At 41.9% G+C, this 55,574-nt stretch carries 42 protein-coding genes and 2 pseudogenes; 21 read left to right on the top strand and 23 right to left on the bottom strand.

Features of this window, described 5'->3' with window-relative positions:
- Positions 1 to 519: 519 nt before the first annotated feature.
- The 4 genes from ACM0OY_RS25225 to ACM0OY_RS25210 all read left to right on the top strand — a co-directional run bounded on the left by ACM0OY_RS25225 (position 520) and on the right by ACM0OY_RS25210 (position 3,560).
- A complete protein-coding gene (locus ACM0OY_RS25225; protein WP_414571565.1) occupies positions 520 to 801 on the top strand; it encodes a hypothetical protein in 282 nt (93 codons plus the stop codon).
- Between the two features lie 304 nt (positions 802 to 1,105).
- The gene (locus ACM0OY_RS25220; RefSeq protein ID WP_414571561.1) at positions 1,106 to 1,312 is read left to right on the top strand and encodes a hypothetical protein; all 207 of its coding nucleotides are present in this window, start codon (positions 1,106 to 1,108) and stop codon (positions 1,310 to 1,312) included.
- Positions 1,313 to 1,474: 162 nt separating this feature from the next.
- A complete protein-coding gene (locus ACM0OY_RS25215; RefSeq protein ID WP_414571560.1) occupies positions 1,475 to 2,542 on the top strand; it encodes an NADH:flavin oxidoreductase/NADH oxidase in 1,068 nt (355 codons plus the stop codon).
- Between the two features lie 412 nt (positions 2,543 to 2,954).
- Positions 2,955 to 3,560 carry a hypothetical protein gene (locus tag ACM0OY_RS25210; RefSeq protein ID WP_414571559.1) on the top strand — a complete coding sequence of 202 codons (606 nt, stop codon included), beginning with the start codon at positions 2,955 to 2,957 and terminating at the stop codon, positions 3,558 to 3,560.
- Between the two features lie 170 nt (positions 3,561 to 3,730).
- Here the strand turns inward: ACM0OY_RS25210 and ACM0OY_RS25205 are convergent, their stop codons facing one another.
- The 4 genes from ACM0OY_RS25205 to ACM0OY_RS25190 form a co-directional block, all read right to left on the bottom strand.
- The gene (locus ACM0OY_RS25205; RefSeq protein WP_414571558.1) at positions 3,731 to 4,180 is read right to left on the bottom strand and encodes a tellurite resistance TerB family protein; all 450 of its coding nucleotides are present in this window, start codon (positions 4,178 to 4,180) and stop codon (positions 3,731 to 3,733) included.
- Between the two features lie 312 nt (positions 4,181 to 4,492).
- Positions 4,493 to 6,406 (bottom strand): biosynthetic-type acetolactate synthase large subunit, encoded by a 1,914-nt coding sequence (gene ilvB / locus ACM0OY_RS25200; RefSeq protein ID WP_414571557.1) that lies wholly within the window; start codon positions 6,404 to 6,406, stop codon positions 4,493 to 4,495.
- Between the two features lie 137 nt (positions 6,407 to 6,543).
- A complete protein-coding gene (locus ACM0OY_RS25195) occupies positions 6,544 to 7,806 on the bottom strand; it encodes an MFS transporter (RefSeq protein ID WP_414571556.1) in 1,263 nt (420 codons plus the stop codon).
- A 146-nt stretch (positions 7,807 to 7,952) separates the two neighbouring features.
- On the bottom strand, positions 7,953 to 8,522 hold the full coding sequence (locus ACM0OY_RS25190; RefSeq protein WP_414571555.1) for a hypothetical protein: 570 nt from the start codon (positions 8,520 to 8,522) through the stop codon (positions 7,953 to 7,955).
- Between the two features lie 713 nt (positions 8,523 to 9,235).
- On the opposite strand from ACM0OY_RS25190, the gene ACM0OY_RS25185 reads away from it, so the two are divergent.
- The 3 genes from ACM0OY_RS25185 to ACM0OY_RS25175 all read left to right on the top strand — a co-directional run bounded on the left by ACM0OY_RS25185 (position 9,236) and on the right by ACM0OY_RS25175 (position 13,652).
- Positions 9,236 to 10,354 (top strand): ferrochelatase, encoded by a 1,119-nt coding sequence (locus ACM0OY_RS25185; protein WP_414571554.1) that lies wholly within the window; start codon positions 9,236 to 9,238, stop codon positions 10,352 to 10,354.
- Between the two features lie 808 nt (positions 10,355 to 11,162).
- A complete protein-coding gene (locus ACM0OY_RS25180; protein WP_414571553.1) occupies positions 11,163 to 11,306 on the top strand; it encodes a hypothetical protein in 144 nt (47 codons plus the stop codon).
- A 168-nt stretch (positions 11,307 to 11,474) separates the two neighbouring features.
- Positions 11,475 to 13,652, top strand: coding sequence for a lipoxygenase family protein (locus tag ACM0OY_RS25175; RefSeq protein ID WP_414571552.1), 2,178 nt, complete (start codon positions 11,475 to 11,477; stop codon positions 13,650 to 13,652).
- A gap of 106 nt (positions 13,653 to 13,758) precedes the next feature.
- Here the strand turns inward: ACM0OY_RS25175 and ACM0OY_RS25170 are convergent, their stop codons facing one another.
- Both ACM0OY_RS25170 and ACM0OY_RS25165 read right to left on the bottom strand, forming a co-directional pair.
- Positions 13,759 to 15,189: a hypothetical protein gene (locus tag ACM0OY_RS25170; protein WP_414571551.1), complete on the bottom strand. Its 1,431-nt coding sequence runs from the start codon at positions 15,187 to 15,189 to the stop codon at positions 13,759 to 13,761.
- A gap of 297 nt (positions 15,190 to 15,486) precedes the next feature.
- Positions 15,487 to 16,032 (bottom strand): NADPH-dependent FMN reductase, encoded by a 546-nt coding sequence (locus ACM0OY_RS25165; RefSeq protein ID WP_414571550.1) that lies wholly within the window; start codon positions 16,030 to 16,032, stop codon positions 15,487 to 15,489.
- Between the two features lie 392 nt (positions 16,033 to 16,424).
- Between ACM0OY_RS25165 and ftsH the strand changes: the two genes are divergently transcribed.
- The 3 genes from ftsH (at position 16,425) to ACM0OY_RS25150 (ending at position 21,893) form a co-directional block, all read left to right on the top strand.
- Positions 16,425 to 18,314, top strand: a complete 1,890-nt coding sequence (gene ftsH / locus ACM0OY_RS25160; protein ID WP_414571549.1) for an ATP-dependent zinc metalloprotease FtsH — start codon at positions 16,425 to 16,427, stop codon at positions 18,312 to 18,314.
- A gap of 303 nt (positions 18,315 to 18,617) precedes the next feature.
- The gene (locus tag ACM0OY_RS25155) at positions 18,618 to 19,625 is read left to right on the top strand and encodes a zinc-dependent alcohol dehydrogenase family protein (protein WP_414571548.1); all 1,008 of its coding nucleotides are present in this window, start codon (positions 18,618 to 18,620) and stop codon (positions 19,623 to 19,625) included.
- Between the two features lie 9 nt (positions 19,626 to 19,634).
- Positions 19,635 to 21,893: a pentapeptide repeat-containing protein gene (locus ACM0OY_RS25150; protein WP_414571547.1), complete on the top strand. Its 2,259-nt coding sequence runs from the start codon at positions 19,635 to 19,637 to the stop codon at positions 21,891 to 21,893.
- Between the two features lie 53 nt (positions 21,894 to 21,946).
- Here ACM0OY_RS25150 and ACM0OY_RS25145 read toward each other — a convergent pair whose 3' ends face one another.
- The gene (locus ACM0OY_RS25145) at positions 21,947 to 22,801 is read right to left on the bottom strand and encodes an Rpn family recombination-promoting nuclease/putative transposase (protein ID WP_414571564.1); all 855 of its coding nucleotides are present in this window, start codon (positions 22,799 to 22,801) and stop codon (positions 21,947 to 21,949) included.
- A gap of 117 nt (positions 22,802 to 22,918) precedes the next feature.
- Positions 22,919 to 24,055 carry an alpha/beta hydrolase gene (locus ACM0OY_RS25140; protein ID WP_414571563.1) on the bottom strand — a complete coding sequence of 379 codons (1,137 nt, stop codon included), beginning with the start codon at positions 24,053 to 24,055 and terminating at the stop codon, positions 22,919 to 22,921.
- Between the two features lie 120 nt (positions 24,056 to 24,175).
- Between ACM0OY_RS25140 and dprA the strand changes: the two genes are divergently transcribed.
- From dprA to ACM0OY_RS25120, 4 genes are all read left to right on the top strand, one after another.
- On the top strand, positions 24,176 to 25,294 hold the full coding sequence (dprA, locus tag ACM0OY_RS25135; protein ID WP_414571546.1) for a DNA-processing protein DprA: 1,119 nt from the start codon (positions 24,176 to 24,178) through the stop codon (positions 25,292 to 25,294).
- Positions 25,295 to 25,532: 238 nt separating this feature from the next.
- Positions 25,533 to 26,576 carry a type I glyceraldehyde-3-phosphate dehydrogenase gene (gene gap / locus ACM0OY_RS25130; RefSeq protein WP_414571545.1) on the top strand — a complete coding sequence of 348 codons (1,044 nt, stop codon included), beginning with the start codon at positions 25,533 to 25,535 and terminating at the stop codon, positions 26,574 to 26,576.
- A gap of 383 nt (positions 26,577 to 26,959) precedes the next feature.
- Complete coding sequence (gene pyk, locus ACM0OY_RS25125) at positions 26,960 to 28,390, top strand: pyruvate kinase (protein ID WP_414571544.1); 1,431 nt, start codon at positions 26,960 to 26,962, stop codon at positions 28,388 to 28,390.
- A 295-nt stretch (positions 28,391 to 28,685) separates the two neighbouring features.
- Positions 28,686 to 29,690 (top strand): transaldolase, encoded by a 1,005-nt coding sequence (locus tag ACM0OY_RS25120; RefSeq protein ID WP_414571543.1) that lies wholly within the window; start codon positions 28,686 to 28,688, stop codon positions 29,688 to 29,690.
- 213 nt (positions 29,691 to 29,903) lie between these two features.
- Here the strand turns inward: ACM0OY_RS25120 and ACM0OY_RS25115 are convergent, their stop codons facing one another.
- From ACM0OY_RS25115 to gyrA, 3 genes are all read right to left on the bottom strand, one after another.
- Positions 29,904 to 30,311 (bottom strand): hypothetical protein, encoded by a 408-nt coding sequence (locus ACM0OY_RS25115; protein ID WP_414571542.1) that lies wholly within the window; start codon positions 30,309 to 30,311, stop codon positions 29,904 to 29,906.
- A gap of 299 nt (positions 30,312 to 30,610) precedes the next feature.
- Positions 30,611 to 32,224, bottom strand: coding sequence for an apolipoprotein N-acyltransferase (gene lnt, locus ACM0OY_RS25110; RefSeq protein WP_414571541.1), 1,614 nt, complete (start codon positions 32,222 to 32,224; stop codon positions 30,611 to 30,613).
- The gene (gene gyrA, locus ACM0OY_RS25105; RefSeq protein WP_414571540.1) at positions 32,205 to 34,793 is read right to left on the bottom strand and encodes a DNA topoisomerase (ATP-hydrolyzing) subunit A; all 2,589 of its coding nucleotides are present in this window, start codon (positions 34,791 to 34,793) and stop codon (positions 32,205 to 32,207) included. Before gyrA ends, lnt begins: the two co-directional genes overlap by 20 nt.
- 455 nt (positions 34,794 to 35,248) lie before the next feature.
- Between gyrA and ACM0OY_RS25100 the strand changes: the two genes are divergently transcribed.
- Positions 35,249 to 35,449, top strand: coding sequence for a hypothetical protein (locus ACM0OY_RS25100; RefSeq protein ID WP_190953715.1), 201 nt, complete (start codon positions 35,249 to 35,251; stop codon positions 35,447 to 35,449).
- A 263-nt stretch (positions 35,450 to 35,712) separates the two neighbouring features.
- On the opposite strand, the gene ACM0OY_RS25095 is transcribed toward ACM0OY_RS25100, so the two are convergent.
- The 4 genes from ACM0OY_RS25095 to ACM0OY_RS25080 form a co-directional block, all read right to left on the bottom strand.
- Positions 35,713 to 36,585 (bottom strand): S-methyl-5'-thioadenosine phosphorylase, encoded by an 873-nt coding sequence (locus tag ACM0OY_RS25095; protein WP_414571539.1) that lies wholly within the window; start codon positions 36,583 to 36,585, stop codon positions 35,713 to 35,715.
- 196 nt (positions 36,586 to 36,781) lie between these two features.
- Positions 36,782 to 37,603 carry an ABC transporter permease gene (locus tag ACM0OY_RS25090; RefSeq protein WP_414571538.1) on the bottom strand — a complete coding sequence of 274 codons (822 nt, stop codon included), beginning with the start codon at positions 37,601 to 37,603 and terminating at the stop codon, positions 36,782 to 36,784.
- The gene (locus tag ACM0OY_RS25085; RefSeq protein ID WP_414571537.1) at positions 37,603 to 38,304 is read right to left on the bottom strand and encodes an ATP-binding cassette domain-containing protein; all 702 of its coding nucleotides are present in this window, start codon (positions 38,302 to 38,304) and stop codon (positions 37,603 to 37,605) included. The genes ACM0OY_RS25090 and ACM0OY_RS25085 overlap by 1 nt, the downstream gene beginning before the upstream one ends.
- A 128-nt stretch (positions 38,305 to 38,432) precedes the next feature.
- Complete coding sequence (locus ACM0OY_RS25080) at positions 38,433 to 40,538, bottom strand: acylase (protein ID WP_414571536.1); 2,106 nt, start codon at positions 40,536 to 40,538, stop codon at positions 38,433 to 38,435.
- 432 nt (positions 40,539 to 40,970) lie between these two features.
- On the opposite strand from ACM0OY_RS25080, the gene ACM0OY_RS25075 reads away from it, so the two are divergent.
- The 5 genes from ACM0OY_RS25075 to ACM0OY_RS25055 all read left to right on the top strand — a co-directional run bounded on the left by ACM0OY_RS25075 (position 40,971) and on the right by ACM0OY_RS25055 (position 46,807).
- The gene (locus ACM0OY_RS25075) at positions 40,971 to 42,005 is read left to right on the top strand and encodes a FecCD family ABC transporter permease (protein WP_414571535.1); all 1,035 of its coding nucleotides are present in this window, start codon (positions 40,971 to 40,973) and stop codon (positions 42,003 to 42,005) included.
- A complete protein-coding gene (locus ACM0OY_RS25070; protein WP_414571534.1) occupies positions 42,002 to 43,042 on the top strand; it encodes a FecCD family ABC transporter permease in 1,041 nt (346 codons plus the stop codon). The genes ACM0OY_RS25075 and ACM0OY_RS25070 overlap by 4 nt, the downstream gene beginning before the upstream one ends.
- A 138-nt stretch (positions 43,043 to 43,180) precedes the next feature.
- Positions 43,181 to 43,990, top strand: a complete 810-nt coding sequence (locus ACM0OY_RS25065; RefSeq protein ID WP_414571533.1) for an ABC transporter ATP-binding protein — start codon at positions 43,181 to 43,183, stop codon at positions 43,988 to 43,990.
- Between the two features lie 53 nt (positions 43,991 to 44,043).
- Positions 44,044 to 45,837, top strand: coding sequence for an ABC transporter ATP-binding protein (locus tag ACM0OY_RS25060; RefSeq protein WP_414571532.1), 1,794 nt, complete (start codon positions 44,044 to 44,046; stop codon positions 45,835 to 45,837).
- A gap of 97 nt (positions 45,838 to 45,934) precedes the next feature.
- A complete protein-coding gene (locus ACM0OY_RS25055; RefSeq protein WP_414571531.1) occupies positions 45,935 to 46,807 on the top strand; it encodes an Rpn family recombination-promoting nuclease/putative transposase in 873 nt (290 codons plus the stop codon).
- Positions 46,808 to 46,912: 105 nt separating this feature from the next.
- Here the strand turns inward: ACM0OY_RS25055 and ACM0OY_RS25050 are convergent, their stop codons facing one another.
- From ACM0OY_RS25050 to ACM0OY_RS25015, 8 genes and pseudogenes are all read right to left on the bottom strand, one after another.
- Positions 46,913 to 47,287, bottom strand: coding sequence for a DUF1636 family protein (locus ACM0OY_RS25050; protein WP_414571530.1), 375 nt, complete (start codon positions 47,285 to 47,287; stop codon positions 46,913 to 46,915).
- Between the two features lie 168 nt (positions 47,288 to 47,455).
- Positions 47,456 to 50,680, bottom strand: a complete 3,225-nt coding sequence (locus ACM0OY_RS25045) for a hypothetical protein (protein WP_414571529.1) — start codon at positions 50,678 to 50,680, stop codon at positions 47,456 to 47,458.
- Between the two features lie 5 nt (positions 50,681 to 50,685).
- Positions 50,686 to 51,012: pseudogene (locus tag ACM0OY_RS25040) on the bottom strand (GDP-mannose 4,6-dehydratase); the annotation flags it as partial.
- Positions 51,013 to 51,072: 60 nt separating this feature from the next.
- Positions 51,073 to 51,426, bottom strand: a complete 354-nt coding sequence (locus ACM0OY_RS25035; RefSeq protein ID WP_414571528.1) for a DMT family transporter — start codon at positions 51,424 to 51,426, stop codon at positions 51,073 to 51,075.
- Between the two features lie 295 nt (positions 51,427 to 51,721).
- Positions 51,722 to 52,309 (bottom strand): class I SAM-dependent methyltransferase, encoded by a 588-nt coding sequence (locus ACM0OY_RS25030; protein WP_414571562.1) that lies wholly within the window; start codon positions 52,307 to 52,309, stop codon positions 51,722 to 51,724.
- Between the two features lie 127 nt (positions 52,310 to 52,436).
- Entirely contained in the window at positions 52,437 to 53,417 is a 981-nt protein-coding gene (locus tag ACM0OY_RS25025) for a decaprenyl-phosphate phosphoribosyltransferase (RefSeq protein WP_414571527.1), read from the bottom strand.
- Positions 53,418 to 53,653: 236 nt separating this feature from the next.
- Entirely contained in the window at positions 53,654 to 54,262 is a 609-nt protein-coding gene (locus ACM0OY_RS25020) for a YqeG family HAD IIIA-type phosphatase (RefSeq protein ID WP_414571526.1), read from the bottom strand.
- 246 nt (positions 54,263 to 54,508) lie between these two features.
- Positions 54,509 to 54,722 (bottom strand): annotated as a pseudogene (locus ACM0OY_RS25015) (glycosyltransferase); the annotation flags it as partial.
- Positions 54,723 to 55,378: 656 nt separating this feature from the next.
- On the opposite strand from ACM0OY_RS25015, the gene ACM0OY_RS25010 reads away from it, so the two are divergent.
- Entirely contained in the window at positions 55,379 to 55,555 is a 177-nt protein-coding gene (locus ACM0OY_RS25010; protein WP_414571525.1) for a hypothetical protein, read from the top strand.
- The last annotated feature ends 19 nt before the right edge of the window (positions 55,556 to 55,574 follow it).

Below are 55,574 nucleotides of genomic sequence, written 5' to 3'. Positions count from 1 at the left end.
CTCTACGGTTAACTTTTCGTTACATAGTTATAAATTTCCCCGCCGACTTACTTAGACGTAAACTGGCTTCCCGCAGGGTAGGACACAAAGAAATAAGAGTTTGAGGAGTTTTTGCGTAAGTCTTATTAGTCAGGAAACCTGTCCAAGGTAGGGCTGTCGGAACCTACAATCAATACCATTTGTTTGTAAGGCTGCATCAAATTTTATTGATAAAAGTCAATAAAATTTTTAATCGCCTCTTGTTTTTTAGCACGATATATGTAAATCTCATAAATATAAAATACGGTAATTTGATTGACTTATCGTATTTTAGGCAAAAAATTGAGTAAGTTAGCTAATAAACTCAAATTTAGTGTCTTGAGAGTTATGTCTGGGGCTGAGGACTGGAGACTATTAGAGGGCAAAGGGATGATTCTTCCTAATCCCCTGTATCCAATCATGAAAACGGAAACAGAACACAGCATTGGAAGTTAACTCTGGTATCCAATCCTCAATTCCCAAAATTTAGGAGATCAAATCATGAGTACAAATTTATCTGAGTTAGGCAATAGTTCTACTGCTTTTTCCCAACTAGATTTAGAGGCTGATGTTCTAGTCATCGGGGGTGGGCCATTTTATGCTGCCGGTGATGCTGCAACACGAGAATTAATTTGTGGTGGCTTTATTGGTGGTGGTAGTCATACACCGCCTGGGCAAACTCTTCCGGATATTGGACAGGCGAAGCAGCAGCAAACTACGCCTGTCAATGCTCAAAAGCAGGGAATAGCCCTCTCAAAGTTCTCCTTTTTAAGCAGGATTTAGAAGGATCTAAAGTTTTAGATACCTTAACCAGTAATTTTCAAACATCATCTAAGTAGAAATTTTCATTTTATGAGAATCTTCGATTGATAATTCTATTATTTTTATTAATTTTCTTAGCATCATAACTATGTGTTGCAATAATCATGATTAATTATGCTGCTGAAGAAATAGATAGATAAAAATAGCCGAATTTGAGAATTATACATAGTTTATATCAATTATTTTTGATATTTTCTCAAATTTAGTTATTACGAATACAAGACCACTAGACTTATTAACCGCGATACTACTGGAGAATAAACCAATGTTTTTTGGACAACTTGAAAGAGAGTGTTTATATGGAGAAGTTTGGTCAGTTTGGCAAACAACCAAATTACCAGAACATCTACAGTTATTGGTGGATCAAGAAGAAGTACAATACGATATTTGGGAGTTGCAAAGCCAAAAGCCTGATTTTAAGACTACTCCTGTCAGTCTCGATCGCGCCTCTAGCGATTCACAAAGCATTTGATTCCATAGCCAGTGCATGATAATAAGGTGTAAAAACCACAGCAATCTAATCATTGATAGTTATTCACTGACGCACGGAAGTAGTGTTTTTTTAGCCGCTGCTTTTTGCGTTTATACTGCAAACCTATTCCGCATCACATACCAAGAGAAGGAATCAACACCGATGCCACACCTGTTTGAACCATTCAGGATTCGAGAAGTTACTTTTCGCAACCGTATCGCTGTTTCACCGATGTGTCAATATTCCAGTACAAACGGATATGCTAACGATTGGCATATGATACATCTAGCTTCTCGTGCAGTTGGCGGTGCAGGTATAGTGCTAACAGAAGCAGCAGCTGTGGAACCACGTGGACGTATTAGCCCGCAAGACTTGGGCATTTGGTCAGATGCACACATCCAAACTTTAGCCAAGATTGCGGGATTAATTCATAACTTTGGAGCTGTTGCAGGTATTCAACTTGCTCATGCAGGCAGGAAGGCCAGCACTGCCAAACCGAGTAAAGGTGGAAAAGTGCTCGATGAATCTCAGGAAGGTTGGCGTCCCTTAGTTTCCAGCAGTGCGATCGCTTTTAGCAAAGATAGCCCTGTGCCTGAAGCCCTAAGTATTGAAGGAATTCAAGAAGTTATTGACGCCTTTATCCAAGCTGCTAAACGTTCTCTACAAGCTGGTTTCAAGGTGATTGAAATCCATGCTGCCCACGGTTACTTACTACACCAGTTTCTCTCACCCCTTTCTAACCATCGTGAAGATGATTATGGTGGTAGCTTTGAAAACCGTACTCGTTTGTTAATAGAAGTGGTTCAAGGAATCCGAGAGGTTTGGCCTCAGACATATCCACTTTGGGTACGCATTTCTGCCACTGACTGGGTAGACAAGGGCTGGGACATTGAGCAAACTATCGCTTTAAGTGACAAACTTAAGTCTCTAGGAGTCGATCTCATTGATACTTCATCAGGGGGACTGATACCGGGGATCAACATCCCAGTTAAACCTGGTTATCAAACTCAATTTTCCGAACGTATCCGGCGTAAAACTAACATCTATACAGGAGCCGTAGGGTTAATAACATCTCCAGAACAAGCTGACGAACTAATTCGCACAGAAGTAGCTGATATAGTCCTGTTAGGACGTGAACTACTCCGCAATCCTTACTGGCCACATCTGGCAGCCAAACAACTCGGACACGATAAACTCTGGCCTGTTCAATATGACCGCGCTTGGCTGTGATGATCTCGGGACTGGGAATTGTGAGATGGTTTGACGAATTGCCAAACAAAAATGCGATCTAATCCGGTTCGGATAAGCACTCTTGATCTATGATGTGGGCTGGGAAAAGGGGAAAGGTTTGAAATTACCCTTTTCCCTTTAACCAAACCGTATTGAAATGCGATCGCCTTAAATATTACAAATCCATTTCTAGCTCTTGAGGCGAAATTATTTGATACTTTAAATTAGCAACCTCAAATTAACGATGGTAGATGACTGAGGCTGCAATTTCACTCAGTACTCCTGTTGTTCTCCAAACACTTCATCTATTAGTTCTTGCGCTCGTTCGTCTGAAATTTTTAAGGCTTCTTCAAGATAAAATCGAAAGGTAGATTAACCTAAATTTACATAAATACGAAATCGAGGCAACGGTGTGAGTACATTTTTATCTAGTGTGGCTGTATTACTCTCTACTTTGGCTTTAGGATGTAGCGGTTATGTAGCTTACGAACTTTTCACGCTGCGAGAGACGCTAAATGCCACCAACACTAATACACTAAGCAATAGCACTCGCACTCAAGTGCCAAGTCCTACAACTACAACTCCTTCAAAAGAACCAACAGCATCACCATCGCCAGCTACTACTAGCTCAGCAATTCAACCCGGTCAATTTGTGCAGCCTGCTTTTGGCAACAAGGCAGAAGTGGAATTACTTTCAGCCAAGCGAATTAAAGATCCACAAACTGGAAACCGTGATGTCATAAATGTGCAAATGCGTATCCGTCGGCTTGCCACAGACGGAGTTTCTGGTAGTGATATCATATCGGTTTCTAGTACAACAGCCCGTAATCCTGACACTAGCGAAACATACAAAGGAGTTGCTTTAGATCGCTCAACAGGAAGCGTTTCTTTGTTCCAAGTACGTCCACAAGCCTCCGCAGATGCTTATGTCTGGCTAAGAGTTCCCGATGGTATCAATAATTTGGACATTTTTGTGCCAGATACAGCCGCATTTAAAAATGTACCAATTTCATCTTAGCTGAATACAGGAACAGAGGCTTTATTCTTTGTTGATAACGTGCAAGATTCCCAACTTCTTCATGAAGTCGGGAATCTGAACAACTCAAGTTCAACAAAATTATTTCATACTCTAAATTGGCAACCTCAAATTAACGATGGTAGATGACTGAGGCTGCAATTTCAAAAGGATTACTCCTCTTCTTCGCCGAATATTTCATCTATTAGTTCTTGCGCTCGTTCGTCTGAAATTCTTAAGCTTTCCTGAAGTTCAGAGATATAATCTTGTTCATTTTCGGGTACTTCTTCGTCAATCCCCACCACTAAGATAGCGGTGATATATGCAGCTTCTCGATAAGCTCTATTTGGTAAGGATTCGATCGCTTGGGCTACTAAGTCTTCAGGTTCTTCTTCTTCAATCAAGCTGACGACTTTATCGGTCAATTCTTCAAAGTCATCATCAGAGTAATCTTCAAATAAACCAACCTGACTGAGAAATTCACTCAAAGCATATTCTTCTGTTGAAGAAATACCTTCACCATCAGCAGCTGCGGAAAAAAGTCCTATAATTGCGATCGCAACTTCTGGTTCTAAAGCAACTGAACTAGCACTACGGCCTTTGGGCAACTTGCGTTGAGGCATAATTATCCTTTAAAAGTTACGTGATATTTGAGGAAGTAATACCTTAGGGTTTATACAACCTCGTAGATTTAGAATTCCCAAAAAATGAGTAAAAATACAAATGCTATTAGTTATTGATATGAATATTTGTTTCACAAAAAATACGCAGAGAAATCTATCCTCTGCGTATAAAGACGGCTTATTAGGGATTGGGGACTGGGGATTAGTGACTGGGTACTGAGGATTGGGAATTGGGGGATTGAATAATAGGTATTCAGAACTAGAAATTGGGTGTTTGCCCTCTAATGTTTCTCCACTAATCCCCAGTCCCTCCTACAACTTCGTTCCACATTCAGCACAGAAGTTATGCGTAGGAGCATTTTTCGCATTGCAGTTGCTACAATAAACTGGCTCTGCTGGGACTTTGGGCTGTTGCTTGGGCAAGCCGACCATTTGAGCGTTGCTTTTGCCAGGAGCTACCATTGGATAGCAATTTTCATCTCTGGTAACGTGGACATTCACAATTACCGGGCCATTGTGTGCCAGCATTTCGGCAATCCCATCTTTTAATTCGCTGCGATCGCTAATTACCATACCCTTGATTCCATAGGCTTTTGCCAATAATTCAATGTCTGGCATCCCTACTTCCATGTTCGAGGATGAGTAACGTTCGCCATAGAAGGCTTGCTGCCATTGGCGTACCATCCCTTGCCAACCATTGTTAATAATTATCGTCTTGACATTAATGCCATATTGTGATAAAGTTCCAAGTTCCTGTAAGCACATCTGGAAACTAGCATCACCGCTAATACAGATGACTTCTTCATCAGGAAAGGCGACTTTCGCGCCCATGGCCGCAGGTAGGCCAAAACCCATGGTTCCTAAACCTGCGCTAGAAATCCAGCGTCTTGGGCCATTCTTCAAAAATTGCGCTGCCCACATTTGATGTTGTCCGACATCTGTGGTGTAGAAAGCGTTTGGTGCTTGGCTGCTGACTTCTACGATCGCTTCTTGGGGTGAAATGCTGTCAGTATGCTGGGGTACTACTAGAGGATACTCTTCCCGCCAACGGTTAACTTTAGTTAACCACTCTTGGTTTTGATTTGGTGTCGCCTTGACGCCTGTTTCTTTGCAGCGACGTAACAAGTCAATTAAGACGTTTCGCACATCGCCAACGATGGGTACTTCGGGAATGCGGTTTTTGCCGACTTCTGCGGGGTCGATGTCGATGTGAATTACTTTGGCGCGGGAGGCGAATTCATCTAATTTGCCTGTGACGCGATCGTCAAATCTTGCACCGACGCAAATTAGCAAGTCACAATCACTAACGGCAAAGTTAGCGTAAGCGGTGCCGTGCATTCCCAACATTCCCAAAGCTAGGGGATGATGTTCGTCAAAGGCGCCGATCCCCATTAAGGTTGTGGTGACGGGGATATTGAATAACTCAGCTAATTGTTTGATTTCTTCGTGGGCAGAAGCGGCGATCGCACCACCACCTACATACAGAAGTGGACGGCGACTTTCGCTAATCAACTGAATTGCTGCTTGAATTTGCCGGGGATTTCCCTTGACTGTGGGACGATAACCGCGTAACTTTACTGAGCCTGGTTTCACAGGCACATACTCAAATTCTTCTAAAGCTACGTCCTTGGGGACATCAATTAAAACTGGCCCTGGACGCCCTGTGCTAGCGATGTGAAAGGCTTCAGCCACAATTCGCGCCATATCTTTGGGGTCGCGCACTACATAGGAGTGCTTGACAATTGGTAGCGTAATCCCGTAGATATCGGTTTCTTGAAACGCATCTGTACCGATCGCTGGACGTGAAACCTGTCCCGTGACTACAATCATCGGGATCGAATCCATGTAGGCTGTGGCGATGCCTGTTACCAAGTTAGTTGCTCCTGGACCAGAAGTGCCAAAGCATACTCCCACTTTCCCCGTGGCACGCGCGTAACCGTCGGCAGCGTGGGCTGCGCCTTGTTCGTGTCTCACTAAAATGTGCTTAATCGCACCAGTAGCTTCCACTTTGTACAGGTCGTCGTAAATTGGCAGAATCGCCCCACCAGGATAACCAAAAATATACTCAACACCGTGGCGATGAAGGCTGTCAAGCAGAGCAAAACCGCCAGATGCACGTTTGGGCACGACTGGCGGGTTTGAATTACGGGAGTTTTTCTGATTCTCGGTTTGTGGAATACTGATTTGGGAAGGCAATTCTCCAACGGAGACACTTTGTGAACGCACGGTCAAACCTCAGACTATAGCTAAAGTTAATGCTGACTTCTGTAGTTAAGATTTCATTTTAATAGAAAACTTCAATTAAATTGCGATTAATTTAATTTATAGATTAAAAATAAAGCCAGAGTATTAGCCTACATTAGTTAAATTACGTCTTGCAAGACTCTGCGGGTATTTTTCCAAGCCCAAACGCCGACAAGTACGACAACAACACTCATAACCACAAGCACCGTTCTCAATCCCAAAGCATCGGTTAACGGCCCAGTGATTGCCAAGGGTGCAGATAAGGCGATGTTGACAGCATGATTTTGAAAGCCAAACACTTTACCATGCATTGTTGATGGTGTTTGCTGTTGAATTAAAGTTTGCATAGGCACACCAATAAAGGCAGCACCGATACCTAAAATTGCACACAGTCCAAGGGCCAGCATTAAATTGTGAGTAAAAGTGAACACTGCTAAAACTAGGGCTATCATCAAAAATCCAATTAAAGGTAAGGGCTTGTGGTGCAATTTATCACCCCAGTGACCTAAAAGTGCCGCACCAAGTACCATACCTACCCCGGCTGCTGCTAAGAAAAAGCCGAACTGTTTTTCTTTGAGACCAAACTCTTCGGCTAATCGAATCGTCAACACCGTTAAGGCTGCAAATACACAATATAAGGTTGTCAGTTGCAGCATCGCGTTCAAGACCAAACGATTTTTCTTGAGATAGCGTAGACTCGCGGTAAATTCAGCCCAAGGGTGATTTTCGTCTTGATGTTCCTTTGGTAGTTTGTGTTCTTTAAACTTAATCGGCTGCATGATGCCAGCAGATAATATGTATAGTCCTCCAACCACAAGTTCTTGACCGTATTCTTCCCCCATCAAGCTTTTCGCCAAACTCAAAATCGGTTCTCCTACGGCAAAGCCAACAATTAAAGCTCCCATCATGGTGCTGCTAAATAGTGCGTTGGCTGCCAACAAATTTTCTCGCTTCACCAACAAGGGAATGGAGGCTTGTTCCGCTGGGGCAAAGAACTGTGTGACTGTGGAAATGGCAAAAGTTAGGATTAAGAGAATCAAAAACTCCCTTGGTAACAAGGGAAGACACAGCGTTAATATTCCACGCACAACATCTGAGCCGACCATAATCAGCTTTTTTGGCAAACGGTCAACAAAGATACCGCCGGCAGAACCAAACAAAATTGCTGGTATTGTAAACGACAGCATCAAAGTTGAATACATCGAGTTTTGTGCCAACCCAGGAAGTGGTGAGTAGTTCTCCAGCAGAGCAATCATCAAAACAAAGAAGACCTTATCTGCTAACTGGGAAACTAGTTGCCCAATCCACAGGAGCATAAAACCACGGTTTTTTAGCAGTGCGCTAAACCCGTTATTAACAGCGGCAGGTTCTGTTGGAAACATCAGTTACTTTAGGTAGATGGGGCATGGGGTATGGGGACTGGGGAGTGTAGGAGGTGTGCCAAGAGTGGGAAGCTTTTTTATAATCTCCTCATACTTCCCACACTCCCCCATCTCCTATTTCTCACTTAGTTACTCCATTGTCCGGATTAATTGGCTTCATAGCGTTCTAACAGCATACGCAAAAATTCAGCTGCACTCAGATAGCCTTTGGGGGGAAAAATTCCAATGGATGAATCTACCCACCAACCTTGTACAGTTTCAGGCGATCGCCAAATTGACATATGATCGACTCCTGGTTCTGCATAAAAGTTATTTTGCCCAATCCCAAGCAAACTAGAACTCCAATGGGTGAAATAATCATGACTCATCCGATGAATCGGGAAATTACCTTGTAGTGGCACTCCCCATCCATCTATAGCAATAAACGCTTTCACACGACCACCCAAGAGTTGCCACAAATACGCCGCTCCTATTGCCCCGACTACGCCAGCGCTAAAGCTAATGAATATCAGCGGCGATTCCAAAGAGTTGTTGAGGCGATCGCGCAAAAACTCTAAAATGTGCAAAGCTGATAAACTCAGAAAATCCTTACCCGGAAAAACCAGTATCTTAGCTTGATTTTCGGTAATTGAGCCATGAGAAGTATCTAACCATGCCGATATAAAAGATTGGGTGAAGACTGGATCGTGGATTCCAGGGCAAATAATGATGCTCATCTGTCTGTGCGTGGCAGCTTTCAAAATTATTAATAGCTTAAACCTACTACAAGGATCTATTAGCTGTTCGCGTTGTATATAAGATGTGCCAGTAGATGCGAGGAAGATTTTAAATAAAATTTTAGTTATAAATAAAACTGAATTAATCGTAAAATTACATAATTTTACGCCCAAACAATTCAGATACAGGGATAATACTTTCTATCATCTCTGAGTGCGTAGGCGTAACCCACCGCAGGCATCGCTAATTTGAATTCCAGAGTCTGAATTTGCTTTGATAGCAGAAAATATGAGAGACAGGGCGTGAAATTGACCAAATTTATATATTAATCGTTCAATCTGTTTAAGGCTAATATTAATAACACAATTCCTGAGGATTGTATGTGCAGCTTCAACTATTCTGACATCACTCAAAATTATAATTTCAATTTATCTAATTATTGCCAGAGAGTATTGATAAAATCCTGAGCTAATAGCTGAAGTCCACGCTTAGTGGACTGGACTGAATTTCTCATTAAGTCCTGACATTTACAGCCCTTAGAGTGCTTTTATCTATGCAGTAGTAACCAAATTATGTCTTTTGATGTATTATTTTGATTTTTACACCTATCCCATCCGGGGGGATGTGATAATAATTTACTATTAGGGGAAATGTTCAAGCTATCCCCTAACTTTATATCTCTCTGCACTCTGGTTATATTGAGGAAGTTATTGTGGTTGCAACGCCCGAAAAACTACAACATACTCACGAACAATTGTCAAGTAAAGACCGTGTAGCCGTACTACTTATGGGCTACGGCGAAGTTGAAAGCTACGAAGATTTCGCCAACTATAACGAACAGGCTTTGAATCTACTCACCGCCAAATTCGCACCAGTGCCAACCTGGATTTATCCCCCCCTAGCAAGACTTCTGGCACTATTTGACCGTCATGAGTGGGGACACACACACCACGATTTCATTTCTCCACACAACGCCATCTTTGAACAGCAACGTGCTGGGATTGAGAAGAATTTACAAGAAAAATGGGGCAATAATGTCCAAGTTTTCAAAGCTTTCAACTTTTGCGCCCCCTTCTTACCCAAACAAGTTTTGGCAGAAATCAAAAACCAAGGCTTTGATAAGCTGCTAATTTATCCACTGCTAGTTGTTGATTCTATCTTTACTAGTGGGATTGCCATCGAACAAGTTAACAATGCTCTTGTCGAGTTGACTGATGGTGAAGAACACTGGGTTAAAGCACAGCGCTACATTCCTTCTTTCTTCAACGAACCAGCTTACATCGATTTGATGGCTCATTTAGTTGAGGAGAAAATTAACGCTGATTTAGCAGCAGCTTACCTACCTTCTCAAATCGGTATTGTGCTGATGAATCACGGTTGTCCGCACAAAGCCAAAGGATTTACTTCTGGAATTACTGAAAGTCAGGCGCTATACGATTTAGTACGAGATAAGTTGATTAACCGCTATCCTTTAATCTCGGTAGGTTGGCTTAATCACGATACACCTCTGATTGAATGGACGCAGCCAAATGCACAACAGGCAGCAAATAACTTGATTCAATTAGGTGCAAAAGTAGTGGTATTTATGCCAATAGGCTTTGCTACGGAAAACCATGAAACTCTGTTGGATGTACACCACATCATCCATGCTTTGGAAAAACAGCATCATGGTATAAACTACGTACAAATGGCTTGCGTTAACGACCATCCGGAATTTTTAGCGATCGCTGCTGAATGGGCTGATGCTCATATTGCACAGTTATTGTCAGAGCAAACTGTGGCAGTTAACCCCCAATTAGCTGACCATCACCATCACCACCACCACCATTAAGCTTAATTTTGTAAGTGGGCAAAGCTTTGCCCACTCCAAATTGATGTTTACTTTCAGGCATAGATGCAGTTCAAATCTTGATATCACACCGTTGCAGATACTCTTCAAGCCTTCGTTTCTGTCTGCACTAAAATACTGATATACATTTATTTTTTTCATCTGAGTTTTAGGTAAAATTCCGTTCAAACTCAGTACTATCACTCAGGTAAACTGGAATTGTTAAAGTTATTCTGTAACCAGTAATATCACATCTGCTAGGTTATAAAAGATTACAATCTCTTGATATCAAAGTCTCGGTAATCACTTACTATAAAAATTTCTGTGCGTCAGAGCGTCCACCATGTCAGCCCTAATGATAAGTCTTTAACCAGACATGATATGACTGGTCACGCAGCAACAATTTTTAGTAGCTCTTAGCAGCTTTTGGGGCTAATTATCTCATACCAGTTCTGTGTAAAGATGCGCCAAAACCTGAGTAATGGTGATGAAAGTGTAGACCGACGCAAATATCGAGAGATTACGAAAAAAAAACACCATCATTTCACTACTGTATTGAGTATCCAAAAGCATTTATTGGCAAAAAAATAGGGGTGTTGTTATCAGGACTTACGCACTCACATCCCCCAACCCCCTTAAAAAGGGGGCTTTAGACATTCCCCCCTTTTCAAGGGGGTTAGGGGGGATCAGGGTTTCAAGCTTCAGTGCGTAAGTCCTGGTTATCAAACAGCAGCCAAATTTTTGTGTAATTAATGCACTATTTTCCTTGCTCTTTTAATGAAATTCAACGCTGAAATAGAAAGATTTACACATGCCAGAAACATTAATTGAAACTTTTTTGACCTACTATTTCATCGCTTTTGATGCTAATGGCAAAGAACGCGAAAACAATGAAAAACTAATTAGCAAAAAAGTAATAAATATCTTATATAAATCTAGGCAATCTGAGCAGTGAATCACAGATGTTTTCTTGATGAGCCACGGATGGTAAGGTGACATTCCTGCGGCAAAAAGCCAGTATGACAATTGGCGGACTTGATTTACTTACAAGACTTGTATATCTAATTCTTAGATCTATTTGTTTGATATTGTTAGGAAAAATTTACTCAAAATAGGAGCAAATATGTCTCTAGCTTCTCACGTTATATCTTCTTCTTTAAGTCTCTCAAAGACAGATGTGCAAAGTCTTCTGATTCTTTTATATAAGTTAGTAAAACTTAGTAAAGCTTCTTTACAATACATGCAATATGACTACAATTATAATTATATCCCTCCTTTAGCTATGACGGGCGCTCTCCCATTGCCAGTCATTAAAATACAGGTTCCAATTCAAGAGTTACCGAATTTAAAATGGGTACTTTCCGTCGCTCAAAAAATAACGCTGATTTTGGTAAATGATACTCTAACTAACTTTCCTAATTCCTCAGATTCTAATGTGTCTTATGAACTCGATGCTGATACCCAAAACAATAGCTCAGCCCTCGATAGTAAGGTACAAGCTTTAGAAAATATGGAGCAAAAAATTAAAGATGCTGAGAGTGGCGCAGATTTAGAAAAAATTGCTTTGAACCTGGCATCAATTACTCAAGAAATTACCGAAAAAATCATTAGTCACGATCCCTCAAGTATTGTTTCATTTGATACCCAAAAAATCTCAGATTTTGAGGAACAAATCAAAAGTATTGATGAGGAATTTGAATTGCATGAATTTCACAAAAGTCCCGGAAATGTGGAATTTTTAGCACCATTTAGTTTAGAAGATTCAGTCACAGATTTATTAAGTTCTGCTTTCCAGAAAATACTTAATTCTCATGCTCAATTATTGGGATTAAAAGACAGTTATCCATCCTCTATGGAAGTTGAGTTCTCTAGACAAGAATCTCCAATAAAGCGAAATATTGAAGATTATAATAAATTATTTGTTAAAATATCTCTCCCAGAAATTAGCTCTAGGTTTAAAGAGGATTTAGTTTTTGGTTATATGCAGGTTGCTGGACCAAATCCGCTGATGCTGCAACAGGTATCACAACAAGACAAGGCTTTACTGATTAGCAACGAACAATACCAACAAATTATCGGGATTCCCAACGATTCTCTGGAAGCAGCGAGGCAAGAAGGTCGGCTTTATAAAGCTGATTATTCTAAGTTAAAAAATATGGAAAATGGTAGTTTTCCGAATCAAAAAAAATATATATATTCACCTTTAGCATTATTTGTAGTACCACCATCTAGCAACCCATCTCGGTCTTTAATTCCAGTAGCTATTCAATGCCAACCTGAACACCCAGTGTTTACACCTCTTGATGGCGAGAACTGGGCGATCGCCAAAAGCATTGTGCAAATGGCAGATAGCAATTACCATGAACTAGTTAGCCATCTTGGTCGCACTCACTTATTTATCGAACCTTTTGTAATTGCTACTAAGCGGCGGTTACCAGCAAACCACCATTTAAGGATTTTACTGGAACCTCACTTTGAAGGAACTATATTAATCAATTACGGCGCACATCAACTTTTGATTGCCGATCGCCGTCAAGTTGATGAACTTTTAGCTAGTACAATAGAAAGCGATCGCCAACTCACTGTTCAAGCTGCCCAAGATTATTTGCATCATTTCAACGATGCAATGTTTCCCAACACTTTAACAAGTCGCGGTGTTGACCGAGTTTCTCAACTACCTGAATATCCTTATCGAGATGATGGACTGCTGATTTGGAATGCTATTCATCAATGGGTACGTGCCTATTTGAGTAGTTACTATACTAATGGGCAACAACTACTAGCAGACCAAGCTTTACAAAATTGGGCAAAAGAATTAATTTCCCAACAAGGAGGCCGCCTCCAGAATTTTGGTGAAGATGCTTCAGGCACAATTAAAACCCTAGATTATCTAATTGACGCGGTTTCCACCATTATTTTTACAGCTAGCGCCCAACACGCTGCGGTTAATTTTGCCCAAGGCGAACTCATGACCTATGCACCAGCCTTTCCTCTAGCCAGTTACTCTCCAGCACCCACAAATCCCAACGAACCAGGCGACTTTATGAGTATGCTACCTTCCCTAGAACAAGCTAAAACTCAACTGAATGTAACTTATTTGCTTGGCTCAGTTTACTATACACAGCTAGGGCAATACTCCAACTCATATTTTAAATCCAAGCCACAAATTAGTTCAGCCTTGGCGACTTTTCAAAATCAACTCAAAGCAATTGAGCAAGAAATTACTCAACGGAATCGTACAAGAATAATGCCTTACAAATTCTTGCTACCTTCCCAAATTCCCCAAAGTATAAATATCTAAAGAATTCAGAATTCAGTAGTCAGAAAATTTTAAGTAGGGTGCGTTATGGCTTTAGCCATAACGCACCGTTTTGTATACCGCTAGTATTTTATTTTTGAAATCATATTTATGGAGAAAATACAACCAATTTTTCAGATTCGAGCAATCTGCGCTGTTCGCTAGTTAAAAAAATGTACCCAATGATATAATCATGCCCCTCATAAAGTGGATAAAATCTGCCACCATTCGGTACAGTTTTATCAACTAATTGTAGAATTAAACTAAATAGCCTACGCTCATCGGCAAAATCATCTTGAAATTCAAGATTTGCACTGTAGGGTTTGCCATTAAACTTAAAATAAACTTCAGCAGTTTGATTATTTTTCCAGTCAAATGAAATGTCAGTTGGTGTGAAATTACCTCGTGAAACCTCTGCAAATTTACGGATAAGTCGGTTATATCGATCCTCTATAGAAGTGGCTTCCAAATCAATAGTAGGAACAAAAGTATCGAAAGCTTGCAATAATTGGTTGTAGTTAGTAATATAACTTTGTCTAATATTGTCTTTAGTTATATTTATTTGTTGTGCTGTTAAGTGATTTAATAATCTTATTTTTTCTAAAATTGTAATGATTTCCTCTATGCGGTCTGTTGTTAAATCTTTTTCTTGTTCATCAAAATTGTTGATATCAAAAATATATGATTTATCTAAAAAGAATTTAAATTGCTTATTATTAAGTGCAATAAATCCAAATTTGTTAGTATTTTCTAACGCTGATAAACCTATTAATTCGTCGCTAACAGTTCCTATGTCATAAAGTCGATATGGCGAACCTATATCCCGCAGTATTTTATTAAATAAGAAAAAAAATTCTCTTCTTTCAGCGATAGGTATAGAAAATTTGTTTTTGATAACTGGATATAAACTATACTGATATTTCCTCCCATTCGTATACATTGAAAATATCATTTTATCATCAACCGAAAAATTACCAATTTTAATGTTTGCTATGCCTGATTCATGGAGCATATTAACAATGCTTTGATAAATTTTTGGCAAGTAATCATACAGTTTTTTATAGTAATCGTTGATGTCAAAAACTACTGCATGATTAAAGTGCTTAAATAAGTCAATGTTACTAGCAATATTTTCTGTTTGGATGTCTTGTATTAATCTGGTGTAACCATCAGCAGATAATATACCACTAGAACGCAAGGTTTTAAGGTAAGGTTCTAAACCTTTGAGTTGTAAATTTTCATAAACCTTCATTTGATTTTCGGCTTGATGAAATAGCTCGATATTCATTTTGATATGACTAGCTTTAATATCTGCTTCTAGTCTTTGATAAACACGTTTGGTAATAACTCCCGACTGTTTGAGTTGTTCTAAAAGTTGGAGTAATTCTAAGCGCATTTCCTCAGTAAACTCAGCAGGTGCTTCAAATGCAATAGCAACTTGAAACAAGGTAGAAAAATCAGGGTTAAGTCGGCGGTTCGCTGCCTCCTGTCCAAGTTCATAGAGCAACCTCGAACGGGTAGGGATTTCACCTTCTTCCATTGAAGACTCTATCTGCTGGTACGTTTGTTCTGATATTAAATTTAAGTTACAAAGGTTACGTGATATGTCTAATATAGACACCATATTTTTAATATTAGTATTATTAGATTGAGAAATTAGCTGATTAAATACAATAGTTTCAAAAGTTTTTATTCTCTCGATTTAAAATAATTTTTTCCAATCAAATCGGATTGCTATATAGCGGTGCGTTAGGCGCTTATCTCATATTTTTCGTAACAAATAATCTTGAAATATGCGCCTAACACACCCTACAATAATTTCATCCTCAACCTACAATTAATTAACACCCCGTAGCTTGCGAGTATTATCAACTAAACTCTGGGCAAATTGGTCAAATCTTTGGGAAAGCTTCTCATCTAATAGCTTACCTTCAGGATTGAAAGCACTCCAAGCTTGTCCGATCGCAATTTGTTCTGGAATCACCCAACCGTGTACCCAACGGACAATTAGCCTTAGGTCATTCAACGCATTACTATTAGACTGACCCCCCAATACGCTAATCAGCCCCGTCACTTTATCAGACAGTTGGTCAAAGCTCATCAAATCCAAAGCATTTTTTAGAACACCACTCACGCCACCATGATACTCAGGTGTCGCTAAAATTAACCCATGAGCGTTACTAACTGTATCCTGCAATCGCTTCACATCTGGGTATTCTGGATACTCTTTTCCACCATCACAGAATGGTAGCTGCAACTCCCGTAAATCAAGAATTTCTACCTCTGCACCTAACGCTTCCACTCTTTGCATCGCAACCTGCAAAGCCAGGTGGGTATAGGAATTAGGCCTTAAACTACCGCCAATGCCAACAATTTTTACCATAATTAACTCACAAACTACTAACTAGCTACTATCACGAAGACTAATAAAACGAAGTCGGTATGACTATGTTTATCTTAGCGATTTGTATCAGAATGTGTCAAATTAAAATTTTGCGAGAAATTTTTGGTTTTTCTCCCTACCAAGGGTAAGGGCTTGACCAACAATTCAGGAGCCAGTTGCACCAAGTATTCTCACTTATGGCTTATGACCACTTCTGCGTAAAATTATCCAGCCCATCGAGTTTATGCAATAGTTGGGAGACATTTGGGCATGTTTTTGTCTGGAAGTTAGACTAGATAAGAAACCGTAACTTCCAGTTATTGGAATTTTTGCTAGAAGAATAGGCATAAAACCATAGCTCAACTTCTGCCAGCAGACAAAGGGTAATTACTATGACAAATTTGCGAAAAAAAGCGTTGATAAAACAGGGGTCATCAAAGCGCGTTGCTTGGATTGGTGGGCTAGCAGCTAGTTTGATGATGTTGCCAGGAATTTTTGGGAGTACTCCTGTTTTGGCACAAAAACCAGAGAGCAACTCTTTAAATTATGGCGAGTTGATCAAAAAAGCGAAGGCGGGAGAAATCGAAAAAGTTGAGCTTGATGAAGCCGAACAGATAGCAAGGGTTTATCTCAAGGGGCAAAAAGAGAACACACCACCGCAACAGGTGAGACTTTTGGCGCAAAATACAGAGTTAATTAACATTCTCAAAGATAAGAATGTTGATTTTGGTGAGATTTCTTCTGCGAACAGTCGGGCTGCTGTTGGGTTGTTGATTAACCTGATGTGGATTTTACCGTTGATAGCTTTAATGCTACTGTTCCTGCGTCGTTCTACTAATGCTTCTAGCCAAGCGATGAATTTCGGTAAATCCAGAGCTCGCTTCCAAATGGAAGCAAAAACTGGTGTGAAATTTGAAGATGTTGCTGGGGTTGAAGAAGCCAAAGAAGAACTGCAAGAAGTTGTTACCTTCCTGAAACAGCCAGAAAGATTTACTGCTGTGGGCGCACGCATTCCCAAAGGAGTATTGTTAATTGGCCCTCCTGGTACAGGTAAAACTTTACTAGCAAAAGCGATCGCTGGTGAAGCAGGTGTACCATTCTTCAGTATTTCCGGTTCGGAATTTGTGGAAATGTTCGTTGGTGTCGGTGCATCGCGGGTGCGTGACTTGTTTAAAAAAGCCAAAGACAATGCACCTTGTCTGATATTTATCGATGAAATCGACGCCGTAGGTAGACAACGGGGTGCTGGCATCGGTGGCGGAAACGATGAGCGAGAACAAACCCTCAACCAGCTGCTGACCGAAATGGATGGTTTTGAAGGTAACACTGGCATCATTATTATTGCTGCCACCAACCGCCCAGATGTATTAGATGCGGCGCTGCTCAGACCCGGACGTTTTGACAGACAAGTGATGGTGGATGCACCGGATTTGAAAGGACGACTGGAAATTTTGCAAGTCCACGCGCGGAATAAGAAGATTGACCCTAGCGTATCATTAGAAGCGATCGCTCGCCGCACTCCTGGTTTCACAGGCGCAGACTTAGCCAACTTACTCAACGAAGCTGCCATTCTCACAGCAAGAAGGCGCAAAGAAGCCGTCACCATCTTAGAAATCGATGATGCTGTCGATAGAGTAGTTGCAGGTATGGAAGGTACCGCCTTAGTAGATAGCAAGAGCAAGCGCTTAATTGCCTACCATGAAGTTGGACATGCCTTAGTGGGCACATTGCTCAAAGACCACGACCCCGTGCAAAAAGTTACACTCATTCCCCGGGGACAAGCACTGGGATTAACTTGGTTTACTCCCAACGAAGAACAAGGATTGATTTCTCGTTCCCAACTCAAAGCACGTATTACTGCCACTTTGGGCGGTCGGGCTGCCGAGGAAATTGTTTTTGGTAAGCCAGAAGTCACCACAGGTGCAGGAGATGACCTGCAAAAAGTAACAGGAATGGCACGCCAAATGGTTACGCGGTTTGGGATGTCAGAATTAGGCCCGCTGTCCCTAGAAAATCAGAGTGGAGAAGTATTTTTGGGGCGTGACTGGATGAATAAATCAGACTATTCTGAGGAAATTGCCGCCAAAATTGATTCCCAAGTCCGCGAAATTGTTAATAATTCCTACATCAAAGCAAAAGAACTATTGGAAGAAAACCGCGTAGTTTTGGAGCGTTTAGTAGATTTGCTAGCAGAGCAAGAGACAATTGAAGGCGATTTATTCCGCAAAATTGTTGCTGAAAATGCTCAGATAGTGGATGAGAAAGTGGCTGTATCTCATTAAGAGATTAGCCAAGATTTAGTAGTCAATAGTTGATAAACTCTCAACTATTGACTATGAAATATGGGTTTTAGTTTGTACTATTTATTTGTAAAATACAGCGTATTTCAGATAAATGAAGTACGCGGGTAGAGGCACAACATGTTGTGCCTCTACCATTATCTGTACCTCATCAAGTTGCAATTTGCTGTATGGCGCATCTTCATAGAAAAAGCTGAAAACATTACTGTCAAACATAACTCTCCATCCACCCTCTTGCGCTAAAGTTGCAAATAAACGTGCATCTAGAGCCAGGAGGAAAGAGTCGTGAAAGCAGTCTTGATGACAGCAGCTGGCAGTCCGGAAGTTCTGCAATTACAGGACGTGCCAAACCCTACTGTTCCCGTGGGAAACACTGAACTTTTAGTTCGCTTAGTGGCAGCTGGTGTTAATCCCATTGATACCAAACTTCGTAGCCGAGGCACTTTTTACAGCGATCGCCTGCCAAGTATTTTAGGATGTGATGGTGCAGGTATTGTGGAAGCTGTAGGTGCTGGCGTAGAACGTTTTCGCCCAGGTGATGAAGTATATTTTTGCTGTGGCGGTTTGGGCGCACACCAAGGCAATTATGCTGAATATACCGTTGTGGATGAGCGGTTTGTGGCACGTAAACCCGCGTCTATTTCCTTTGCCGAAGCAGCAGCAGCACCTTTAGTTTTAATCACAGCTTGGGAAGCTTTATACGAACGCGGACGATTGGAACCTGGCGAACGAGTTCTGATTCATGCCGGTGCTGGTGGTGTCGGACATGTAGCAATTCAATTAGCAAAACTCAAAGGTGCTAGCGTTTCTACCACCGTGGGTTCTCAAGAAAAAGCTAATTTCGCTAAACAATTAGGTGCTGACCACACAATTTTATACAAACAGACTGACTTTGTGCAAGCGGTATTAGATTGGACTAATGGCGAAGGTGTAGAGTTGGCTTTTGATACCATAGGCGGCGAAACCTTTCACAAAACTTTCCCCGCAGTCCGAGTATATGGCGATATTGTGACGATTCTCGAACCAGATGCCAATACCGTTTGGAAAACTGCTAGACTACGTAATCTCCGCATTGGCTTAGAATTAATGCTGACACCAGCATTGCTTGGATTAGAAGAAAGTCTCCAGCATCATGCAGAAATTCTCGAACAATCTGCCACTTGGATTGATGAAGGTAAGTTAAAAATCCATGTTGGTCATAAGTTTCCTTTAGAAGAAGCCGCTAAAGCCCATCAATTACTTGAAAGTGGGTCTGTAACAGGTAAAATTGTTCTGCTGATTAGGGATGAATAATAGAACAATTTGCATAAATTATTTTTTAAATGCAGAGGAACCCAGAGGTTAAACGCAAAGGTATGCAGAGAAAAAACTTTGCGTACCTCCGCGCTTTCCTTTGCGTTCCTTTGCGTTTTATTAATTCTTCTCTTCTTTCCGGTATCTACCTGGGCAGCACAACAACCAGAACGCATACCTTTAACTCTGGAATTATTACAAGAACGACTGCATACACCGACACTCCGCGAAGGGAATTTGACGGTGGATTTGCAGAAGATGGTGATTGATTTACGCCCAGAAAATGCTACTTTTCGCGATGTTTTTTACCAATTGTTGCGTAAAGAACTAGGTGCAAAACCTCTGGGTTTAGATCTGAGTTATGCTTTGATTTTAGGGGATTTTGTCGGCAGTGATTTGGGTTTAAGAACACCTTTGTATGCTCAAGGTATTGCTCCGATTTTTACTCGTAGCGAACAACAAGAATTAGAAGGTTTGCGCTTTGTTTGTCTGGAATCACTGGCGATGTCTACGACGGGCTACGCCTACGCTTTACCAAACTCTAAAGATTGTCGATCGCTTTTGGGAACAGAGTCAACTCAATCAAGCGAAATTACTGTTTTTCGTGGTGCTTTAACACTGGTGCAAACTCGGTTCAATGGGGAAGTGAGGTTTTCTAACACATTTTTTCTTCAGTCTGTGGATGCCCAAAACGCTACCTTTGTCCAAGCCACTAACTGGATTGAAACCAGATTTGCTCGTCCTGTTAGTTTTAGTAGTGCTAACTTTCGACAATCAAGCAATTTTTATAGCAGCATTTTTTTTGATAAAGCTAATTTTAAACAAACTCAATTTCACGAAACTATTAATTTTCAAGGTAGTTTTTTCAAAAAATCTGCCAACTTCAATCAAGCAAAATTTAAGCATTTAGCTAAATTTAATAGTGTACAGTGGCAAGAAAACGCTGATTTTTCTCATGTGCATTTTGCTAATCAAGCACAGTTCACTAAAAGTGATTTTAATCAATTACTTTTGTTCCAAGAAACGATTTTTGAGCAAGCTGTAATATTTCGAGAAGTGGAGTTTAACCAATTGGTAAATCTCCAAGGTGCAAGTATTCTCAACCAAGCAGATTTTAGCGATGCCAGATTTGCCAAAGAAGCTTTTTTAGATGTATCTGGTCTAACTTTTAATTCTAACCAAGCGAAAATTTTAGGTAATCCTGGTGAAATTGGACAGATGTTTGCTGTACCCACATTCCAAGGAAATCAAAACATCTTGCGGAATTTGGGGCAAAATTTCCGTCAACAACAACAAGTTGCGGATGCTAATGATTTGGAGTACACAAAACAACGATTAAGATTAATAGAATTAAGCCGCAAGTTGATGGCTACAAATATTAATAGTGCAACTGTTACAAGTTTGATGAAGTTGGGTTTTTCGGCAACTGAGTCGGAAGCGATCGCCCTGCGTCGTTTGATAAAACCATTTCGCAATAGTAGTGAGTTACTTACTTTAGCAGACATCAATTTAGAAACATATGCCAAATTAAGCGATAGCTTGATTGTTGGCGAACCTCTTTCTATAGGTGTATGGTTACTGCAAGCTTGGAGTTGGTTGGCATTAAGTGTACTGTTGTTGTTGAGTGGTTATGGTACAAATTTTTGGTTAGTATTTGGTGTCGGAGGAGTAGCGATCGCTTACTTCGGTTTGCTATTTTGGTTAGTGGATCGCTATCGTCGTCTGCGTCCGATACCAATTATTCCCACGTCCTATGAAACCATTTCCATTTTAATCAGTTTTAGCATTTTAGAATTCTTGAGCTTATTAGCTATCTTTCGCAATGCACAACAACCTTGGCTGACATTGGGGTGTCTTTTAATAATTATCCTTCCCGTTCCACTAACTTTATTAATTAGACTTTACCAACAAGGTCGTTATCATGATTTAATGGACATTTCCTACTTTACAGAAGACGGAACATTTAGGCAATTACGATTGTTAATTGGACGTTTGCCAGTCATTCCCAGAAATCAGACATTTCGTGAAAGATATATGCCTTTGTTGTGCGATCGCCATTGGAATTGGCTCAACTATTACGATTTTAGTCTCAATAACCTAGTCAAATTAGGATTTAATGACATTCGCTTGCGAGACGAACACTTACCAGGTATTATCTCTGGGCTTGCTTGGTATCAATGGAGTCTGGGTTTGATGTACATTACCCTAGTTTTGTGGACACTCTCGCGCACAATTCCCGGATTGAACTTGCTAATTTATTTGAAGTAATTCTCGTAACATTTGTTCAACTTGCCTTGGCGATCGCATTTCTCTGGATCATCTTAACCCTCAAGTGCTTCTAACCAAGCCTGTAAATCAGCCATACTAGTAAAATCAAGTAGTGCCTCCCCCAGATTTTCTAATTGTTCTAGAGAAAGGGTTTCAATACGTTCACGTACTTGTTGAGGTAATTCTCCTACACGTCTAATTAGTTGACGAACAATGAGCGATCGCGCTTCCGCTTCTCGTCCCTCTTTTCGTCCCTCTTCCTTGATTTCCCTGTAAACTCGGGTTTCTTTAAGCGTTATTCCTAGCATTTGTTCAACCTCTCGTTGGCTTAATTGTTCAAATTTGTACACCATTATTGTTGTCACTAACTCAATTATGGCGCTATTTGCGGTTTGGGGCTGTTCAACAGAAGAACGCTCAAGCAAATATCTTGCTTCTTGTGGTGCAAGTTCTTCTTCCACCGTAGTTAACACCATCAGCGCTACCCATATAGGTAGTTGGCGAATATCCCCCAATTCATCTAAATAGACTCGATCTACTTGGTTACTGTTAAGAAATCCCCGATGAGGATGAATATCACTTTGTTCAAGACTGCGTGACGGATAAATAATTACTGCTTGCCAATCACTAAATCTGGCGCGGTTGCGATAAAAATATAACGATGATTCTGCAAATACCCTTTCATAAAGTTGTTCATCTTTTTGAAACTGCACTTCGCAGAAATAAACAACCCCAGGACTTTCATTTTCTGGTGGTAAAAATACCCCGTCAATTTCAAATTTTGGTTCTTTGACGGCGACTGAATCAAATCTATAGCTATCCGCATTTATCGGTCTATTTGTCAATAACTCAAATAGTAAACCTGGTGATTGTTGAAATAGTTTATAAAATATTGAATCTCGACGCATGAAAGCATTACTGATTTTTTTTATGGGTAATAGCAAGTTAGCAAAACTAACATAAAAATTAAAGCGATCGCAGCTATTTTTATTATTCAAAAAATTCAACTACGATCGCTTTTGAGATTACTTTCCTATAATTTGTAACAATGCTTGTCGATAAATTTTTAATCCCTCTGCATTTAGATGGTCACCATCATTGGTAAAATCCTTTTTCAAAACGTTATTTTCATACAATGGTGCTACTCCTGCTGCGGCAACTGGTACTTTTTCTGTTTCCCCAACTTGATTAATCAGAGCATTAATTTGTTCAACTCTAGAATTGGGTGCTGCAACAGTTGGATCTGAGCTAGCCTCAACCGTTGAATAAAAAGCCGGAACCAGAAAAACCTCTTTACTTCCCATTGTGCGGACAAGTGCGATCGCCTCTTGCAGATTTTTGCTAAACAACTCATCACTAATTCCATACCAAGCATCATTTCCACCGATGGCAATAATCGCTTTTTCGCATTTTACCTTAGTAGGAATTAAAGTTTTCAGTTGTTCTAGTAATGAAATTGTACTCAAGCCATTTAACCCAAAATTAAAAGTACCATTGCCAAGGGTATTGCCCAGTCCAGCCGAAATAGAATCACCAAATAAGCAACCTGAAAACTGTTTATCTTGGGCGGCAATTGTCTGATATTGCAGTGCAATTTTCCCTAAAGGAGAAGAAGTTACATTGTCCTTTGGCGGTGTATCAGCAGAAGCAGAAGATGAATTTGCCATGCCGACTATTCGGGAAATTTTTGAGACATCAATGACTATTTCATTGCTGGGATAGGCCTCTAGAAATGTGAGAAGTCCTAAACCTTCTGGTGATTTTGCACCCAGGATAATAGCAGATCGTAGCGCTTGGATATTGGCTTGATCGCGACGGGCGATCGCTTGAGAAACAAAATATAAAACTTGCTTACCCGTTTGAGTATTTACCAGCTTGTCTAAAGCCACAATATCAAGAGACATCTTCACTTGCAGCGCATCTTGAAACTTCTGCTTCTCTTCAGGACTGAGACGACCTAAGATAGTTTGCAAATTCGCAGAAACTTTTTGCGTCTCGCTATAGTTGCGTATATCTGCAACAGGGATCGCTTGCTCAAATAAACCATATCTAACAACAACATTTTCAGCTGCCAAACTAGGCGATACACCAAAAATACTATGCAGTAGTGGAAATATTGAGTAACCAGATAGGCTTAGTAAAAGACGATAAAAAGATTTCATCACAAAAGGTACTCAGAGAATTAATAGTCAATAGTTAATATTCAATGGTTAAGAGTCAAGAGTCAAGAATTTATCACTTGATTTTGGGAATACTCAAACCGTAGGCGTGAGGATAGAAAAGTGGTAGAAGAAAGTGCGTATTGGGTAGCTTGGTCGCAAATTTCGGGGATTGGCCCGGTATTACTGCGACGGCTGCAACAGCATTTTGGCACGCTGGCAACCGCTTGGAACGCTACTAAGGTACAGTTAGGAGAAGTAGAGGGTTTTGGTTTTCAAACACTTGAAAAAATAGTACAACAGCGATCGCGCCTACACCCAGAACAGCTATTCACCAAACACCAACAGGAAAACCCGCATTTCTGGACTCCAGCAGATACCGATTATCCCCGCTTACTACTGGAAACTCCCAGTCCGCCGCCGATTTTGTACTATCGCGGTGAAGTTGAACTCCAGGAAAATCTTGCACAAAAACCCCTAGTTGCTATTGTCGGAACCCGCCGCCCTTCAGAATACGGGATTCGTTGGACTCGTCAAATTAGCACAGCTTTGGCTAAAAATGGCTTTACAGTGGTTTCTGGGATGGCGGAGGGAATTGACACAGAAAGCCACGCCGCCGCCATGAAAGCAGGTGGAAGAACGATCGCAGTTTTAGGAACTGGTGTAGATGTTATTTATCCCCAAAAAAATCGGGATTTGTACAAGCAAATTTTGACGGCTGGGTTAGTCGTCAGTGAGTACCCCACAAAAACTCCACCCGATCGCACTCACTTTCCCCGCCGCAACCGCATTATTGCAGGCATGAGCCGCGCTATCTTAGTAATGGAAGCCCCATTAAAATCTGGTGCCCTAATTACAGCCACCTACGCCAATGAATTTGGTAGAGATGTCTATGCATTACCAGGGAGAGTAGACGATTATCCATCCCAAGGTTGTTTAAAGTTACTAACTCAAGGCGCTTCTTTGATTCTCAAAGAATTAGACGAATTATTAACAATGCTGGGAGCAATACCACAAATAGATGGAGTTGAGCAATTGTCAACAGTACAACAGTTAAGTTTGCCAACTTTATCACCCGAATTGCAACAGGTAATGGATGCGATCGCCTTTGAAATTTTACCCTTCGATTTAATAGTCCAACAAACCGGTATGGCTGCTGGCTCAGTTTCCGGCGCTTTGTTACAGTTAGAGCTTATGGGTTTACTCTCCCAACTACCAGGAATGAGGTATCAAAAAAGTTAAAGGGCATTGGGCAAATGCCCCATGACGCCACTTGCTCCACTTGGGGAAACCCCAAGACCGCAGTGGCTCCCCCATGCCCCATGCCCCATACCCCATGCCCCAATCCTTAAAATATGCCAAGTAAATATGCCTTCGCTGACTGAGACTGTCACGATCATAAAGTAAAGAGTAAAAGGCAATCTATTTTGACTTTTAACTTTCTCCTTTTGTTCAACTTTCCACAACAGGAGGTTTAATCTTGAGTAAATTAAAAGTTGGTATCAATGGCTTCGGTCGAATTGGACGACTTGTGCTTCGCGCTGGCCTAGATAATCCCAACATCGAGTTTGTCGGCATTAACGACCTAGTACCACCAGATAACCTGGCTTACCTATTAAAGTACGACTCAACCCACGGTAGATTAACCAGAAAGGTTGAAGCCAAAGACGATGGTATTCTCATTGATGGCCATTTCATCCCTTGCGTATCTGTTAGGAATCCCGCAGAGTTGCCTTGGAGACAACTAGGTGCTGATTATGTCGTGGAATCTACGGGACTTTTCACTGGCTATGAAGGGGCAGAAAACCACCTTAAAGCAGGTGCAAAGCGAGTGGTCATCTCGGCTCCTACCAAAGATCCAGATACAGTTCCTACCCTACTAATGGGTGTTAATCATCACTTGTTTGACCCCAGCAAGGATCTAATTGTCTCCAATGCTAGCTGTACTACAAACTGTCTAGCTCCCATCGCTAAAGTCATCAATGATAGCTTTGGGTTAACTGAAGGCTTGATGACCACAGTTCATGCTATGACTGCCACCCAGCCAACCGTAGACGGCCCCAGCAAAAAAGACTGGCGGGGTGGTCGAGGTGCAGCCCAGAACATTATTCCCTCCTCCACAGGTGCAGCTAAAGCTGTAGCACTGGTTTTACCAGAACTGAAGGGCAAGTTGACTGGAATGGCATTCCGAGTTCCGACTCCTGATGTCTCTGTAGTTGATTTAACTTTCAAAACTGCCAAAGCCACCAGCTACAAAGAAATCTGTGCTGCCATGAAAGAGGCTGCCAACGGTTCGTTAGCAGGTATCTTGGGTTACACAGATGAAGAAGTAGTTTCCACAGATTTTCAAGGTGATACCCATTCCAGCATCTTCGACGCAGGTGCTGGTATTGAGTTAAATTCAAACTTCTTCAAAGTCGTTGCTTGGTATGACAACGAGTGGGGCTACTCCAATCGTGTGGTTGACTTGATGTTATCTATGTCACATAAAGAACAACTCGCACCAACAGCTGCTGTGGTTTGATTCGTCATTAGTCCTCTCTTACAAAGTTCTGATCGGAGGAAACCTCCGCTCAGACTTTGCGCTTAGTCATTAGTCATTAGCTTTTGACTCTTGACTTTTGCCTTTTGACTTTTGGGATTTGGGTCAAATGGTAAATACCCGAAAATAAAACGCAATCTAGTATCTTTACTTAGCAAACCAGTGATATGAAGCACGTGTGATTTTGGATGCCCCCTGCGATGTCTAGGACAAGTTCCCTTGGGCATTGCATAATACCAATTCTCCAAAAGCAGACTAAAGATTTAAACCGGGAAACCTGAATAAAATCTGAAGTTTGTTAATTAGGAATTCCAAAGTGGTATCAGGCATCCATGTCGCAGGTTATTCCTCAACCCTTAATCCCTATGCGTCGAACCAAAATTATTTGTACTGTTGGACCTGCTACATCTGCACCTGATAAGCTGCAAGCCTTAGTAGAAGCTGGAATGAATGTGGCACGGTTAAATTTTTCCCACGGAGCCTATGAATTCCACGCCCAAACGGCTCAATATCTTAGGCAGATTAGTGCTGATCAGCAAAAACCGATCGCCATTATGCAAGATCTGTGTGGTCCAAAGATCCGTTTGGGTATCTTACCACCAGAAGGGTTAAATGTGGAAGCTGGGAGTGAAGTTACCTTCGTTTTGCAAGAGAAGGGTGAGAGTATTGACGAATTGCCCTTACCATTGCCGACTTTGTTTGCAATGGTGCGACCAGGCGAACCGATTTTAATTAATGATGGCCGCGTCAAGTTGATTGTTACAGATCGCGACGCCGATCGCATTCGGGCAGAGGTGAAAATTGGCGGGTTAATTTCCACCCACAAAGGAGTAAACCTGCCACAAACTCCTTTACCTGTGAGTTCGATCACCGAAAAAGACTTGCTGGATTTGCGTTTTGGGATTCAGTTGGGTGTAGACTGGGTGGCGGTGTCTTTTGTGCGATCGCCACAAGATTTAGAACCCGCCAAAAGGATGATTGAAGCCGCTGGCGCTTCTATCCGCTTAATTGCCAAAATTGAAAGAGCAGAGGCAGTAGAGCAATTTGACTCCATCCTGAAAGTTGCTGACGGCATTATGATTGCCCGTGGCGATTTAGGTGTGGAAGTGCCGATTCATGAAGTGCCTCTGATTCAAAAAGATATCACTCGCCGTTGCAATCATGCTGGCAAGCCCGTGATTACAGCCACGCAAATGCTAGAGTCAATGATTAGCGCCCCCGACCCCACCCGCGCCGAGGCAACAGATGTTGCTAACTCCATCTTGGATGGTACAGATGCGGTCATGCTGTCTGGTGAAACAGCCGTGGGAGAATATCCCATCGCCGCTGTCCAGATGATGCACAACATTGCCGTGCGAACAGAACGGGCTTTAGATGAGGGTAGCAAACGTTCCTGGTGTCACGAACCAGGTAGTCTCAGCGTTACTGAATCGGTGGCAGAGGCGGTGTGTCGCATCGCCTATGAAACCGGCTCACGGGCAATTCTCTGTAACACAACCTCAGGGAGTACGGCCAGAATGGTATCAAAATATCGGCCAACTTCTCCGATTATTGCCTTAACGTCCGACCCCACCGCTTACCGCCAGCTAGCACTTTCCTGGGGAGTCGAACCTTTGTTGATACCCCCAGTCCACCATGCTGAAGAAATGTTTACAAATGTGGTGAACAGAGTCCTAGATATGGGTCTTGCCAAGAAGGGAGATCAGGTGGTGATTACCTCTGGCGTCCCAATTGGTAAATCAGGAACAACCAGCTTAATTAAAGTGCATTCCATTGGACAGCCAATTTCTGCATAAGCCATCTAAAATAAGGCTGTGGCTTTGGATAGTAAGGAAAATTAGGCAATAGTTAAGAAAAATTGCCAGAATCAGAATTGAAGGAACAGTAAAAAGTATGAACAAGATGCGGGGGAAAAGGGAAAAGGACACGGGGACAGGGGGAGAGTATTTGTTGAATTTCAGCGTGTCACCATGTTTCCCACTCTTGGCGTCCTCACATCTTCTTTCACCGCGTTCCCGCGTCTCCCAGTCTCCACGTCTTCTTCGTCGCTGGGGAATAAGTAAATCCTAAACAAACATCACGGAGTATTTTATGTCTAAAAGTTTACTAGAACAATTGCGAGAAATGACTGTTGTGGTTGCGGATACAGGGGATATCCAAGCAATTGAAAAGTTTAAACCCCAAGACGCTACCACAAATCCCTCCCTGATTACTGCTGCGGCGCAGATGCCAGAATATCAGGAAATTGTCGATCAGACTTTACTTCAAGCAAAAAAAGATGCTGGAGCCGGAGCCACCCAAGCACAGATAGTTTCTCTGGCGTTTGACCGTTTGGCAGTGGCTTTTGGATTGAAAATTTTGCAAATTATTCCCGGTCGCGTGTCTACAGAAGTGGATGCTCGTTTGTCCTATGATACTGAAGCTACGGTTACTAAAGCACGGGAATTGATTGCTCAGTATAAAGCTGCTGGAGTTGACCGCGATCGCGTTTTAATAAAAATTGCCACCACTTGGGAAGGGATTCGCGCTGCGGAAATTCTAGAGAAAGAAGGTATTCATTGTAACCTTACCTTGTTGTTTGGTTTGCATCAAGCGATCGCCTGTGCAGAAGCCGGCGTTACTTTAATTTCTCCCTTCGTCGGTCGGATTCTCGACTGGTATAAAAAAGATACCGGACGGGATAGCTATCCAGCAGCCGAAGATCCAGGAGTTTTGTCAGTCACCAAAATCTACAACTACTACAAAAAATTCGGCTATAAAACCGAAGTTATGGGAGCTAGCTTCCGTAATCTTGGTGAAATTACCGAACTTGCAGGTAGTGATTTGTTGACGATTTCGCCATCGCTTTTGGCTGAATTACAAGCAACTATTGGAGAACTGCCACGGAAGCTCGACCCTGCTAATGTAGCAAACTTGGAAATTGAAAAAATATCCATTGATAAAGCTACATTTGAGAACATGCACGCTGCTGACCGCATGGCAACTGACAAACTAGACGAGGGCATCAAAGGTTTCACCAAGGCATTAGAAGACCTGGAAAAACTTTTGGCAGACCGATTGGCTCGCCTTGATACAGAGGTAGTAGCAAGTCATTAAAATCTGATGATAGTTAATGGTTAGTGGTTAATCAAAACCACTAACCAATTATTAATTGGCGTTGCATAAAATAAGTATGATTCTTGTAGGGTGGGCATCTATAACCGCCCGAAAATAAAAGGGACGTGCTAGATACCCATCCTACAAAACCATCAAAATCATCCCGCAAATATGCAACACCAATTAATTGGCTAATTCGTTATTTATCTGAGATTAATACCATTGGCGTCTGTAGTCTCGTTGTCGCCTGAACTCCCGTTGTCGTCTTAGTTGCTGCTGTCGAATATTTTGGTATCTTCCGAAAGGCTGGCGTCGTCGAATTATTTGAGTTCGTCCAGGCTGGCGTCGTCGGATTATTCGAGTTCGTCCTAAACGGTCGCGTCGGATTATTTGATATTTTCCCAAAGGCTGGCGTCGTCTGATTACCCGGTATCGTCCTGACCGTCGTTGAGCAATTAAAAGCTCTCCTTTTGGATCTTCAACTACGTTAGCCCCTGCCGTCGCACTCTGTTCGTTAAGACTATTACTGATAGAAATATCTTTCGCTTCTGCTAATGAGGGCGGATACACAAAGGCAAATAGCAATAGTGCTATCGAGGATAGCTTCCTGAAACCTTTCATGTTTTTGCTTCTCTAAACTTTCGCTAATAACTTTATTAAAACACTTTAAAATCAGCAGATTATCGTTCATACGGTTTTTTTTAAACTTAATTTGGGATGAAATTCTGTATTAAAAATTCATTCCTATGAGTGATTGTTAATTTGATAAAAATGTATAGTCTCACTGGCGTTTGAGGAACGTAGACGCCCGAAAGGCGGCTTAAGGCAAAGTAATATCATGTTCGGGTGAAGACTTATCATTAGGACTGACGTGGGGACGCGGGGACGCGGAGAAATTTTAATAACAAGTGATTCTCTTTTCACTTTTCACGTTTCACTTTTTCAAACAACCAAAATCCTCCAGAGAATATTAACAATAACGGTGTCAACCAATCACCCCAACGCACATATAAAGTCTGTGTTTGTCGGCGGTAAATTGTTTCAGTATGAGTTTCGTAGGTGTTATATCCAGATATCCACAAGGTTCTGCCGTGAGGATCTACAAAAGCTGAATATCCTGTATTAGTTGCCCGTGCTGACCATCTATCAGTTTCAATTGCCCGCATGATATCCTGTGCGTGATGCTGCAAAGGCATCCACTGAGTGTAATGGGCATCGTTAGAAGAACTGAGAATAAATTGCCCACCCGCCGCAGCTTGATAGCGAAATTGTTCGGGAAAAGCAGATTCATAACATATACTAGCGATCGCTCTCCCAAAAGGAGTGTCAAATACCTGATTGGCTGAACCTGCAACTTGATGTGCATCCAATGGCGATAATCGCTGAACTATTGCGCCTAAAATCTCTTCAAAGGGAATATATTCTCCTAAAGGTACTAATTTCGCTTTATCGTAGCGGCTGACAATTTCACCTTGATGATTAAAAGTAAACAAGCTAATTGTATAGCTGCGTCCGCGTTCGCCAAAAGCCCCAATCCAAGCAACTACGCCTTTTTCTTTCACTGCTGCGACTAAGGCAGTTGCCATCAAGTTACGCTGGAAAACAGGTAAGGCTCCCTCTGCGGTGAGGACTGCATCTACACCTTGATTTGCTAAACTTATGTATCCATTGGTGTAGTTTTCTTCGGCGCGACGAAATCCTTCGGAACTCCGCAAAAGTCGGTTCGGAATATTTCCCTGAACAATCCCCACCTTCAACGCCGCTTCTGGTAGTTGGGCGATGGGACGAGTGTATAATATGAAACCTATTAAGTGTAAGGTGATTAATAGTCCGGTGGCGGTAGCGAAGTATTTATTAACGAACCGCAGAGGCGCAGAGAACACAGAGGAAATCCTCTCTGCGCTCTCTGCGTCTCTGTGGTTCATACATCCTTCAGCAATCAAGCCATTGACAGCGACTATTGCCGCTGTCACAATATTAGGCCCAGAGAGTTGACCAAGGTGTAATATTACGAGATTATGCGGACTTTGTGTGTAAGCCAGAGAACTCCACCATAAAGGACCAGCACTCCAGAGACTCTCCAACCCACACCATACCGCCGTACCAATTAATATGCGTAGCCAGGATTTTTGCCCACCCAGGCGAACCATTACAGCCGCCCAAATAGTAACGAATATCCCTCCCAAAGCACTGATGAATCCCCAACAAAAAAGCGTAATTGCCAAACTCGGTAACCACGAAACGCCCAACCAAGTCATGGGATGAATTCCTGTAATCCAGGAGAGGGCGATACCGTGGTAGGCAATACCCCAGAGGAGAGCAGGGGGGGATTGGTTTTTGCGTTTTGAGGAAGTGACAATTAAGACCCAAAGGGGAGCTAGGGCAATCCAAGCTAGGAACCATGCGCCCACGGGGGCGACGGTCGCCCCCATCAAAATTCCGCTGGCGAAGGCAATCAACCAAGGAAGTAAGGAGGTTAATTTCTCCCCCTGCTTCCCCTGCTCCCCCTGCTTTTTACTCTGCTTCTTCTGCATCGACACTATCAGGTGGAACTATTGCCACTCCGGTAATGGCGTCATCTTCATCTAAACGCTGGACTCTTACCCCAGTTGCCGATCGCGATTGTATGGAAATTGCATTCACCGCTTGCCGAATGATAATACCGCGATTGGTGACCATCATAATTTCATCGTCATCGTTGTTCACAATGCGTAGAGTTGCCAATTGGTCTTTGGTTTTGCGGTTTTTGAATTTGGTTGCCATTAAACCTTGACCAGCACGGTTTTGCAGACGGAATTGGGCGACTGGTACGCGCTTACCATAACCTCCCATTGTAATTACCAACACCCAAGGGCCAACACTAACGTTGCCAGGTACTTCTGCGGACTCTTCATTAATTTCGATTTCTTCTGTTTCAATTTCTTCGATTTCCGCTTCTGTAACTGTATCCAAAGTCTCGAGAATTGCCGCAGGCAGAATATCCATACCCACCAATTCGTCTTTGTTTTTCAACTTCATAGCTTTCACACCACGAGTCGCCCTACCTAAGGGACGCAGTTGTTCGTGGTTACACCGGAAGTGAATCGCCATGCCGTGACGAGAACCAATGATTACGCTGTCTTCCACTCTGGCGCGTCGTACCCAGCGGAGTTGGTCGCCTTCTTCTAAGGAAATGGCAATCAAGCCATTGGCGCGAATGTGGCTAAAGGCTGCCAATTCGGTTTTCTTAATATTACCGCCTTTGGTGAGCATCACCAGATATTCTTCGTTGCTAAATTCGTCAACGGGGACAATGGAGGTAATTTTTTCTTCTTTGGGAATGGGTAGCATTTGCACGATGGGTGTACCACGACTTGTACGGGAACCCACGGGAATTTGATAGGCTTTGAGGCAGTAAACTACGCCACGTTCGCTAAAAAATAAAACACTGTCGTGGTCGCAGCAAGTTAAGAAATGCTCAACGGTGTCATCATCTTTCACCTTGGCTGCGGCTTTGCCTCTGGTAGCACGACTTTGAGCTTCAAAGGTGTTGACAGGCATCCGTTTGATGTAGCCTTGCTCTGTCAGTAAAATTATGGCTTTTTCGTTGGCAATTAAGTCACGTTCATCTATTTCGCCTTCCCCTGGTAAAATTACCGTCCGTCGGGGTGTGGCGAAGCTAGTTTTCAGTTGGGCGACTTCGGTTTCAATGATTTCCAGCACTCTCTCCCGTCGTGCCAAAATATCTTGCAAGTCGGCAATTTTGGCTTGTAACTCTTCGTGTTCCAAACGAATTTTGTCTGCTTCTAAGGCAGTCAAGCGCCGTAATTGCATCTGCAAAATTGCATCTGCTTGCACTTCGGAAAGTCCGTAAGTTGTGATTAACTCGCCTTTGGCTGTGGGTGCATCTGGAGCATGGCGAATCAAATTAATAATCGCATCTAAGTGGGACAGGGCAATCAATAACCCTTGTAAAATGTGGTCGCGTTCCTCGGCTTTTCGCAGTTCGTAGCGGGTGCGTCTGGCAATGGATTCGATGCGGAAATCCAAAAAGACGCTTAAGAAATGCTTGAGGGTCAGTACCTGGGGTTCGCTATTCACCAACGCCAGCATATTGGCGCCGAAGTTGGCTTGCAGTGGCGTTTGTTTGTAGAGGTTGTTTAAAACGACGCGGGGATAAGCATCGCGCTTGAGTTCGATGACAATCCGCATCCCGTCGCGATCGCTTTCATCTCGGATATCTGCAATGCCCTCTAGCCGCTTTTCATTCACCATTTCGGCGATTTTTTCAATTAGCGCCGCTTTGTTGGTTTGATAGGGCAATTCGGTGATAATAATTGCTTCTCGATCTGGGCGTCCGCGCTGTTCAATGGTTTCAATGTTGGCGACGCCGCGCATGGTAATGGAACCACGCCCAGTGGTGTAAGCTTCCCGAATGGCAGATGTCCCCAGAATTTGTGCCCCGGTGGGAAAATCGGGGCCGTGGACGTACTGCATTAATTCCAGATCGGTGATTTCTGGATTGTGAATTAGTGCCACCAAGCCGTCAATTAATTCCCCCAAATTATGCGGCGGGATGTTCGTTGCCATGCCCACGGCAATTCCAGAGGAACCGTTGAGCAGCAATTGGGGAATCCGGGCTGGTAGTACTGTCGGTTCTTGCTGGGAACCGTCAAAGTTATCGGCAAAGTCTACGGTTTCCGATTCAATATCGTGCAATAAGCCAGCACTAGTTAAAGCTTTCAAGCGACATTCTGTATATCGCATTGCCGCTGGGGGATCGTTATCCACCGAACCGAAGTTACCATGCCCATCAACTAAAGGCGATCGCATGGAAAAATCCTGCGCCATTCGCACCAAAGCATCATACACAGCCGTGTCACCGTGGGGGTGATATTTACCCAATACTTCCCCCACCACACGGGCACATTTCTTAAACGGGCGATCGTGCAGTAGACCTAGCTCGTGCATTGCGTAAAGAATGCGACGATGCACAGGTTTTAGACCATCCCTCGCATCTGGCAGCGCCCGACCCACTATCACGCTCATGGCGTATTCCAGATAAGACTGCGACATTTCGTTTCGCAAGTCTGTCGGGATAATCCTCTCCTGTGAGGTTGTCATAACCTAAAAATCTCCAAAAATCGTAGATTTTAGCTTTTTTACTCGACACAGCGCAAAATTATTCTAAATTGCTCTTGAATAATTGCCATAATCTGATATAATTCTATCACGTATTGCCTATTCCTGCCTGCATAGCCAACTTAAGCATTTAGTCGCAAATAAGTAAATAAATATACTAAAGTAAAGTACAATTCCTCAAACAAAAGGCGATAAATTAAGAGTTGAATTAAGTAAATTAGCTGAATTAAAATATAATTTTGTAAAATAAGTTACTAATTCTAATTAATTGAATTATTTACAGAAACTACTTAATTTAAAATGTTATTAATTAGACTTTATTATCTAAAACATCCTCTTAATTGCGAATTAGTATAAATAGCAATTTAAGCCCCAAGGTAGTGTGTACCTTGCAACTAAAAAATTTAAGCTTGGCGTATGAGTTAGGGAAAATAAATATGAATAAGGAAACAGTTCCTAGTCAAGCTGAAAAAATGAATCCAGAAAGCGATCCATCACAATTAAGTCCAGAGGTACTTGACAAAATCAAACACCCTCCAAAAATGGACGATGTGATTCGCGAGCAATCACCAGAGGAGCGCAAAGCTAACCCAGCTTTAGTACCCGAAATGCTGGAGCAACCAATTGAGGAATTATAGCAGGCAACAGGCAATAGGCAACAGAACTGAAAGTCCTTTGGTGTCAAGGTTTTATCATCAGTTTATGTCCTAAACTATACTTCGACTGCTATAACTTAAACTTCTTCCAAATTGAGAACTAGAGTTTTTCAAGAGGAAACAGGGAAGGGATTTTGAAAAAACTAGGGGTTTCAAAATAGACGTGATTTAATTACCTAATTTTCTGTAATTTTTTCGATTTGGCACTCAATCCCTAGTCTCTAGTCCCCCAGTCCGTTCTACTACTACAAATACTTCTGCAACAATAACCCTAACTTTTCTTTCGTGGCTGCTGGTGCTTTATCCAATTGAGTCAAAATCGCATATTTCAAAGCCGAATGTGCTTCGCTCGGTGGTGGATTTTCACTTAACCGCCGCACAGTTTCTTGAATCACCTTTTGAGCATTCACCGCATTCCGCAGCAAATTGCCAATTACCATCTCCACTGTCACACTGTCATGGTCTGGATGCCAACAATCGTAATCTGTCACCAGCGCTAAAGTTGCATAGGCAATTTCCGCTTCTCTAGCCAACTTCGCCTCTGGTAAATTCGTCATCCCAATGATTGTTGCATCCCAACTGCGGTAAAGATTTGATTCTGCCTTTGTGGAAAACGCCGGCCCTTCCATGCACACATAAGTACCGCCGCGATGGAGAGTGACTTCTGGTAAATTGAGAGTAGCGATCGCATCTGCCAACACAGCAGCCAAATTTTGGCAAATCGGATCGCCAAAGGCAATGTGAGCCACAATTCCTTCACCGAAAAACGTTGAAATGCGATTTTTTGTTCTGTCAATAAATTGATCTGGGACCACCATATCTAATGGTTTCGCCTCTGCTTTCAATGAACCCACAGCACTAGCCGAAATTAAGTACTCGACACCCAATTGCTTCATCGCATAGATATTAGCGCGAAACGGTAACTCAGAAGGTAAAAGCGTGTGATTACGACCATGCCGCGCCAAAAAAGCTACCCGCGTCCCATCCAAAGTTCCTAGAATTAAAGCATCAGATGGCGAACCAAAGGGAGTCTGAACTTGCACCTCTTCTACATCTTTGAGCGCATCCATTTTATACAGACCGCTGCCACCAATAATTCCAATACTAGCTTGAGGCATGATACTGAACCTTTTCCTTGCTGAGTTGCTAAGTTATTTTACTAGATACGAAAGGACGGGATGATATCATGTTCGGGTGAAGACTTATCATTAGGACTGACGCGGGGACGTGGAGAAATTTTAATAATAAGTGATTATCCGAACTTGATATGATATCAGCTTCAACCAAAGACCATTCTGAATTCTGAGTTATCTTTTAAGTTTTTACTTTTGCCTTGTTTGGTGATTTCTGAATTAACGAAGTTGTCAACTGATGATTGCGATTAAACAGAGCAAAGAAAGCTAGGATAATAACGCCGATGATGGCGATCGCTGTGCCTGATGCTTGTGCAAAAATAATCACAATCTGGTAGCGTATGGCATCAGTAGGATTTGCCCCGGCGAGAATTTGACCAGTCATCATTCCCGGTAAACTAACTAATCCCATCACCATCATTGAGTTAATAGTCGGGATCATTCCTGTTCTGGAGGCTTCTTTAATAGTTTGATGTGCAGCTTCCCAACGGGTTGCGCCTAGACTCAGTAGCGCCTCTATTTCTCCCCGGCGATTGGTCAAGTCTTCCATAAACCGATCTAAACTCAAAGACGTGCCCGTGAGTGCATTACCCAACACCATACCCAAAAAGGGAATAAGATACTGAGGCTCGTACCAGGGTTTTACGCGCAAAATGCCGCTAACTACTATCCCGGTAACTAAAAACGAACCACTCAAAAGCGAAATAAAATTATTCCAATAAATACTAGTAAATCGTCTACGTGTACGGTTAACACTGGATATACCAGCTACAACAGTCATGCCCAAAGCCAAAAGTATAATTAACAAAGGGTTGCTGAGAGTAAATACCCACTGCAATATGTATCCCACCATGAATAACTGCACTACCATCCGTAGGGAAGCTATCCCTAGACTTTGCTCTAGTCCCAACCGCAAACCAAAAGAAAGCCCCACATTAATTACAATAAACAAAGTCGCCAAAGCCAATTGTCCGTAACTAATCTGGATATAGTTGGTTTCCATCAATCTTTTTCCTTTAAAGTAATTTGACGGTTGGTAATACGTTCCAATTGCTTAGGGTCGTGACTTGTCCAAAGATATGCCCGTTGTGGGCGTTCATATTGCCAAGCTGCAACTAAGGCTTCTAAGCTTTGAGCAGTTCCAGCATCTAGTGAGGCGGTAGGTTCATCTAGTAGCAGTATCGCAGGTGAAAGTTGCAAAGCTCTTAGAAAAGCGACTATCTGTGCTTCTCCACCTGAAAGAGCGCTAACCGGACGCTGCAAAAAGTCAGGCGTTTTATGCAAAAGAAGCAGATAGTCTAAAATCAACTTGCGGTTGTAAATTAGATGGCGGTGAACAGTTAATCGATAAACTTGCTGGAGATTTTCCTCCACAGTTCCTTCCCAAAGGGCTGGTCGTTGTTGCAAATAGATAATTTGGGAACGATAGCTGGGCATAAAGTGGGAATTTATCGCCTGTCCCTGAAAAACAATTTGTCCTGCTTGTACAGGATCGAGACCAGCTAATGCTCTCAGGAGCAAACTTTTACCAGAGCCAGAAGCACCTATCACCGCTACTCGCTCCCCTGGAAATAATTGAAAACTGAGCTGACTCCAAATCCAGCGTTGTTCAACTATTCGCCCTAAATCTTGTACCAAAAGAATAGGGTTGTTGGGAAGTAATTCTGGCTTAGTGGTCTGGTTTATAGTCAGTCGATCTTTCATCCTTGTTTGTGTGGTAGTTTATCGCATTAATTATGATGGTCATAAGTTTGTAGTAAGGACTTTAGTCCTTAATTTTTTAAGCACTAAAGTCCTTACTACGAACCTTTAAAAACTTTTGCAATAGACCACTAGAATACTTTTCGTGCTTCCAAATGGGCAAGGATATGGTCGCGATCGCGCCACACAGGACGCAATTTTTTCTTGGCGAACATGTTTAACTGATCGCCAATATGCGGCGATCCCGGTTGAGTTGCATTGCCGTAGCTGGTGAGTGCCATTGCTCGTACAGGATTAGAAAATTCAATTGCCGCAACATAGGAATCGCCAAGTTCGGATTTAAACTTCCCATCTGACTCCGGTGAAAAATAGAGGCTTCGGAAGATCCCAAGGGGATCTGCACCACCATTGCCAGGTAAATCGATATTGCCATAACGTAGTCGAAAAACATCTCCCCACGGCACATCTATAGTTCCATACGTCTTTTCTATTTCTGCTGCCACTGCTTCGAGTGTTGTAACTGCACTTTCTGGATTAGCTAAACCATCGGGTGTGGTGCGTGGGGAGTCTTCACTCCAAGGTTTACTAAATGTCTTATCTAAGTCCAGCTTTTGAACCCAAAAGGCAAATAGTACCGCCCCTCGACTATCTGCATTGGCTTGCCGATCCCAGGTTTCTAGAACATTAGCTGCTTTTTGCCCCAAGTCCTTACCATACTTGCGGGCAGCAGGAATTAAATCATCTAAAAGGCGATCGGCCATTTCCATCCTGGTCGAGTGCTTGTATGCAATCATCTCGTCAAAAGAGATTTTGTCATCTTCAGCCAACATCTTCACAGAACGTTGTGAGCGGAAATCCATGAAACGAGGTGCCATGTAAGACGGGTAATCGTCTGCTTTAATCGCAGTTGGGAACGTAGTTGTCCAAGGTGGGTCGTTGGTATTTTGCAACCAACCACTTTTAGGATCGACTACGCGGGGTAAATCTTGGTATGGATGGATTTTTGTCCATAAAGTTTTAGATGTATCCCCAGGAATCACGCCTCGCCAATATGCAAAATCTCCTTCTTGACGTACCGGAACTTGACCGTTGAATAGGTGCATAATATGTCCTTCTCTATCGGCATACATCACTGTAAACATCGATAGTTGCAGGCGCTTGAGTGCGGTTTCAAATTGGTTGAGGTTTTTTGCTCGTGCCATATCCCACCATTGTTGGAGTACACCTGGTCGGTCAAGGCCAGCAACTCTCAGCGCTATGGCTTTATCATTTTTCTCATTGATCACAGGCCCGTGGATGGAACTCTTGACTACTAATGGTTGTTCTTGCACAGAGCCATCTTTCTGCTTCACCTTCAAAGGCAGGGTTTTGGAAACGAATTGACGAACTTTACCATCAAACCGGTAGCCATTCTCTGCCAGTGCGAGTTCATACAAATCCCAACCGTCATAGGTGTTAACGGTGTGAGTCCAACCCAAGTTGTTGTTAAAAGCGATCGCCAATACGGGAATACCTACAAGTGTTGCCCCATAAGCATCAATTCCCGGTGCGGTGATTTGGGCTTCGTACCACAAAAATAAATCCGACCAAGGTAGATGCGGATTGGCTAGTAACATAGCCTTCCCACTAGCAGAATGAGAAGGTGCGATCGCCCAACCATTAGATCCTGCTTGCAACTTTTGTTTGCTCAAGTCGAATACTGGCCCTGGATCGACCACAAAGGTGAAATTGAGTACCCGATGTAAGTGAGCCATCACATCTTCGCCGTTAACTGGTAGGACTACCTCAACGCGATCGTCAATCAAGTTGGGATTTTGGTCAGCATAAGCATTGATCCCAGCTGCAAAAGCATCTAGATACTTGCGAAAAGTTGGATTTTGTGCTTTATACCAAGTACCAGCACGTTCTGGTACTCCCATCGATAGTACCCAACGATCTGACTCTAGATATTCTTCACCCCAGTATTCGGCCGCGTGTCCCCGTGCTTGACCATAAAGACGCAAAAGCAAATCTCCATGACTTTGCATTTGCGCCCAACCAAAGGCATAAAAGGCACTCTGGTCATCTTTACCGTAGATGTGCGGTACACCATAGGTATCCCATAATATCTCTGTGGATTTTGTTGGTGTAGCTATAGTCTGGCTACCCATAAACAAAACCAGTATCAAACTGAGTATTAAGGGTAAAACGCGTATTGATTTTCTTCTGTAAACCTTAAGTAAAATATCAAACCTCATTAACACCACCATGTGTTAGGTATAACGTCTATGTGAGGGATTAGTCATTGGTTACTCCCCTCTGCCTCTTTGCCCCCGATTTCCCGACTCCCCAGTCCCTACTACCTTTTTCAACTTAGATTCAGCTTGATCTAAACAATACCAGTTTGTTGAGAAACTATATCAAAACTTTCTGAGTATCTTTTTTCGTTTGAAAAATAAGGAAATCGTTGCATGATAATGTAATCTATATATTTATCAAGAAAGATTATCAATTTAATGACTAGAAAGCTGCTAAATATTGAGAGTCGGAATTTACAGACTTTTTCATCTAGTGCAGTTCGCTGTAGGGGCACGCAGCTGTGCGCCCCTACAGAGGTTTTAATTAGCCGAAAATAGCTGTAAAAAACATATAACCAGCAGAGCGTAATATTTTCAACTGACAGCAGGATAATGATAAAAGCGACCATAGCCTCAGCGAAAGGACTGAAAAAGCCACAAAAAATGTCGGCCTTATTTGGTCTGGTCTTGGGACTTTGTATGCTGCTAATTTGCTTGGTGTACAGTGTGACGCTGGGTGCAGCAGAAATACCTTTAGGTAAGATTTTGGCATCTTTCATAGCCTTTGACGGTTCCTACGATCACTTAGTTATCCAGACTGTGAGATTACCGCGATCGCTCGTTGCTATTCTTGTAGGATCTTCCTTGGCAGTCTCCGGAGCGTTAATGCAAGGTTTAACACGCAACCCTCTAGCAGATCCAGGGATTTTGGGTATTGAGTCGGGTGCAGCAGTAGCGGTGGTTGTAGCGACTTTTCTATTTGCTAGCGCATCCCAAGATGTTTACACAATTGTGGCATTTGTGGGAGCAGGAGCCACGGCAATATTAGTTTACTTCCTTGGTTCTTTAGGAAGGGGAGGAGCGACTCCATTAAATTTGACGGTAGCAGGTGCAGCTTTAACTGCTCTCGTCTCTTCTGTTACTACCGCGATTCTGATTGTCAGTCAACGCACCTTAGAAGAAATTAGATTTTGGTTAGCGGGTTCACTAGCTGGCCGCGATGTGGATATGTTTTTCCAAGCATTGCCCTTCGTCCTCATTGGATTAATCATGGCTTTTGCCCTTGGTAGACAAATTACTACCATGAGTTTGGGTGAAGATGTAGCTAAAGGGTTAGGTCAACAAACAGCCTGGGTCAAAATTATGACTGCTATCAGCGTAGTTTTACTGGCTGGAAGTTCCGTTGCTTTGGCAGGGCCAATCGGCTTTATTGGTTTAGTCGTTCCCCATATAGTGAGATTTTATATTAAAGCCGATTACCGTTGGATATTACCTCATTGTGCAGTTTTGGGGGCTATTTTACTTTTGGTTGCAGATATTGGGGCTCGTGTGTTGCTCAAACCACAGGAGTTACCTGTAGGTGTGATGACAGCACTTGTTGGTGCGCCCTTTTTTGTCTACCTAGCTAAGTCAAAGGTGAAAAAATGAAAGTTGATTGGCTAGTCATTCGCTCCCAGGCGATATCCTTTCGTATAGACCGACGTGTGCCAATCATAGTGCTATGTTTGGCATTAGCGATCGTAGTCGCAATGGTGATGAATTTAGGGCGGGGTGAATATCCAATTGCACCTGGGGATATCGTGAAAACTTTATTGGGTTTAGATACGGGAAACCCAGACCATACATTCGTGATTTACGATTTGCGTCTACCCCGCACCCTTGTAGCTTTGATGGTGGGGATGGCGCTGGCGATTTCTGGGACTATCTTTCAAGGGCTGACACGCAATCCATTGGCAGATCCCAGTATTATTGGCATTAATGCCGGGGCGAGTCTAGCGGCAGTTAGCGTAATTGTTTTATTTCCGGCAGCACCAATTTACACCTTGCCGCTATCAGCTTTTACTGGTGCTTTGCTGATGGCGGTTTTGATTTACTCGCTGGCTTGGAATAACGGTAGTTCCCCGATCCTATTAATTTTAATGGGTGTGGGTTTATCTGCGATCGCCAGTGCCATAACCAGCTTAATGATTACCTTTGGGCAAATTTCTGATGTGAGTAATGCTTTAGTTTGGCTAGCTGGAAGTGTCTACGGACGGACGAGTGAGCAAGTATTTTCCCTATTACCTTGGTTAGTTGTTTTTGTCCCAACGGCTTTGACATTAGCAAGACATTTGAACGCTCTTAATTTAGGAGATGATGTTGCTAAAAGTCTAGGTAGTCTGGTGGAATGGCAACGTGGTTTACTGATATTGGTGGCGGTAGCCTTAGCAGGTGCAGGAGTCGCCACCGCCGGTAATATTGGTTTTGTGGGTTTAATTGCACCCCATTTAGGACGACAGTTAGTAGGTACAACCCACGAAGCCTTGATTCCTACTTCCGCACTCTTAGGAGGAGTAATTGTTGTCATGGCAGACTTCTTAGGTAGAACGTTGTTTGCACCTATCGAACTTCCTTGTGGAGTAGTAACTGCTGCCATTGGCGCTCCTTATTTTTTGTATTTATTAATTCGTAATCGGAAAAAATGAGGGACTGGGGACACTTCGGCAAGCTCAGTGCATCGCTGGTGACTGGTGATTGGGGACTAGGAAAAAAGGATATTTTATCAACTAAAAAATCACGTTTTTATAAATCCAAAATTCAAAATCTAAAATCCAAAATTCATTATGAAAGGATTGTCAACCAAAAGTCTGTCTTTAGCTTACGATGGCGCTACGATTATCCGTGACTTAAATTTAGCAATTCCCTGCGGGCAAATTAGTGCTTTAGTTGGTGCTAATGGTTGTGGTAAATCAACTTTGTTAAGAGGCTTGGCAAGATTACTCAAACCGCGTGGAGGTATAGTATATCTTGATGGAACTTCTATTTTGAATCTTTCTACCAAAGAAGTAGCACAACAGTTGGGTATTTTGCCCCAAGGACCAGTAGCACCTGAAGGGTTGACAGTACAAGATTTAGTAGCACAAGGACGTTATCCTTATCAAAATTGGTTACAACAATGGTCGGCAAAAGATGAAAAAATCGTACAACAGGCGCTAGAAATTACAGATTTATTGAAATTGGCAGATAGAGCATTAGATACTTTGTCTGGTGGACAACGACAGAGAGCTTGGATTGCTATGGCGCTGGCCCAAGATACAGATATTTTACTGTTAGATGAACCGACTACTTTTTTGGATTTGGCGCACCAAATAGAGATTTTAGATTTATTGTATGATTTGAACCAAACTCAAGGACGAACAATTGTAATGGTGCTGCATGATTTAAATCAGGCATGTCGTTACGCTGATTATTTAATTGCTGTGAAAGATGGCCGAATTTTTGCTGCTGGTGAACCAAAGTTAGTGATGACAAAAGAAATGGTTCAGGAGGTTTTTGGATTGGAGTGTCGTATTATTCTTGATCCTGTTGTGGGGACTCCTATGTGTGTACCAATAGGACGCAAGGGAAAAATAAATCATCAACCAATCGAATGAAATCCCTTATGCAATGTCTAATCAAATTATTTAACTACAAAAAATAAACAGTCGTGACAAGAGTATCTCAAAAGTCGAAAAATTCAGGTTATCCTCTAAAACGCTTGCTCAATTATGGCAGCCAATATCGCCTACAAATTTGGCAGGCAACATTATTTACTATCATCAATACGATTTTAGATTTAGCACCGCCGTGGTTAATTGGTGTTGCGGTAGATATTCTCGTAGAGCAGCAAAATTCCTTCATTGCTAAATTAGGTTTTAAAGATATAACTTGGCAGTTTTTCTTGCTTGCAGTTGCTACCATCATTATCTGGATACTAGAATCAGCTTCCGAGTACGCATATACTAGACTATGGCGTAATTTAGCCCAAAATATTCAGCATGATTTACGTGTAGATACCTATAACCACGTACAACAATTAGATTCAGCTTACTTTGAAGAAAGTACTATCGGCGGTTTGATGTCAATTTTGAATGATGATATCAACAGATTGGAAGATTTTTTGAATTTTGTAGCTAGTGAAATTATCCAAATTACTACTTCAGTTATTATTTTAACTTGTGGTGCTTTCTGGATTTTACCCCCTTCAATTACTTTGGCAACATTGTTGCCCATGCCTTTTATTCTTTGGGGTTCTTTTACTTATCAAAAGCTGTTAGAAGATCGTTACGCTGAAGTGCGAGAAAGAGTAGGTTTTCTCAATTCAAGATTGGAAAATAATTTGAGTGGAATTACTACAATTAAAAGTTTCACTGCTGAAGCTTATGAAAGTGCTAGATTTGCTGGAGAAAGCGAAGCATATAGGAAAAGTAACACCAAAGCAATTAAACTTTCTGCCGCATTTACTCCTTTAATTAGAATGCTAATTCTAATAGGGTTTACATCCTTATTATTTTGGGGAGGTATGGCAACATACAATGGAAAGATATCTATTGGTAATTACAGTGTTTTACTGGTTTTAGTACAAAGATTGTTGTGGCCATTAGTAACATTAGGAGAAATATTTGACAAATATCAAAGGTCAATGGCTTCTACTAATCGCATCATGAATTTATTAGATACTCCCATCAATATCGTTCCAGGGAAAGAATCTTTACCAGTTGAACAAGCACGTGGTGAAATTCATTTCAAAGAAGTCACTTTTGCCTATGCTAATAGAGAGCCAGTAATTAAAAACTTATCTTTACATATACCCGCAGGCAAAACCATCGCCATTGTTGGTTCTACAGGTTCTGGTAAAAGTACTTTAGTAAAATTATTATTGCGATTGTATGAAATTTCTGCTGGAAGAATCGCTATTGATGGTATTGATATCCAAGAATTAAATTTAGATGATTTGCGTCGTAGTATTGGCTTGGTGAGTCAAGATGTATTCTTATTTCATGGTACCGTTGCTGAAAATATCGCCTATGGTACTTTTGGTGCTAGAGATGAAGAAATCATTGCTGCTGGTAAAATTGCCGAAGCCCATGATTTTATTATGCGGCTACCCGAAGGTTATGAGACAATAGTCGGGGAACGAGGACAAAAATTATCTGGTGGACAACGCCAAAGAATTGCGATCGCTAGGGCTGTTTTGAAAAATCCACCAATTCTCATTTTAGATGAAGCCACATCAGCGGTGGATAATGAAACTGAAGCCGCTATTCAGCGTTCTTTAGAACGGATTACTGCAAATAGGACAACAATAGCGATCGCTCATCGTCTTTCCACTATCCGCAATGCCGATTGCATTTATGTCATGGAATTTGGCAAGTTGGTTGAATCGGGAACCCATGAAGAATTGTTGGATAAAAATGGCATTTATGCTGGTTTATGGCAAGTGCAATCGGGGGTGAAATGATTTAGTTGAAGAAGAATACAGAATAGAGAATACAGAATTCAGAATTGGTTAATACTCTACCCACAAAAGGATAGAGTTTTAATAAGAAATAATATTTATGCGGCGAGATTCGATTTTCTACAAACTTTTTCAGCAATACCCCACTTTGCTATTTGAACTCTTGACAAATCCCCCGATAAATGCAGATGCTTATCGATTTGATTCGGTAGCCGTCAAAGAACCAAAATTTGAAATTGACGGGGTATTTCTTCCACCAGAAAACGAAGGTGTAGGAGTTGTATATTTCTGTGAAGTACAGTTTCAGAAAGATGAACAACTTTACGAAAGAATATTTGCAGAATCTTCGTTATATTTCTATCGCAATCGTGACAGATTCAGCGATTGGGAAGCAGTGATAATTTATCCATCTCGGAGTGTTGAACAAAGCGATACTAATCCCCATCGCTCATTGCTCAATGGTGAACAAGTACATCGGGTGTATTTGGATGAATTGGGCGATATTCGCCAATTACCTCTATGGGTAGCATTGATGGTTTTAACTACTGTTCAAGAAGAACAAGCACCACAAGAAGCTAAATATTTACTGGAGCGATCGCGTCAGGAACAACCTCAACCGTCAAGTGGCGTCATAATAGAGTTAGTCACGACGATAATGGTGTACAGGTTTGAAAAATTAAGCCGAACAGAGGTAGAGTCTATGCTAGGGATCACGCTCAAGGAAACGAGGGTTTACCGCGAAATTAAGGAAGAAGGAAGGGAAGAAGGACGACAAGAAGGACGACAAGAAGGACGACAAGAAGAGGCTGCTAACCTGATTATCCGACTGTTGACTAAGCGGTTTGGAAAAGTTCCAAAAGAAATGCGTTCTTCAATTTTTGATTTATCTTTACCTATTTTGGAAGATTTGAGCGAGGCATTGTTAGATTTTACTAGCTTGGCTGATTTAGAAGCTTGGTTACTAGCAAAATAAATGAAATTATTACTAGGGTGTCTTAGCTTACTCCTCCGAAAAAGCAACCTATACCTAGCGTCTACCTCTAGAAAGTATCGCCATACTGCAAATAATTTACAGCTATCATTTTACAGGTGGAATTTGCGCGAAAATAGCAGACTGTAAAAGTTCAGGAAGCTTTTCCCAAGCTATGGCTCCCTTGCGGCTTTTGATATACAGTTGCATAAATTCTACTAACGCTGCTGCGCTTTTTTCTACGCCAAGATTCACAAACAGATAGGTGGGTTTTTCTTCACTTGATACAGCTACGACACAACCTTGACTGCAAGCCCACAAACACCCAACTGACTGAATTTCAATTTCATCAGAAGTAAATTTTTGATTGCATAGATTGTTTACTTCATCAAGTAAAAATTCACCATGAAAAGGGGGATTTTCTGGACGTTCTTCAGATGACCGATGACAGGATTTACAAACGAATATAGTGTGTTTAGGCATAGGTTTAGGGTGTGTTGACTAGGTATTTGAAGAGGTCATCAATTACAGCATCCGCAGCAATCAAATTCGATCCCCTCCAGATTGATAAGCCTACTAAATAAATATGATTTTGTTGAACAGCTTTCAGCGTCTTCCAGAGTGATTTTTGTTTCAGTTTTTCCAAAGGTATTAGTAATATTCAACATTCAATCTTGTGTTAGAGGGGAAAGCTGACCCCAGTCTTAAATTAATGCTGCCACCTCTGATTTTCACGTCCATTTGTTTGCCATCCCAGAACCAATCTACCTGACCATTGGGCATTGACAATCCCTTTACACTTAGGGGTTGATTAAGCCATTTGACTGGAATTCCTGCCCCAATGACTAGGGTTGGCTTACTCTCAGCCTGGTCGATGTAAGCTAGCATGTCCAGTTGCAGTAACAACATTTCAGAAGCTGTCCAGTAGTGGGGTGTGACGCGCGGAGGATTGGGAAGATCGACCCAACCTCGTATCTGTTCCCAATGGCCTGAATAGTCTTCGTAACCTGCTACTTCCCCCCAGGTATAAAGTCCAGGGGATGTTTGATGATCCCAAAACCACCTTAATGTTGTCCAAACCCGCTCTGGTTTGCCAAGAAACAGCCATTGATGTGCCTCGGCAATATCTAAATAACTCCATATAGGAGTTTCACGAAATCCTCCTTGGCGATCGCGCATCTCTCTCCACCGTTTTTGTAGACCTTGGAGAAGAGCATTCTGGTGCGGAGCAGCTATCCAGGTTTGCCAAAGACTGCTTGTATAACTTAGTCTATTTTCCAACTCCGGAGGCTTAAATGCCTTTATCCAAGCTTTTTGGAGTTCAGCCGCCTTAATCCGCCAACGCTGAGCATCAGTTGGTTGATTGACTCGCTCAGCTAAGGAAGCAGCATCTAGAAGTCCACGATAGCTGACAGCATTGACAAATAATAGAGGTCGCTCACCATCCATTCGACCTATAATCAGACCATTCCGAGCAGGCTCGGCGACTAGCGTTAGTTCAGGATCTTTCTTCATGATCGGTATAATTGGAGCGATCACAGGTTGATGGATAGGTTGTTTGCTCGAAAGCATTTTGAGGATGAATTCAGCTTTCCGGTGAATGTGCGGCCAAAGCCATTGGTCGTATTTTGGATCGTTTAACCGCACAGCTACTTCTTCTAATGCCCAAATACTTAAACCTGGGGCATCAGCTTCCGGTCCAGAACCACCGAAGAAATCTTTTTCCGCAAAATAAATCGATAATTCTTTTGCTGTCTCCATTTGCCCAGCACGAGCTAGAGCAACCAGCGTATAAGCTCCATCCCGCAGCCACGGCAAAGGATAGTTGGTCGGTTCGCCTGCGCGAGTCTGCTTGTTCACAAGGCTCATCATCAAATGGGCAACTTGGGCATTCAAGCTGTCTGAGAATTGCTGGTTTGGTAGATTTAGCTCTAAAGTAGACTTGGTCTGAGTGGCATTAAGCTCTGGTTTAGGTTGAGATATAGTATCCTCAATCGTCAAATTCCACTTCTCGCCATCACCTAGTTCAAAGCGAGCATAGCCCCAGCCACTTTCACCTTTCCAGACATTGGTAGGACGTTGTTCACTAATCCAGCCCTGTTTTCCTTCTTCTCCTAAATACACTCCAAGCGGTTGTGAAGCAAGCTTCACAGACCAGCGCTCGTTAATTAACAACCGTTGACCATCCCACTCAAGAGACTGGATTGCCCCGCCTGCTGGACCGACACTACGGATGACTATCATTGGTTTGCTTTTTTTTGTTAAGGTCTGAAGGTTTAGTTGCCAATGCCCCAGACTAGGAGAAGACCAAGAGGACTGATAGTCGTTGGTTTTAGTTAGAATTGCTGGTATCTCTTCGCTACCAGCATAAACAAACTGCTGTTGGATTTGACTCAGGGGGATACTATCGCTAGTCGCTTTCAAATTACCTTGTGCGTCAATAAGCCAGATGGAAACCCCAAAACTACCTACAGCCGGACTAAAGCTGCCACCCGGTTCATGATAAGCTTTAGCCTCCTCACGAGTTCCTGGAGTAGCCAGAACTACGTGGCCTGTGCTACGTGGCCAAGGGTCAGATGGTCGCCGTAGCATTTGTGATTGAACCTGCCCACGTGGCGTGAGAAAATGCAAAAAGTACTCGGTTGCTTGATGAAATTGCCAGCCATTGTTTATGCCTGCACTAATAACGAGCATTCCTGCCAACATCAAGCTTACTAGACGCGCCCGTGTTAGACTACTAAAAGCTGCGAGTATTATTAACAAAGGGAGAAAATGGAGTGAATAAAGGAAAGTAAATTCACTTCCATATACTAAATGGAGTAGTAGCTGTCCGAGAAGTGAAAGTCCTAAAACAAGTCGGAATTTAGTATGCTTTTTGCTAGAAACGCATCCCCAGATCCCCAAACCTAAGAGCGCCATCCATAATCCGACTGCCATAAATCCCCAGATGCTACCAGAACCAGGAGCAGCAGATTGAGCATACATTACTGTATATCCGTATTGTTCATCTACATCTAGCTGAATGGCTGGCATAACTATCGTATTACAGAAAAATGACTTCACTACTGTCAGATAATCACCAGCCGATTTAAATATCTTTATGTATTCCTTTTCTGCTGTGTCACCCAGAAAAAATATAGCACTAGGAAATATATACTTCTCTACTGCCCACAGTAGTGTTACTAGAGCTAAGGTATTGAGAGTGATTTGTAAAGACTGCTTCCAGCGATGATTAACTACTGTTACTAGGATTCCTACCATCCAGTTAGTTATCGTAATACTAAGTGTTAGCACACTAACGGCTGTATACCACAAAGAAGAAAACAGATGCTTTTCTGTAAGGCTGACAAAGCCCAGTGCTACTAAGATACTTAATGAACCAAAAGGGTAGGTTTCTGGAATAGTAAACCAAAATATAGCTGCGGCACTGGTTGCCCCAAGAAGACTAAATAGTGTTGCGTCAAATCGGCGACATCCGATTGATCTCAGTGTGATAAATAGAACACCAAGCCAGAGAGCCGCAACGACAGCAATAACTATCCTAACAGCTGTAATCGGCTCAAAGTGTAAGACTTTCTCTAATACTTTGACTGGAGGGTATGCTATCAGTGAAAATAATGGGTGCACTCTCAGACGCTGATGATCGCTCGAAAGGGAAGTCATGTTGTCGAAGACGCGGGGTGTATCGCCACTAAACCAAACGTCCCAGACCCGGACAATTACAGGGTCGATCAACTGTGCGCCTAAGTAAGATGCAAAGCCACCTGCAATTGCAAGAACAAAGGTAATTAAAATATCGATCCAATGTTGTTGGATTTGCTGGAATAAAAAAGATGGAATTGATTTCAAATTAGATATCGATCTAACGATTTTCATAAATTGATAAATGTAATTAAAGAAGAATGCTTAAAATCTGATTTTGGTACTAGCTCATCGAAAATGGCACAAATTCTTTCAACAACTGCCAAATTAATTTGTTCATTTGCTTCTCCAATACTGTAGGTTTCACCAACGCAGCCTTCTCTTAAAACAAAATAGAGAGCATCATAATGATTGGTTACATAAAAGCAGTCTCATATGTTTTGATCCTCACCGTATATAGGTAGAAGCTTGCCATTTAGAGCATCGAGAATAGTCAAAGGAATAAGTTTTTCAGGAAACTGGAAAGAACAATAATTATTTGAGCAATTGGTTGTTAAAGTAGGCAGACGGTTTTTGGAACCACACATAGGCAAGAACGACTGACCTTTTCCATATGTTTTTTCCTATCAGGAGCGGGACATGATAAGGATTCCAGCTAGAATTACCCCTAGCCCAACGTATTGGTTAAGGCCAAGGCGTTCTCTAAAGAAATAACTGTCAGCAATGGCAATCAAAGCAAATCCGATTCCAGCTAAGACAGGATAGGCTGCTGAAACTGGCAATTTATCTAATGCTTTGGCGAATAGCACGACATTGATGCCATAGAACACTAACCCAGCAATCAACCAAGGGGAAAACAGCAATGACAGTAAGCCGGGATCTGGGGCTTCGAGGCGAGATCGCTTGAGGAGCAAATTCCCGATGCAGGTATTAATGCCAGCAACGAAGACTAAACCCCATGCATTTAAAGTAAAATTCATATCAATCAAATCTGATTAGGAAAATTGCTTGACAAGCCATAATAGCTTTTCTTTCACTGGACAACGATGAGCTGAACCTGCTTTCTCTGCCGCAAGCTGATTATAATTTTGCCTGATCCAGTCATAGCTTTCGTGGAACATTTCATTGTTAGAGTATTTAGGTTTCCACCCCAACTCCAGTAGGGGACTGACATCAAAGTGGAATGCCTTATGATGGGTTAGATAATGCCAGGGAACCAAAGGACTCGAACCAAGCAAATCTAAGAGTCTAAGCGTACCAATCGTTAGCTTTGAGTTAATCATCTACAAAGTCTGGCACTTGCATAACTGCCAAATACTGCAAGCTCCTGCCAAATAGCAGGTTTACCACTGGCGGGTACAGCTGCATTGAACTCTTTTCCTCTATAATGGTCAACTTGTGTTGGTGACGTAGATTGATCCACTGCTTGGGCGTGTTATAGCGGTAAAGGCATGGCACACCATAAGGCGCGTTTGCGGCCCAGTCGATGAACGAGACCCGCAACCAGGAAAGCAGTCCTTTGAGCTGATGATCTTTGATGATCACTAGCCGCCGGGAGATGCGGATGCACTCGCCAATCAGCCTGTCGGGATCGTGTTCGTGATGCAGCACATCAGCGAGGATAACCACGTCGTAAGTGTTATCGGGATGGGGGATTGTCATGCCATCATAAGCCAGGACTTTGATTGGCTCTTTGCCGCGCTTGACGCGCTCGAGTCCCTCCACACGTAAATTAAGTGGACACAAAGGTGTATCTAACAATGCCTTGCCCAGTGTACCAAACCCGCAGCCAACGTCAAGCACACAGTCCCCCTCACGTAGGTGAGGAGTAATACAGCGGACTAGGTTACGCAACCGCGACATGTAAATCGGGGTGTGCAGGGTTGTCATAAGTTTCCACAGGGGCCTGCGACTCATTAACATTGTTAGATCATCTCCTGATAAAAATAAGAACTGCACTCATTTAATTTATTAAGCCTATGTAGAAAAATTATTTAATAGCCCCATGTTGTTTCAGCAACAATATTATGAATATCGTAAAAATCCAACTGATAACAGTTAGTAAAATTGGTCTATCTGTCAATAAAACTTCTTCTGGGCGTTCCGTGTATTGTCCTTGTCCTAACTCATTTTCTGTTCCAGAAACAATATCCTTTGGATCGCTGAGCATCTGATAACGGAAAATGCCATACAACACAAAAGGAATTGTCAGCATCATCCAAGGTGTTGTTGCACCGCGTACTATAGGTCCAGCACTCCAAAGGGCGTAGCTCATAAATGCACCAGTGGTTACTGTACTCTCCATTCGGCTCAAGAGCGGCAGGGAGTAACATTTAATAACAGCGCGAGTTTTTCCACCCCGTATTTCAAAGAACCTCAGTTCTACTTTACGCTTCTCAATCCCTAAAAATAGAGCCAGCATTGCTGTGCATAATACAAACCAAGCTGATAAAACAATACCCGTGGCAGCAGCACCAGCATAGGCTCGTAGTACAAATCCTGTAGCGATCGCCACGATGTCCAAAATAGAGATGTGCTTCAGCTTCAAGTTATAGGCAATTTGCAAAAACACATAACTAGTGAGAGTGATTCCTAAGGCAGGCGATCGTAGCCAGCTGATACTCAGCGCTGCTCCCAGCAGAACTATTGATGTGGCAATCGCAGCCGGAATACTAACTAATCCAGCTGCGATCGGGCGTTTGCATTTGATAGGATGTTGGCGATCTGATTCGACATCTGCTATGTCATTGATTAGATAGAAGCCACTAGAAGCACAGCAGAACAAAACAAACGCCAGTAAACACCCAATAATTGATTGCAAACTTAAATTAAAAGCAAACAAAGGTGCGGCAAAAACAACCAAGTTCTTAGTCCACTGCCGGGGTCGCAGAGCAGCTAAGGAAAATATTTTTTTACTACTAATTCTTCTTTTAATTCGAGCTTGTTCTGGGGCAGATTCTGGACGAACCATAATTTATAATTTCCTCATCTAGCTGCTTAACAATAATTCGTCTAAACTGAAAAAATGAAGTTATTTTTAGGATGAAATTTTGTAGTTTTTAGACTAATCTTTAAGTAAGTTTTTATCTTTATTTATAAACGCATAATTAAAAAATAAATAAGCCATAATATTTAAGTTATGTGTTGGTTATCCTGCCAAACTTAATTCAATCTCTCGACTATTGATAAATTAATGGAAAAATAAAGTTATAGCCTCAAGGATAAATCATTATCCCAAAGTTTATGTCCTTGGGGATATGGGGTTTGTACTCCTTTCCCAAAAAGTTTCTCCCACCATCGAAATGGATGAGGAAGAGTTGCAACTTGGATACTAGGACAGCCCACAAACCATGCTCCTAAAATGTCTGTATGACGGCTATCACCAATAACAACAACTTGTTTTGGTTCAAGTTGCATCTCATTTAATGCTTTATAAAATGCAAAAGGAAAGGGTTTCCTTGCTGGATTGATAATTGGAATATTTAGACGATTAGACCAAGCTTTCGCTCGACATTCACGCAGACCGTTGGAGAGGAGAAAAAATTTAAAATCCTGTGATTTTGCCTGTTTTATCCAAGCTTCAGCACCAGGAGATATGTAACGATCGTCCTCAGAAACAATTGTGTTGTCTAAATCGAGAATAACACCTTTAATTCCAACATTTTTTAGTAGATCAATCTTTAAATCAGTCAGTGTATTTAGTTTACGAGGAAAAGTGTATGTACTTATAGATTTGACAAAAAAACTTTTTCCTATCTGTATTAAGGCGTGAAGAAATGAGCGAATTGAGAATAACAGCTTTGTTGAATTTAGCATTCTTAACTATCAACACTAATATTTATTTAAAGAGGGATAAAAACTTAACTTTCATAGAGTTTACATATCATTTTATTGCTCAAAAATTGATTGCAGATTAATACTGAAGTAAATAAAGGAGCAGCAAATACAACAATATTGTTTGTCCACTGTCGGGGTCGCAGAGCAGATATATAAGGTTTAATGTTCATCCTTAATTTTACTCTTTCGGTAGTAACAAAAGGGGTATTAGGAAGCTCATCTATTTCATCTAGTGTTTCCAGATAAGCTCTTAAAATCAACTTTTACTTGCTTATCAGTGTCACTAAATCCGCCCACTTCTGCAAGAGTGTAGAGGGGCAAACCTTTAACTTCTTCATAGATGCGTCCAATATACTCACCTAAAATGCCAATACAGACTAACTGAACCGATCCGAGAAAAAAATATAGCAACCAAAATAATCGTGAACCCTGTTAAAGGCTGAAAAAACTGGTATGCCTGATAAAATCCAGGAATCATCTGCTGTTGCTCGCGTACAGCAAGCGATTTAGGCACTTTGTCATTCCCTCAATATTGGAACTCAAACAATAAAGCTTTGTGCAAAGCACCAAATACTATTGCAAGTATAAAGTTTTATTTTTTTGTTGAGATTATTTTTCATTTAGCTTAGGTTTAAGTTTAATACGAATTAATCTGTTTAAGCAACTAGCAATTAATAGATAATAGCTATCAATAAAAATTTTATTATTAGTCTTTTATATAAAATTGTTTTTTTACTGGAGTTTAGTACCCGTGCAAAACTCCAAACCTCTACGGCAGGGCTATTTCATTCTAAAAAGTTGTTTGAGTGTGTCTAAACCAAAAGAGCAGAGTCGTTGAGCTTGTGCCATATTTTTAAACATCTGGTCACGGTATATACTTCTAAAACACTATCATCGGTAATCCGGGCATCAATATAAGCATAGCTGACAAAAATGTTTCAACCAGGCAGGATTTCTCCGGTCAAAGTCAATTCAATACCTTGGTAATGGATAATGCGATCGCCAAATCGGTAAAATCTCGAATGTATAAGTTGGATTGTGTCTATGTCAGAAATTAAAGATTACGGTGTAACTATAGAATAATATCTAGATGGATTGGCAGCAGGAATTGATATTTTGGAATTAAGGCGTTTAGAAGCAAGCGGAATTCCCACTGATTTAGCCTTAGAATTAATGGCAATTGCGCCCAAGGTGGCTGACGGTACAACAACTGCCGAAGAAGCTCCCCGAATAGGGCAGGGCGGCCGCATCTTATTTACTAATAAAAATTAAAACAGATCTGAAAATGTCA

This window comes from Nostoc sp. CCY 9925, from assembly GCF_963920935.1.
GTDB lineage: Bacteria > Cyanobacteriota > Cyanobacteriia > Cyanobacteriales > Nostocaceae > Nostoc.
The sequence above is the reverse complement of the archived record's forward strand: the minus strand, read 5'-3'. Positions and strand labels throughout refer to the sequence as shown.

Excerpts from the sequence above, each read along its gene's own strand:
- ACM0OY_RS25050 (WP_414571530.1), bottom strand. The coding sequence starts at position 47,287 with ATGCCTAAACACACTATATTCGTTTGTAAATCCTGTCATCGGTCATCT.
- ACM0OY_RS25175 (WP_414571552.1), top strand. The coding sequence starts at position 11,475 with ATGTCTCTAGCTTCTCACGTTATATCTTCTTCTTTAAGTCTCTCAAAG.
- pyk (WP_414571544.1), top strand. The coding sequence starts at position 26,960 with ATGCGTCGAACCAAAATTATTTGTACTGTTGGACCTGCTACATCTGCA.
- ACM0OY_RS25140 (WP_414571563.1), bottom strand. The coding sequence starts at position 24,055 with ATGAAATCTTTTTATCGTCTTTTACTAAGCCTATCTGGTTACTCAATA.
- ACM0OY_RS25100 (WP_190953715.1), top strand. The coding sequence starts at position 35,249 with ATGAATAAGGAAACAGTTCCTAGTCAAGCTGAAAAAATGAATCCAGAA.
- ACM0OY_RS25215 (WP_414571560.1), top strand. The coding sequence starts at position 1,475 with ATGCCACACCTGTTTGAACCATTCAGGATTCGAGAAGTTACTTTTCGC.
- ACM0OY_RS25220 (WP_414571561.1), top strand. The coding sequence starts at position 1,106 with ATGTTTTTTGGACAACTTGAAAGAGAGTGTTTATATGGAGAAGTTTGG.
- ftsH (WP_414571549.1), top strand. The coding sequence starts at position 16,425 with ATGACAAATTTGCGAAAAAAAGCGTTGATAAAACAGGGGTCATCAAAG.
- ACM0OY_RS25030 (WP_414571562.1), bottom strand. The coding sequence starts at position 52,309 with ATGTCGCGGTTGCGTAACCTAGTCCGCTGTATTACTCCTCACCTACGT.
- ACM0OY_RS25080 (WP_414571536.1), bottom strand. The coding sequence starts at position 40,538 with ATGAGGTTTGATATTTTACTTAAGGTTTACAGAAGAAAATCAATACGC.
- ACM0OY_RS25225 (WP_414571565.1), top strand. The coding sequence starts at position 520 with ATGAGTACAAATTTATCTGAGTTAGGCAATAGTTCTACTGCTTTTTCC.
- ACM0OY_RS25020 (WP_414571526.1), bottom strand. The coding sequence starts at position 54,262 with ATGCTAAATTCAACAAAGCTGTTATTCTCAATTCGCTCATTTCTTCAC.
- ACM0OY_RS25205 (WP_414571558.1), bottom strand. The coding sequence starts at position 4,180 with ATGCCTCAACGCAAGTTGCCCAAAGGCCGTAGTGCTAGTTCAGTTGCT.
- ACM0OY_RS25035 (WP_414571528.1), bottom strand. The coding sequence starts at position 51,426 with ATGAATTTTACTTTAAATGCATGGGGTTTAGTCTTCGTTGCTGGCATT.
- ACM0OY_RS25170 (WP_414571551.1), bottom strand. The coding sequence starts at position 15,189 with ATGGAAGAAGGTGAAATCCCTACCCGTTCGAGGTTGCTCTATGAACTT.
- ACM0OY_RS25095 (WP_414571539.1), bottom strand. The coding sequence starts at position 36,585 with ATGCCTCAAGCTAGTATTGGAATTATTGGTGGCAGCGGTCTGTATAAA.
- ACM0OY_RS25165 (WP_414571550.1), bottom strand. The coding sequence starts at position 16,032 with ATGGTAAAAATTGTTGGCATTGGCGGTAGTTTAAGGCCTAATTCCTAT.
- ACM0OY_RS25115 (WP_414571542.1), bottom strand. The coding sequence starts at position 30,311 with ATGAAAGGTTTCAGGAAGCTATCCTCGATAGCACTATTGCTATTTGCC.
- ACM0OY_RS25045 (WP_414571529.1), bottom strand. The coding sequence starts at position 50,680 with ATGAAAATCGTTAGATCGATATCTAATTTGAAATCAATTCCATCTTTT.
- ACM0OY_RS25085 (WP_414571537.1), bottom strand. The coding sequence starts at position 38,304 with ATGAAAGATCGACTGACTATAAACCAGACCACTAAGCCAGAATTACTT.
- ACM0OY_RS25145 (WP_414571564.1), bottom strand. The coding sequence starts at position 22,801 with ATGCGTCGAGATTCAATATTTTATAAACTATTTCAACAATCACCAGGT.
- ACM0OY_RS25090 (WP_414571538.1), bottom strand. The coding sequence starts at position 37,603 with ATGGAAACCAACTATATCCAGATTAGTTACGGACAATTGGCTTTGGCG.
- ACM0OY_RS25190 (WP_414571555.1), bottom strand. The coding sequence starts at position 8,522 with ATGAGCATCATTATTTGCCCTGGAATCCACGATCCAGTCTTCACCCAA.
- ACM0OY_RS25075 (WP_414571535.1), top strand. The coding sequence starts at position 40,971 with ATGATAAAAGCGACCATAGCCTCAGCGAAAGGACTGAAAAAGCCACAA.
- gyrA (WP_414571540.1), bottom strand. The coding sequence starts at position 34,793 with ATGACAACCTCACAGGAGAGGATTATCCCGACAGACTTGCGAAACGAA.
- ACM0OY_RS25055 (WP_414571531.1), top strand. The coding sequence starts at position 45,935 with ATGCGGCGAGATTCGATTTTCTACAAACTTTTTCAGCAATACCCCACT.
- ACM0OY_RS25120 (WP_414571543.1), top strand. The coding sequence starts at position 28,686 with ATGTCTAAAAGTTTACTAGAACAATTGCGAGAAATGACTGTTGTGGTT.
- ACM0OY_RS25025 (WP_414571527.1), bottom strand. The coding sequence starts at position 53,417 with ATGGTTCGTCCAGAATCTGCCCCAGAACAAGCTCGAATTAAAAGAAGA.
- lnt (WP_414571541.1), bottom strand. The coding sequence starts at position 32,224 with ATGCAGAAGAAGCAGAGTAAAAAGCAGGGGGAGCAGGGGAAGCAGGGG.
- ACM0OY_RS25195 (WP_414571556.1), bottom strand. The coding sequence starts at position 7,806 with ATGTTTCCAACAGAACCTGCCGCTGTTAATAACGGGTTTAGCGCACTG.
- ACM0OY_RS25070 (WP_414571534.1), top strand. The coding sequence starts at position 42,002 with ATGAAAGTTGATTGGCTAGTCATTCGCTCCCAGGCGATATCCTTTCGT.
- ACM0OY_RS25180 (WP_414571553.1), top strand. The coding sequence starts at position 11,163 with ATGCCAGAAACATTAATTGAAACTTTTTTGACCTACTATTTCATCGCT.
- ACM0OY_RS25065 (WP_414571533.1), top strand. The coding sequence starts at position 43,181 with ATGAAAGGATTGTCAACCAAAAGTCTGTCTTTAGCTTACGATGGCGCT.